The sequence below is a fragment of the Saccharomonospora sp. CUA-673 genome (assembly GCF_001942305.1).
In the GTDB taxonomy this organism is placed as follows: domain Bacteria; phylum Actinomycetota; class Actinomycetes; order Mycobacteriales; family Pseudonocardiaceae; genus Prauserella.
Genome location: NZ_MKKE01000029.1, coordinates 1 through 53,256, shown reverse-complemented (window position 1 = coordinate 53,256; position 53,256 = coordinate 1). Strand labels below are relative to the sequence as shown.

At 70.8% G+C, this 53,256-nt stretch carries 42 protein-coding genes and 9 pseudogenes; 29 read left to right on the top strand and 22 right to left on the bottom strand.

The genetic code is table 11. The annotated features are described in order from the left end of the window. The first annotated feature begins 127 nt into the window (after positions 1–127). Positions 128–415, top strand: a complete 288-nt coding sequence (locus BJF85_RS14395; protein ID WP_075848118.1) for an AbrB/MazE/SpoVT family DNA-binding domain-containing protein — start codon at positions 128–130, stop codon at positions 413–415. Beyond that, a complete protein-coding gene (locus BJF85_RS31455; RefSeq protein ID WP_369822176.1) occupies positions 405–614 on the top strand; it encodes a PIN domain-containing protein in 210 nt (69 codons plus the stop codon). The genes BJF85_RS14395 and BJF85_RS31455 overlap by 11 nt, the downstream gene beginning before the upstream one ends. A 60-nt stretch (positions 615–674) precedes the next feature. On the opposite strand, the gene BJF85_RS14390 is transcribed toward BJF85_RS31455, so the two are convergent. Then, entirely contained in the window at positions 675–2,912 is a 2,238-nt protein-coding gene (locus BJF85_RS14390) for a helicase-associated domain-containing protein (RefSeq protein ID WP_075848116.1), read from the bottom strand. A gap of 156 nt (positions 2,913–3,068) precedes the next feature. Here BJF85_RS14390 and BJF85_RS14385 point away from each other — a divergent pair, with 156 nt between their 5' ends. The 4 genes and pseudogenes from BJF85_RS14385 (at position 3,069) to BJF85_RS14370 (ending at position 6,259) form a co-directional block, all read left to right on the top strand. Further along, positions 3,069–3,263, top strand: a complete 195-nt coding sequence (locus BJF85_RS14385; protein WP_083666388.1) for a hypothetical protein — start codon at positions 3,069–3,071, stop codon at positions 3,261–3,263. Positions 3,264–3,396: 133 nt separating this feature from the next. Next, complete coding sequence (locus BJF85_RS14380) at positions 3,397–4,785, top strand: NAD-dependent malic enzyme (RefSeq protein ID WP_075848114.1); 1,389 nt, start codon at positions 3,397–3,399, stop codon at positions 4,783–4,785. Between the two features lie 15 nt (positions 4,786–4,800). Next, the gene (gene moaC, locus BJF85_RS14375) at positions 4,801–5,313 is read left to right on the top strand and encodes a cyclic pyranopterin monophosphate synthase MoaC (RefSeq protein ID WP_075848112.1); all 513 of its coding nucleotides are present in this window, start codon (positions 4,801–4,803) and stop codon (positions 5,311–5,313) included. After that, positions 5,310–6,259, top strand: a pseudogene (locus BJF85_RS14370) (molybdenum cofactor biosynthesis protein MoaE). The gene moaC and the pseudogene BJF85_RS14370 overlap by 4 nt, the downstream one beginning before the upstream one ends. A 200-nt stretch (positions 6,260–6,459) precedes the next feature. Here BJF85_RS14370 and BJF85_RS14365 read toward each other — a convergent pair. The 3 genes from BJF85_RS14365 to moaA all read right to left on the bottom strand — a co-directional run bounded on the left by BJF85_RS14365 (position 6,460) and on the right by moaA (position 9,031). Continuing rightward, a complete protein-coding gene (locus BJF85_RS14365; protein ID WP_075848110.1) occupies positions 6,460–7,104 on the bottom strand; it encodes a transglycosylase family protein in 645 nt (214 codons plus the stop codon). Positions 7,105–7,716: 612 nt separating this feature from the next. After that, positions 7,717–7,977: a MoaD/ThiS family protein gene (locus tag BJF85_RS14360; protein WP_255375633.1), complete on the bottom strand. Its 261-nt coding sequence runs from the start codon at positions 7,975–7,977 to the stop codon at positions 7,717–7,719. A gap of 10 nt (positions 7,978–7,987) precedes the next feature. Then, positions 7,988–9,031, bottom strand: coding sequence for a GTP 3',8-cyclase MoaA (gene moaA / locus BJF85_RS14355; protein ID WP_075848137.1), 1,044 nt, complete (start codon positions 9,029–9,031; stop codon positions 7,988–7,990). Between the two features lie 193 nt (positions 9,032–9,224). On the opposite strand from moaA, the gene BJF85_RS14350 reads away from it, so the two are divergent. From BJF85_RS14350 to BJF85_RS14320, 7 genes and pseudogenes are all read left to right on the top strand, one after another. After that, positions 9,225–9,656 carry a molybdopterin-binding protein gene (locus tag BJF85_RS14350; protein ID WP_075848136.1) on the top strand — a complete coding sequence of 144 codons (432 nt, stop codon included), beginning with the start codon at positions 9,225–9,227 and terminating at the stop codon, positions 9,654–9,656. Next, complete coding sequence (modA, locus tag BJF85_RS14345) at positions 9,653–10,441, top strand: molybdate ABC transporter substrate-binding protein (protein WP_369822175.1); 789 nt, start codon at positions 9,653–9,655, stop codon at positions 10,439–10,441. Before BJF85_RS14350 ends, modA begins: the two co-directional genes overlap by 4 nt. Positions 10,442–10,499: 58 nt before the next feature. After that, positions 10,500–11,267, top strand: coding sequence for an ABC transporter permease (locus tag BJF85_RS14340; protein ID WP_075848106.1), 768 nt, complete (start codon positions 10,500–10,502; stop codon positions 11,265–11,267). Further along, a pseudogene (locus BJF85_RS14335) lies at positions 11,264–12,479 on the top strand (sulfate/molybdate ABC transporter ATP-binding protein). The gene BJF85_RS14340 and the pseudogene BJF85_RS14335 overlap by 4 nt, the downstream one beginning before the upstream one ends. 9 nt (positions 12,480–12,488) lie before the next feature. After that, on the top strand, positions 12,489–13,292 hold the full coding sequence (locus BJF85_RS14330) for an HAD-IIA family hydrolase (protein WP_075848104.1): 804 nt from the start codon (positions 12,489–12,491) through the stop codon (positions 13,290–13,292). 42 nt (positions 13,293–13,334) lie between these two features. After that, a complete protein-coding gene (locus tag BJF85_RS14325; protein WP_075848102.1) occupies positions 13,335–14,135 on the top strand; it encodes a metallophosphoesterase family protein in 801 nt (266 codons plus the stop codon). Between the two features lie 143 nt (positions 14,136–14,278). Beyond that, positions 14,279–14,653, top strand: coding sequence for a YccF domain-containing protein (locus BJF85_RS14320; RefSeq protein WP_075848100.1), 375 nt, complete (start codon positions 14,279–14,281; stop codon positions 14,651–14,653). Between the two features lie 122 nt (positions 14,654–14,775). Here BJF85_RS14320 and BJF85_RS14315 read toward each other — a convergent pair whose 3' ends face one another. Together BJF85_RS14315 and BJF85_RS14310 are read right to left on the bottom strand one after the other, a co-directional pair. Beyond that, positions 14,776–15,627, bottom strand: a complete 852-nt coding sequence (locus tag BJF85_RS14315) for an endonuclease/exonuclease/phosphatase family protein (RefSeq protein WP_075848132.1) — start codon at positions 15,625–15,627, stop codon at positions 14,776–14,778. A 151-nt stretch (positions 15,628–15,778) separates the two neighbouring features. Next, entirely contained in the window at positions 15,779–16,555 is a 777-nt protein-coding gene (locus tag BJF85_RS14310) for a PhzF family phenazine biosynthesis protein (RefSeq protein ID WP_075848098.1), read from the bottom strand. Between the two features lie 92 nt (positions 16,556–16,647). On the opposite strand from BJF85_RS14310, the gene BJF85_RS14305 reads away from it, so the two are divergent. Together BJF85_RS14305 and BJF85_RS14300 are read left to right on the top strand one after the other, a co-directional pair. Continuing rightward, on the top strand, positions 16,648–18,288 hold the full coding sequence (locus BJF85_RS14305; protein ID WP_075848130.1) for an AMP-binding protein: 1,641 nt from the start codon (positions 16,648–16,650) through the stop codon (positions 18,286–18,288). Positions 18,289–18,364: 76 nt separating this feature from the next. Beyond that, positions 18,365–18,973: an HAD family hydrolase gene (locus BJF85_RS14300; protein WP_075848096.1), complete on the top strand. Its 609-nt coding sequence runs from the start codon at positions 18,365–18,367 to the stop codon at positions 18,971–18,973. Between the two features lie 29 nt (positions 18,974–19,002). Here the strand turns inward: BJF85_RS14300 and BJF85_RS14295 are convergent, their stop codons facing one another. After that, entirely contained in the window at positions 19,003–19,245 is a 243-nt protein-coding gene (locus tag BJF85_RS14295; RefSeq protein ID WP_075848094.1) for a hypothetical protein, read from the bottom strand. Between the two features lie 155 nt (positions 19,246–19,400). Here BJF85_RS14295 and BJF85_RS14290 point away from each other — a divergent pair, with 155 nt between their 5' ends. Next, positions 19,401–19,787, top strand: a complete 387-nt coding sequence (locus BJF85_RS14290) for a cold-shock protein (RefSeq protein WP_075848093.1) — start codon at positions 19,401–19,403, stop codon at positions 19,785–19,787. 113 nt (positions 19,788–19,900) lie between these two features. Here the strand turns inward: BJF85_RS14290 and BJF85_RS14285 are convergent, their stop codons facing one another. The 4 genes from BJF85_RS14285 to BJF85_RS14270 are packed head-to-tail and all read right to left on the bottom strand — an operon-like array spanning position 19,901 to position 24,129. Beyond that, on the bottom strand, positions 19,901–20,797 hold the full coding sequence (locus BJF85_RS14285) for a macrolide 2'-phosphotransferase (RefSeq protein ID WP_075848128.1): 897 nt from the start codon (positions 20,795–20,797) through the stop codon (positions 19,901–19,903). Positions 20,798–20,807: 10 nt separating this feature from the next. Continuing rightward, entirely contained in the window at positions 20,808–21,299 is a 492-nt protein-coding gene (locus BJF85_RS14280; protein WP_075848091.1) for a DUF2771 family protein, read from the bottom strand. Between the two features lie 10 nt (positions 21,300–21,309). After that, complete coding sequence (locus tag BJF85_RS14275; RefSeq protein WP_083666378.1) at positions 21,310–23,250, bottom strand: MFS transporter; 1,941 nt, start codon at positions 23,248–23,250, stop codon at positions 21,310–21,312. Positions 23,251–23,301: 51 nt separating this feature from the next. Then, a complete protein-coding gene (locus BJF85_RS14270; protein WP_075848089.1) occupies positions 23,302–24,129 on the bottom strand; it encodes a glutaminyl-peptide cyclotransferase in 828 nt (275 codons plus the stop codon). A 96-nt stretch (positions 24,130–24,225) separates the two neighbouring features. On the opposite strand from BJF85_RS14270, the pseudogene BJF85_RS14265 reads away from it, so the two are divergent. Both BJF85_RS14265 and BJF85_RS14260 read left to right on the top strand, forming a co-directional pair. Further along, a pseudogene (locus BJF85_RS14265) lies at positions 24,226–24,989 on the top strand (DUF3027 domain-containing protein). Then, the gene (locus BJF85_RS14260; protein ID WP_075848087.1) at positions 24,986–27,850 is read left to right on the top strand and encodes a sacsin N-terminal ATP-binding-like domain-containing protein; all 2,865 of its coding nucleotides are present in this window, start codon (positions 24,986–24,988) and stop codon (positions 27,848–27,850) included. Before BJF85_RS14265 ends, BJF85_RS14260 begins: the two are co-directional and overlap by 4 nt. Positions 27,851–27,869: 19 nt before the next feature. Here BJF85_RS14260 and BJF85_RS14255 read toward each other — a convergent pair whose 3' ends face one another. Further along, entirely contained in the window at positions 27,870–28,142 is a 273-nt protein-coding gene (locus tag BJF85_RS14255; RefSeq protein WP_083666376.1) for a DUF2530 domain-containing protein, read from the bottom strand. 42 nt (positions 28,143–28,184) lie between these two features. Between BJF85_RS14255 and BJF85_RS14250 the strand changes: the two genes are divergently transcribed. The 3 genes from BJF85_RS14250 (at position 28,185) to BJF85_RS14240 (ending at position 31,622) form a co-directional block, all read left to right on the top strand. Beyond that, positions 28,185–29,648 carry an NCS2 family permease gene (locus tag BJF85_RS14250; RefSeq protein WP_075848085.1) on the top strand — a complete coding sequence of 488 codons (1,464 nt, stop codon included), beginning with the start codon at positions 28,185–28,187 and terminating at the stop codon, positions 29,646–29,648. Positions 29,649–29,755: 107 nt separating this feature from the next. Beyond that, positions 29,756–30,232 (top strand): MarR family winged helix-turn-helix transcriptional regulator, encoded by a 477-nt coding sequence (locus tag BJF85_RS14245; RefSeq protein WP_075848083.1) that lies wholly within the window; start codon positions 29,756–29,758, stop codon positions 30,230–30,232. Between the two features lie 142 nt (positions 30,233–30,374). Then, complete coding sequence (locus BJF85_RS14240) at positions 30,375–31,622, top strand: MFS transporter (RefSeq protein WP_075848081.1); 1,248 nt, start codon at positions 30,375–30,377, stop codon at positions 31,620–31,622. Between the two features lie 161 nt (positions 31,623–31,783). On the opposite strand, the gene BJF85_RS14235 is transcribed toward BJF85_RS14240, so the two are convergent. The 5 genes and pseudogenes from BJF85_RS14235 to BJF85_RS14215 all read right to left on the bottom strand — a co-directional run bounded on the left by BJF85_RS14235 (position 31,784) and on the right by BJF85_RS14215 (position 37,395). After that, the gene (locus BJF85_RS14235) at positions 31,784–32,947 is read right to left on the bottom strand and encodes an HNH endonuclease signature motif containing protein (protein WP_255375635.1); all 1,164 of its coding nucleotides are present in this window, start codon (positions 32,945–32,947) and stop codon (positions 31,784–31,786) included. Positions 32,948–33,693: 746 nt separating this feature from the next. Next, positions 33,694–34,259 (bottom strand): annotated as a pseudogene (locus BJF85_RS14230) (superoxide dismutase). Positions 34,260–34,481: 222 nt separating this feature from the next. Further along, positions 34,482–35,144 carry a heme oxygenase (biliverdin-producing) gene (locus tag BJF85_RS14225; RefSeq protein ID WP_075848077.1) on the bottom strand — a complete coding sequence of 221 codons (663 nt, stop codon included), beginning with the start codon at positions 35,142–35,144 and terminating at the stop codon, positions 34,482–34,484. A 47-nt stretch (positions 35,145–35,191) separates the two neighbouring features. Then, positions 35,192–35,820: pseudogene (locus BJF85_RS14220) on the bottom strand (TetR/AcrR family transcriptional regulator). Between the two features lie 35 nt (positions 35,821–35,855). Next, a pseudogene (locus BJF85_RS14215) lies at positions 35,856–37,395 on the bottom strand (glutamate--cysteine ligase). 299 nt (positions 37,396–37,694) lie between these two features. Here BJF85_RS14215 and BJF85_RS14210 point away from each other — a divergent pair. The 4 genes and pseudogenes from BJF85_RS14210 to BJF85_RS14195 all read left to right on the top strand — a co-directional run bounded on the left by BJF85_RS14210 (position 37,695) and on the right by BJF85_RS14195 (position 42,878). Further along, the gene (locus tag BJF85_RS14210; RefSeq protein WP_075848124.1) at positions 37,695–38,543 is read left to right on the top strand and encodes an RNA methyltransferase; all 849 of its coding nucleotides are present in this window, start codon (positions 37,695–37,697) and stop codon (positions 38,541–38,543) included. Continuing rightward, positions 38,530–39,315 (top strand): DUF2537 domain-containing protein, encoded by a 786-nt coding sequence (locus BJF85_RS30155; protein ID WP_255375632.1) that lies wholly within the window; start codon positions 38,530–38,532, stop codon positions 39,313–39,315. The genes BJF85_RS14210 and BJF85_RS30155 overlap by 14 nt, the downstream gene beginning before the upstream one ends. A 256-nt stretch (positions 39,316–39,571) precedes the next feature. After that, a pseudogene (locus BJF85_RS14200) lies at positions 39,572–40,515 on the top strand (NAD-dependent epimerase/dehydratase family protein). Between the two features lie 53 nt (positions 40,516–40,568). After that, positions 40,569–42,878, top strand: a complete 2,310-nt coding sequence (locus BJF85_RS14195) for a glycosyltransferase family 2 protein (protein ID WP_075848075.1) — start codon at positions 40,569–40,571, stop codon at positions 42,876–42,878. A 443-nt stretch (positions 42,879–43,321) separates the two neighbouring features. On the opposite strand, the gene BJF85_RS14190 is transcribed toward BJF85_RS14195, so the two are convergent. Beyond that, positions 43,322–43,885, bottom strand: coding sequence for a GtrA family protein (locus BJF85_RS14190; protein ID WP_083666370.1), 564 nt, complete (start codon positions 43,883–43,885; stop codon positions 43,322–43,324). 147 nt (positions 43,886–44,032) lie between these two features. On the opposite strand from BJF85_RS14190, the gene BJF85_RS14185 reads away from it, so the two are divergent. Continuing rightward, positions 44,033–45,232 (top strand): NAD-dependent epimerase/dehydratase family protein, encoded by a 1,200-nt coding sequence (locus BJF85_RS14185; RefSeq protein ID WP_075848073.1) that lies wholly within the window; start codon positions 44,033–44,035, stop codon positions 45,230–45,232. A 76-nt stretch (positions 45,233–45,308) separates the two neighbouring features. Here BJF85_RS14185 and sepH read toward each other — a convergent pair whose 3' ends face one another. From sepH to BJF85_RS14170, 3 genes and pseudogenes are all read right to left on the bottom strand, one after another. Further along, positions 45,309–46,262: a septation protein SepH gene (gene sepH, locus BJF85_RS14180; RefSeq protein ID WP_075848071.1), complete on the bottom strand. Its 954-nt coding sequence runs from the start codon at positions 46,260–46,262 to the stop codon at positions 45,309–45,311. Between the two features lie 236 nt (positions 46,263–46,498). Continuing rightward, the gene (gene serC, locus BJF85_RS14175; protein ID WP_075848069.1) at positions 46,499–47,629 is read right to left on the bottom strand and encodes a phosphoserine transaminase; all 1,131 of its coding nucleotides are present in this window, start codon (positions 47,627–47,629) and stop codon (positions 46,499–46,501) included. Further along, positions 47,626–49,004: pseudogene (locus tag BJF85_RS14170) on the bottom strand (serine hydrolase domain-containing protein). Before BJF85_RS14170 ends, serC begins: the two are co-directional and overlap by 4 nt. A gap of 125 nt (positions 49,005–49,129) precedes the next feature. Between BJF85_RS14170 and BJF85_RS14165 the strand changes: the two are divergent. Continuing rightward, positions 49,130–50,894: pseudogene (locus BJF85_RS14165) on the top strand (SDR family oxidoreductase). Between the two features lie 117 nt (positions 50,895–51,011). On the opposite strand, the gene BJF85_RS14160 reads toward BJF85_RS14165, so the two are convergent. Beyond that, positions 51,012–52,160 (bottom strand): citrate synthase 2, encoded by a 1,149-nt coding sequence (locus tag BJF85_RS14160; protein ID WP_075848067.1) that lies wholly within the window; start codon positions 52,158–52,160, stop codon positions 51,012–51,014. Positions 52,161–52,523: 363 nt separating this feature from the next. Here BJF85_RS14160 and BJF85_RS14155 point away from each other — a divergent pair, with 363 nt between their 5' ends. Both BJF85_RS14155 and BJF85_RS14150 read left to right on the top strand, forming a co-directional pair. Next, positions 52,524–52,826 carry an urease subunit gamma gene (locus tag BJF85_RS14155; RefSeq protein WP_075848065.1) on the top strand — a complete coding sequence of 101 codons (303 nt, stop codon included), beginning with the start codon at positions 52,524–52,526 and terminating at the stop codon, positions 52,824–52,826. A 46-nt stretch (positions 52,827–52,872) separates the two neighbouring features. Further along, entirely contained in the window at positions 52,873–53,169 is a 297-nt protein-coding gene (locus BJF85_RS14150) for an urease subunit beta (RefSeq protein ID WP_075848120.1), read from the top strand. Positions 53,170–53,256 lie beyond the last annotated feature (87 nt).

Below are 53,256 nucleotides of genomic sequence, written 5' to 3'. Positions count from 1 at the left end.
CTCGCTCGGCGGCCAACCCCCGACCACCTTCCGCGAGCAGTGGATCACCAACCAACCCGCACTCTCATAACCACTGGACCACCAAACGGGGCCCAGTCATGTCGTTAGTGTCTGTCAGGATGCCCATATGTCACAGCGTCAGGTTGAAGAGCTGAACAGCAGGGTAGGCGTCAACCAGCAAGGCCGCGTGACTCTTCCGAAGCGGGCGCGGGAGGCTGCTGGGATCAAGCCCGGCGATACCCTCTACGTCCACGTCGACAAGAGCGGTGAACTCGTCCTCGAAACCCGAGCAGCACGCCTTCGTCGCATCCGATCCCTGGCCAACCCCACCGGCGATACGTCGTCGGCTGTGGACGAGTTGATCGCCGACCGCCGCGCCGAAGCTGCGCGCGAGGAACGCGAGGGTGCGGCGTGAGCACCGTGCTCGACTCGTCCTCACGCCGTTCGGCAGGGAAGACGCACTGGCTACCGCCGAACTATGGCCGCGTACCCGACGCCACGGCCTGTCTCTGGCAGATCGGGCGTGCTTGGCGCTGGCGCAGCGCCTCGACCGGCCGGTGCTCACATCGGATCGGGAGTGGAAAGCCTCGATCTCGCTGTCGATGTCCGACTGATTCGGTAGACCATGCCAACCAGGCAAAACGCGGCACACGGCAAATGAGCCGGTACCGCGTTCAGGCCTCGACGAGGGCTGCGGACGTGATGCGGTGCAGGGGATAGCGCTCGTTGTCGGAACCCTCGAGGATGCCGCCGCCGACGCGGACGGGCAGCACGATCCGCTGGGTCGCGGTGCCGTGCGAGTCGACGAACCCGATCCACACCTCGCGCTGCTCGCGGGTGGCCTGGGCCAGCAGCGCCATCGTGGCCGAGGTGTCCGAACCACCGCCCGCGGGCAGGCGGACGGTCGTGCCGCGGCGGGTCGTGGCCGCGCGATCGCCCGCCCTGATGTGCGCCAGCACCGCCGACACCTGCTCGTCGCCGATCGGCGCCGGCGCGTACGACGTGGCACCGGCCGTGGGACGGCGCTGCGCGGGCACCCGACGTCCGCTGGGCCGCAGGTCGAGGATCCGCCCGTCGGGGCCCTCGGCGGCGGGCGTGAACCCGGCTGCCCGCAACGCATCGAGCAGCTCGGCCAGCGGGAACGGACTGATCAGCACGGTCGGGGCGATCTTGCGCAGCTCGTAGTTCGCGGCGACCGAATGGGCCAGCACCTCGGCGATCAGCACCTCGTCGTCGCAGCGCAGGAACGCCGCCGCGGCACCGCCCCGCAGCCGTCCGTGCCGCCGTGCGACGTCGTCGATCAGGTACGTCAACCCCTGCGGCACCGGGGTCGCCGACCGGGAGCGGAACAGTTCGTGCAGGTCGTCGGCGGTGCGACCGGTGTCGAGCGCGCGCCGCACCGACGCCTCCGTCACCCGGTAGACCGTCGCGTGCCCCGCGGACTCGACGTCGGCGACCGTGGTGATCTCGGTGGCCAGATCGGCCTCCAGCGGTCCGGGCGCGACAACGGTCAGATCGGCCTGGACCAGCACCTCCTCGACCGGCGTGGGCATCGCGTCGGCCATCGCGCTGGCCGCGCCGTGCGGATCGTCGGTCAACAGCGCCGCGGCCGCCGACGTGATCGCCCCGAGTGCGACCATGCCGAGCGCCGAGCCCTCCGACATCGTCCAGCGCACGATGTCGTCGCGCAGCCGCCCGCCGCGCCGCGGTGCATGCCAGGCGAGGTTGGCGACCAGCTCCTCGACGCTCTTCACGCCCGCGCCGCGGGGCAGGTCGGACAACGTCGACAGCACGCGGCGACGCAGCATCGGCGCGTTCGGCCTGCGCAACTCCTCCGACAACGGCACGAGCGCCTTGTCCTTGTCGTCGCGCCGACCGGACAGGCCGGGCAGCCGCGGAAGGTCCAGCCATGCCTGCGCCAGCGTCATCCACCGGATCGCAGGCGGCGACGAGAGCCACGAGTCGGTCAGCGTGGTCGGCACCCACTCGGGCGTCGCGTCGCCGGTGGCGACGACGAGTCCCGCGCCGACGGCGAGCTCGGCCAGCATCGCCAACCGCTGCTCGTCCACGTCGATGTCCTTGGCGAGCCGTTTGACCTCGCGGACGCCGAGCCCGCCGGACTTGAGTACCGGCGACGGCGCGTCCGACCACGCCCGCAGCAGTGCCTCGGTGTGCCGTAGCAGCTCCATCGCCTCGCCCGCACCGGTCCGGTCCACCGTGGACTGCTCGTGCGGATGCAACGGCAGGTCGGGTTCGCCGAGCGAGCCGGGCGGGTGGATCGTCCCGCCGCGCACGGCGAGGCCGAGTTCGCGCGGGAGCTCCACCGTGGTCGGGTCCCTGCGGATCAGCAGTCCGCGGGCGAGCAGCTTCTGGACCGGCGTCTCCGCCGAGGCGAGCGGCACGTCGGCGGCGGCGTCCTTGGTGCGGCCGATCGGCGGGCCGGCGGCGAGGGTGCGCAGCAGCGCGCGCTCGTCGTCGCCGAGGTCGAGCGCCTCGACGTCGGTGCCCGCCAACGTCGGCATCGACTCGCCGAGTCCTGCCGGGAACGGCCCGAACACGTCGCGCGCACCGGGCGGCACCTGGAGGGCGCCGGAGTCCGGCTCGTCCCACGCCAACGCCAGTGCGAACAGGGCGTCCAGGGCGGGCTCGTCACCCAGCAGCCCCGCGAGCTCCGCGCGCGGCACCGGGGCGGTGTCGGCGCCGGCGACCACCAGCGCCTCGTACGTCGACAGGGCCGCCGAGTCCAGTTGCTCGCACGCCCGCGCGATCGATCCCGGGGTGCCGGCGCGGGTGGCCAGCACCGTGGAATCGGACGGCGGCGGGGTCGCCAGGTCGCGTCGCGCGCGCAGCAACGAGGCCAGACGTTCGTCGGACAGTGAGCGCAACCAGTCCGCGAGAGCGAGGGCGGGCATCGTGACCAGGATATCCGCAGGCGTCGGCGGACTCGCACGCTGTGACGCTCATTCACCTCCGGCCGAGCGCGGCCGGCCGGATGGCACACTGTAGGCGAGTCAAAACGGACATCGGAACGGCTGGAATCGCCGGAGGCGCCGGTGTTCGGCGGATGGATGGAGGACGACGTGGCCAAGGCCAGCGAGCAGAACAACCATCGGATCGACCCGGAGTGGCCCGATGTCGACCACCCCGTGACCGAACTGGCCGCTGACCGCCAGGGCGCGCTGTCCCCGTACGGCGAGCTCTCCTTCCCGCTCGAGGCCGTGCCCTACGAGCACCCGCAGACCGAGATCAACCGGCGGCCCTGACCCCCGGCCCGTCCCGGTCCTGACCAGGGCGAAGTTACCGGCGAGTCACCCCGTCGGGGGTCGGTGGCGACGGCCACGCGACTAGTGTTGTCGCGTAGTCGATTGCCGTTGCGACCTCACGGGGGTTAGTGCCATGCCGGTTCCCGGTCCGGGATATTCGATCACCGTCCGCGTCGACGCCCCGCCGTCGGCCAGCGCGGCCGGGGACCTCACGACCGCGGTCGGCAAGGCCGGCGGGGTGCTGACCGCGTTCGACGTCGTGGAGTCGCACGCCGACGCCATCGTCGTCGACATCACGGCCAACGTCGCCTCGGCCGACCACGCCGACGACATCACGAACGTGCTCAACGCGCTGCCCGGCGTCGCCGTGCGCAAGGTGTCCGACCGGACGTTCCTCATGCACCTCGGCGGAAAGCTCGAGGTCAGCCCCAAGGTCGCACTCCGCAACCGGGACGATCTGTCCCGCGCCTACACGCCCGGCGTCGCGCGCGTGTGCAACGCGATCGCGGCCAACCCCGACGACGCGCGCCGATTGACGATCAAGCGCAACACCGTCGCCGTCGTCACCGACGGTTCGGCGGTGCTCGGCCTCGGCAACATCGGCCCCAGCGCGGCACTTCCGGTGATGGAGGGCAAGGCGGCGCTGTTCAAGAAGTTCGCCGGCGTCGACGCGTGGCCGGTGTGCCTGGACACCCAGGACACCGAGGAGATCATCCGCATCGTGCGGGCGCTCGCGCCCGTGTACGCCGGCATCAACCTCGAGGACATCGCCGCGCCGCGGTGCTTCGAGATCGAGGCGCGGCTGCGCGAGCAGCTCGACATCCCCGTGTTCCACGACGACCAGCACGGCACGGCGATCGTCGTCGTCGCCGCGCTGCGCAACGCCCTGCGCGTGGTCGGCAAGGACATCGAGAACTGCCGGGTCGTCGTCAGCGGCGTCGGCGCGGCCGGTTCGGCGATCATCCGGCTCCTGTTGCGGAAGAACCCCGCCGACGTCGTGGCCGTCGACATCGACGGCATCGTCCACACCGGACGCGAGGGTATGGACCCCAACCTGGAGTGGGTCGCCGAGAACACCAACGTCGAGGGCAGGACCGGCACACTGCACGACGCGCTCGTCGGCGCCGACGTGTTCATCGGCGTGTCCGCGCCGAACCTGTTCGGCGGCGAGCAGGTCGCGACGATGAACGACGACGCGGTGGTGTTCGCGCTCGCCAACCCCGACCCGGAGATCGACCCGATCGAGGCGCAGCAGCATGCGGCCGTCGTCGCCACCGGCCGCAGCGACTACCCGAACCAGATCAACAACGTGCTCGCCTTCCCCGGCGTGTTCCGCGGTCTGCTCGACGCCCAGGCCCACGACATCGACGACGAGATGTTGCTGGCCGCCGCCGACGCCGTGGCCGACGTCGTCGACGACCGGCTGAACGCGTCGTTCATCGTGCCCAGCGTGTTCGACGCCGCCGTGGCGCCCGCGGTCGCGGAGGCCGTGCGCTCGGCGGCGGTGGCGGAGCGGAGCTGAGCTAGCCTTTCGGGTGTGAGTGAACTCAGCCACGTCGACGACGCCGGGCGCGCCCGGATGGTCGACGTCTCCGCCAAGGACGTCTCCGCCCGCACCGCCGTCGCGAGCGGGCGCCTGCGTACGACGGCCGAGGTCGTGGGCCTGATCTCCAGCGGCGGCCTGCCGAAGGGCGATGCGTTGACCACGGCCCGCATCGCCGGCGTGATGGGGGCGAAGAAGACCTCCGAGCTCATCCCGCTGTGCCACCAGATCGCGTTGACGAAGGTCGACGTGAGCTTCGAACTCGAGGACGCGGCCGTACGCATCGAGGGCCTGGCGCGCACGAGCGATCGGACCGGCGTCGAGATGGAGGCCCTGACGGCCGTCACCGTCGCCGGGCTCGCCCTGCACGACATGATCAAGGCGGTCGACCCGGCCGCGACGCTCGACGGCGTCCGCCTCGAGACCAAGGACGGCGGCAAGACCGGATCCTGGCGCCGTCCCGGCGGGACCGAGGCCGGTTCGCCGGAACCGGGGGCCGGGCGATGAGCCGCGCGGCGCGGGTCGTCGTCGCCTCCAACCGGGCATCGACGGGCGTGTACGAGGACCGGACCGGCCCGGTAATCGTGTCGTGGCTGGCCGAACGGGGTTACGACGCTCCTGCGCCGCTCGTTGTCGGCGACGGAGAACCGGTGGCCGGGGCGCTGCGCGACTGCCTGGCGGACGAGGTCGACGTGATCGTCACGACCGGCGGCACCGGCATCTCGCCCACCGATCGCACACCCGAGGCGACCCGCGGTGTGCTCGACCGCGAGATCCCCGGGCTGGCGGACGCCGTCCGCGCGGCGGGGTCCGACGTCGTGCCGACCGCGATGCTCTCCCGCGGCGTCGCCGGCGTGGCCGGCCGGACGCTCGTGGTCAACCTGCCGGGCTCGACCGGCGGGGTGCGGGACGGACTCGGCGTGCTCGAGCAGGTGCTCGACCATGCCGTCGAACAGATCGGAGGAGGGGACCACGTGCGCGCCGAAACGGGAACAGAGGCCGGGAGCGGAGCCGCGGCCGGGGGACCGCGGGTGCGGATCCTGCGGGCCGACGTCACCGAGGAGCAGCTGTCGGTCGACGAGCACGCCGAGCTGGTCGGCGACGACGCGGCCGGCGCCGTCGTGACGTTCGGCGGCGTGGTGCGCGACCACGACGGCGGCAGGACCGTGACGTCCCTGTACTACGAGGGACACCCGACGGCGGGCACGGTGCTAGCGGAGGTGGTCGCGGACGTGGCGAAACGCCGCAGCGGCGTGCGGGCCGTGGCGGTCAGCCACCGCATCGGCGCCTGGAGATCGGGGACGTGGCCCTGGCGGTGGCGGTGGCGGCCGAGCACCGGGGCGAGGCGTTCTCGACGTGCTCGGATCTGGTCGACGAGGTCAAGGCCAGGTTGCCGGTGTGGAAGCACCAGTGGTTCGGCGACGGCTCCGACGAGTGGGTCAACAGCCCCTAGTCGCTGGGCCGATCGGTGCGGCCGGGTCATCCGTCCGAGGGAGTGCGCCCACTGACGTTCGCACCGGGACCGGTGCTCATTAAGGTCTGAAACAGGCGTAGGGCCCCACCGTCCGGGGGACACGGTGGGGCCCTACGTGCCGGCCGGGTGCGAGCACCCGGCCGGCATCCGCGCCTCGCGGATACGCCGTCGGCGTCAGATCACTGCGTGGCGATCTTCTGGCCGACAACGATGAAGTCGGCGTTGGAGATGAAGCCGTCGTTGAGCTCGAGCAGCTCGTTGAAGCCACCCTCGACGTTCTTCTTGTTGGCGATCTTGCTGAGCGTGTCGCCCTTCTTGACCTCGTAGTCACCGTCCGGGTTGTCCTTCGCAACCGCGGCCGGAGCCGGGGCCGGAGCGGGCTCCTCGACCGGAGCCTCCTCGACGGGCGCCTCCTCGACGGGGGCCTGCTCGGCCGAGCCGCCGGTGTTGCTGCCGGAGTAGCTGGCGCTCGAGCCCGCCTGGGCGCCGCACACCGGCCATGCGCCGATGCCCTGACCCTCCAGGGTGCGCTCGGCGACGGCGATCTGCTGCTCGCGCGAGGCGTCGGCCGGGTTGCCCGTGCCGCCGTAGGCCTCCCAGGTGCTCTGGGAGAACTGCAGGCCGCCGTAGTAGCCGTTACCGGTGTTGATGCTCCAGTCGCCGCTGCTCTCGCACTCGGCGATCGCGTCCCAGTTCACGCTCTGGGCCTGCGCGGGGGCCGCAGCCAGAGCCAGGGGGGCACCCACGGCGAGGCCGGCGACGGCCACGCGGGCGAGGGTGCGGGAAGCGGAGGAGGACTTACGGTGCTTGCCGCGATAAGCCATTTCGACTCTGTCTCGCCTTCCGCGCCTGACGTGGAGCAGGGCAGGCCGCAGCGGCCAGGCTGACCCTCTCGGGCCGGCAACGTGCCGATCGGGTTCGGCTCGTTCCCTCGTCGTCCCAGTCCGGAAGTTCTTTCGCTCGGGGTCGGGTCCGGAATTCCGCGGACTGGGCGAGGCGCGTCGGAATCCCGGTGTTGTGTTGCTCGTGGTCGGTTCGGGGCCAACCGAGAAGCGACGGTACGTAACGAGTTGGATGATCGGAAATTTTTGAGCACGTGGCCTAGGTCACAGTAACGGCATGCAACCTTTTGCGATCACGCTGTTTTCGCAGGTCAGTGATCTGTTACGACGCCGTATCCGTTCCGAGATCTTTCACTCTTCGTGAGGCTTGTGTCACGTCATTTTGGCGCGAATGGACCGTTCGTGATGGCCACTCAGGCCTGTTGGGAGCCGACGAATCGGGCGGTTCGGGCGCGCTCGTCGTCCCGGGATGCTCGGTTGTTTCGGGCTTCGGTCGACCGTGTGACAGCGAGGCGAACCAGCGGTAACACCCCCGCGGCGGGTAGGACGATCGGCGGCGGCGCCGGGTGGCGGAACTACCGTCGGTCACCTGTCTCAGCCGCCGGCGAACGGCGGCAGGACGTCCAGTTCCGCGTCGGCGGGCAGGGTCCGGTCCCGGTGCCGCACGGCGACACCGTCGACGAGGAAGCTCGCGGCGTCCAGGATGCGCGGCAGTCCGCCGGGATGACGGGTGCGCAGCGCGGCGACCGCGTCGGCCACCGTGGCGCCCTCCGGCAGTTCCAGGGTCTCCGCCTCGACGCCGCTGGCGGCGCGCGCGGAGGCGAAGTAGCGCACGCGCACCGTCGTCGCTGCCACAGGCACCGCGTCAGCCTCCGATGGAGCTCATCGGCCGGAGCGGCTGTGCGAAACCGGCCTCGTTGATCTCGTGTCCGGCCAGTTTGCCCCACATCGTGGCGCGCCAGGTGCCGGCGATGTCCTCGTCGCTCGCCCCGCCGCGCAGCAGCATGCGCAGGTCCGTCTCGTCGGAGCTGAACAGGCACGAGCGCACCGCACCGTCGGCGGTGAGCCGGGTGCGCTCGCACGCCGAGCAGAACGGCCTGGTGACCGACGGGATGATGCCGACCTCGCCGGGGCCGCCGTCGACCAGCCAGCGTTCGGCGGGCGCGCCGCCACGCTCGGCGGGGCTCGGCGTCAGCGTGAACTCCGTCGACAGCAGGTCGAAGATCTCGCCCGCGGTGATCATGGTGGAGCGGTCCCAGCCGTGCTGGGCGTCCAGTGGCATCTGCTCGATGAACCGCAGGTGGTAGCCGTGCTCGAGGGCGAACCGGAGCAGGTCGGTCGCCTGGTGCTCGTTGACCTCGCGCAGCAGCACCGCGTTGATCTTCACGGGCTCGAGCCCCGCCTCACGGGCCGCGGCGAGGGCGTCGAGGACGTGCCGCAGCCGGTCGCGGCGGGTGATGAGCTCGAACGTCTCGCGGTCGACCGAGTCGAGGGAGACGTTGATGCGGTCGAGGCCCGCTTCGGCGAAGGCCCGGGCGCGCTTGGCGAAGCCGATGCCGTTGGTCGTCATCGACAGTCGCGGCCGCGGTTCGAGCGCCGTGATGCGGGCGACGAGGTCCTCGAGCCCGGGGCGCAGCAGCGGCTCGCCGCCGGTGAGTCGGATGTCGGTGACGCCGAGCAGGCGCACCGCGATGTCCATGAGGCGCACGAGCTCGTCGTCGCTCAGCACCGCGGTGTCGGGCATCCAGTCGAGGCCCTCGGCGGGCATGCAGTAGTTGCAGCGCAGATTGCACTTGTCGGTCAGGGACACGCGCAGATCGGTGGCGACCCGGCCGAACGTGTCGATCAGCGCCGGGCTGTCGGGCCGTGGCCGAGTGCTCGCCGAACGCGCTCCCGGCACGCTCGGCATGCCGAGGCTCACCGCCGGGGCCGGATCCGTGTCCGGACGTGCGGTGGCCTCCGTTGGTCCCGCCTGTTCCGTGCGCTCGATCGCCATCATCGTCCAGCCTAGTCACGACCCCCGACAGGACGTGAGATCACGACGGCAACGAATCGGCAGCGCAATCTGGTCTTTTCGCAGATGCGGAGTTAGCGTGCGATTCATGCCGCAGTTTCGGTTCTCGGAGGCCGCCCGGTTGATGGGCGTCAGTGACGACACGATCCGCCGCTGGGTCCGTTCCGGCCAGTTGAACTCGGGGGAGGACTCGGCGGGCCGCAAGGTCGTCGACGGTGCCGAGCTCGCCGCGTTCGCGCGCAGACAGGCGGTGGCCTCGTCCCAGCAGGAACGCACCGCCGAGTCGGCTGATCCGACCGCGGTGGGTAGGTCGGCGCGCAACCGCTTCGTCGGGCTCGTGACGAACGTCGTGGCCGACACGGTGATGGCGCAGGTCGAGGTGCAGTGCGGCCCCCACCGCGTGGTGTCGCTGATGAGCACCGAGGCGGTCGAGGAACTGGGCCTGCGGCCGGGTGCGCTCGCCGTGGCCGTCGTCAAGGCGACGCAGGTGATCGTCGAGACCCCCGGAGCCACTCGATGACCAGCAGCTTCCAGATGAACAGCCTCGGGATGAAGCGGTGGGCCCGGCGCGGAGCGGCGGCCGGTGCCGCGCTGATCCTGATGGCCGTGGGCGGGTGCTCGCCGGGCGGGACCGACCGGACGACGCTGAACGTGTTCGCCGCGGCCTCGCTGACCGAGTCGTTCGGCGAGCTGAAGGACACCTTCGAACGCGAGCACCCGGACGTCGACGTGCGCCTCAACCTCGCGGGTTCCTCGGCGCTGGCCCGGCAGATCGCCGAGGGCGCCCCCGCCGACGTGTTCGCCTCGGCCGATGCCGACACGATGGCCGACGTCGCCGACGACATGGACGGCCCGGCCCGCACGTTCGCCACGAATCGGCTCACGATCGCCGTACCGGCCGGCAACCCGCGGGACATCGACGGCTTCGCCGACCTCGCGGGCCCCGACGTCACGCTCGTCGTGTGCCAGCCGCAGGTGCCGTGCGGCAACGCGACCGAGACGCTCGCGCGTGCGTCCGGGACGTCGTTGAGCCCGGCCAGCGAGGAACAGGACGTCAAGGACGTGCTGGCCAAGGTCGTCACCGGCGAGGCCGACGCGGGCCTCGTGTACGCCACCGACGTGCGTTCGGCGGGCGACGCGGTCGAGGAGGTCCCGATCCCCGGGGCCGACGAGGCGGTGAACCGCTACCCGATCGCGGTCTCGGCCTACGCCGACGAACCCGAGCTGGCGACCGAGTTCCGCGACCTGGTGCTCGGCGAGCAGGGCCGCGCCGCGCTGGAGAAGGCCGGTTTTGGCACGCCGTGACGTCGCGGCCCGGCCACGTGGTCGGGCGGGCCTGCGTGGTCGGGCGGGCAATCCCGCGTTGCCGTGGGTGCTGTGGATCCCGGCGGGTCTGGCGCTGGCGCTCGTCGTGCTTCCCGTGGTCGGACTGCTCGCACGCACGGACTACGCCCGGCTGCCCGAACTCCTGACGTCGGACGCGGCGCTCAACGCGCTGCGCCTGTCGTTGCTGACCGCCTGTGTCTCGACCGTGTTGTGCGTGGTGCTGGGCGTGCCGCTGGCCGTCGTGCTCGCGCGGGCGCGCACCCGCGGGGTGCGGCTCGTGCGCGCCGTGGTGCTGCTACCGCTGGTGCTGCCGCCGGTCGTGGGTGGACTCGCGCTGCTGTTCCTGTTGGGACGCAACGGATTCCTCGGCTACCTGCTGGATGTCGTCGCCGGGGTGCGGGTGTCGTTCACGACGACGGCCGTGGTGATCGCGCAGACGTTCGTCGCGATGCCGTTCCTCGTCGTCAGCCTCGAGGGCGCGCTGCGCTCGGGCGGTCAGCGCTACGAGCTCGTGGCCGCGACCCTCGGCGCCCGCCCGTGGACCGTGTTCCGGCGCGTCACCGTGCCGTTGCTGCTGCCCGCGCTCGGCTCGGGCGCGGTGCTGAGCTTCGCCCGCGCGCTCGGCGAGTTCGGCGCGACGATCACGTTCGCCGGCAGCCTGGAAGGCGTCACGCGGACGCTGCCGCTGGAGGTGTACGCCCAGTCCGAGGCCGACATCGACAGCGCCGTCGCGCTGTCGTTGCTGTTGATCGTCGTCGCCGTGCTCGTGATCGCGGTGGCCCGGCCGAAGGCGTTCGACCGATGACCGAACAGACGACCGGACCGACACCGCAACCGCCTGCCGGATCGGGCGGGCTCGACGTCGACGTCGCCGTGAACCGCGGCCGGTTCGCGCTCGACGTGGCTTTCGCCGTGCCCGACGGCAGGGTGCTGGCCGTTCTCGGACCGAACGGTTCCGGCAAGTCGACGTTGCTGGGCTGCCTGGCCGGGCTGATCGCACCCGACCGCGGGGCGATCACGCTGCGGGGCCGGACGCTCAACCGGGTGCCGACGACGCACGTGCCCGCCCACGACCGCGGGGTCGGCCTGCTCGCCCAGGACCCGCTGCTGTTCCCGCACCTGTCGGTGCTGGAGAACGTCGCGTTCGGGCCTCGGGCACAGGGGCGGGCACAGGGGGATACCTCCCTTACTCGCGCACGCGCGCACGCGCACGCGCGCGAGTGGTTGAGGGAGGTGGACGCGGCCGAGTTCGAGGACCGCCGTCCCGCGCAGCTGTCCGGCGGCCAGGCGCAGCGGGTCGCGATCGCCCGTGCTGGCGGGGCGGCCGCGGTTGCTGTTGCTCGACGAGCCGCTGTCGGCGCTCGACGTCGACTCCGCGCCCGCGATCCGCGGCCTGCTGCGGCGGGTGCTCCGCACCGCCGGGCCCGAAGACGGTCCGCGAGCCGGTCCCGACGGTGGTGCGCGGTCGGCGGTGCTGGTGACGCACGATCCGCTCGACGCGCTCGCGCTGGCCGACGACGTCGTCGTCCTGTCGGCGGGCCGCATCGTCGAACGGGGCCCGGTGAAGGAGGTCCTGTCGGCGCCGCGGACGGCGTTCACCGCGCGGATCGCCGGTCTGAACCTCGTCGCCGGCACCGCCGAGGCGGGCGGGCTGCGCACACCGGACGGGACGGTGGTGGCCGGGGTGCCGGCGACCGACTGCGAGGTGGGGCGGCCCGCCGTCGCCGTGTTCTCGCCGGGCGCCGTCGCGGTGCATCCGGCCGGCACGCCGCACACCGGCAGTCCCCGCAACGTCGTCGACGTGCGCGTCGGCGCGCTCGAACCCCACGGGGCGGTCGTGCGGCTGCGCGCCGAGGGTGGCACCGGGGCGATGGCGGGCGTGGCGGCCGACCTGACGCCCGCCTCCGTCGCCGAACTGGGTCTCGAACCGGGCACGGCGGTCCGGCTGGAGGTCAAGGCCGCCGCGGTCACGATCCATCCGGTCGCGGACTCACCGCCACCCGCCGCGGAGACCTAAGGTAGGCGCATGACTTCGGACTCCAACGCGCCCTGGACGTACCTCACCGACATGGACGGCGTGCTGGTGCACGAGCAGCATCTCGTGCCGGGCGCCGACGAGTTCCTCGCCGAGCTCCGCTCGTCCGGGGCCGATTTCCTCGTGCTGACCAACAACTCGATCTACACCCCGCGTGACCTGCGGGCCCGGCTGCTGCACACCGGTCTGGACGTGCCGGAGGCGGCGATCTGGACCTCGGCGCTGGCCACGGCGAAATTCCTGCAGGACCAGCGTCCGGGCGGGTCGGCGTTCGTCATCGGCGAGGCGGGCCTGACCACGGCGCTGCACGAGGCCGGCTACATCCTCACCGAGACCGACCCCGACTACGTCGTGCTCGGCGAGACGCGCACCTACAGCTTCACGGCCATCACGCGCGCGATCCGCCTGATCGAGGGCGGCGCGCGGTTCATCGCCACCAACCCGGACCCGACCGGCCCGAGCCGGGAGGGGCTGCTGCCGGCGACCGGGTCGATCGCCGCGCTCATCGAACGCGCCACCGGCAAGTCGCCGTACTACGTGGGCAAGCCGAACCCGTTGATGATGCGCTCGGCGCTGCGCTCGCTCGGCGCGCACTCGGAGAACACGATCATGATCGGCGACCGGATGGACACCGACGTGCACTCCGGCATCGAGGCCGGGCTGAAGACGGTGCTGGTGCTCTCCGGCATCTCGACCCGTGATTCGGCCGACCGCTACCCGTTCAAGCCGACCCTGACCGTCGACTCCATCGCCGACCTGGTGGGTCGCACGGCCGATCCGTTCGGTTCGGCCTGACCGTCCACGGCTGCAGGGGCGGGAGCGTAAAGTCGAAGGGTGATGTCCGAATCCACCTTCGTTGTCGGTGATGTGCACGGGCACCGGGACGACCTGGTCGACGAGCTGCGCGAACACGGTCTCGTCGACGACGCCGACAACTGGTCCGGCGGCACGTCGTCGCTGTGGTTCCTCGGCGATTTCGTCGACCGCGGGCCCGACGGCATCGGCGCCATCACGTTGGTGCGCGAACTGCAACGCCAGGCCGCCGACGCGGGCGGCCACGTCGAGACGCTGCTGGGCAATCACGAGATCCTGCTGCTCGGGGTGCACCACTTCGGCGACACCGACGTGCCCTCCGACTTCGGCCCGCGCAGCTTCGCGCGCAGCTGGGAGATCAACGGCGGGCAGCAGGGCGACATCGACGGGCTCAGCGACGAGGTCGTCGAATGGCTCAGCACCCGGCCGCTGCTCGCGCACGTCGACGACCACCTGCTGATGCACTCCGACACCCTCGAGTACCTCGAGTGGGGATCGTCGATCGAGAAGATCAACGAGACGGTGCACGACGTGCTGGCCGGAGACGACCTGGCCCGCTGGTGGGACGTGTGGCGGCGGATGACGACCCGGTACGCGTTCCGCGGGCCGCACGGCGAGGAGGCCGCCGCCGAACTGCTCGACACGCTCGGCGGCGAGAGCATCGTGCACGGCCACAGCGTCATCGCCGACCAGCTGGGCATCCACCCCGTCGACATCGAACAGCCCTACCTCTACGCGGGCGGCCGCGTCCTCGGCATCGACGCCGGCCTCTTCGCAGGCGGCCCCTGCCTGGTCGTCCGCCTCCCCTACACCCCCGAAGACTGACCCGTTCAAAGCTCCCGAGGCCCCATGGTCGCGTTCAACGCGACCAAAGGGCCCTCGGGAGCACCACGACTCGGCCGCGGGATGAAAGGGTCCTCATTCGGGGTTCATGGCGGGTTGCGGGTCGGGTGGGGAGACTTGGTCTTGTGACGCTACTGCTGAACGTGATCTGGTTCGTCCTCGCCGGCTTCTGGCTCGCGCTGGGCTACCTGATCGCCGGAATCGTGTGCTGCATCCTGATCGTGACGATCCCGTTCGGGCTCGCCTCGTTCCGCCTCGCGGGGTACGCGCTGTGGCCGTTCGGCCGCACGTTGGTCGACCGCCGGGACGCGGGCGTGCCCTCGCTGATCGGCAACATCCTGTGGGTGATCGTCGCCGGTTTCTGGCTCGCCCTCGGACACCTCGTCACCGGCGCCCTGCTGTGCATCACGATCATCGGCATCCCGCTCGGGATCGCCAACTTCAAGCTCGTCCCCGTGGCGCTCGTGCCGCTCGGCCGGGAGATCGTGCCCGTCCGCTGAACCGCTGCAGCGGACCGCGAGGGGAACATTAGTCGCTCCCACCCGTCTCCCACCGCCACCCAAACGGACGCGCTCCGCGCGGCAGTGCTTGATCCGAGCGACCAAAGGGCCCTCGGGAGCATTCAGCGGCGGGGGACGGTGAGGTCGGCGACCACCGGGCGGTGGTCCGAGGCTGTGGTTGCCAGTTCCGAGTCGGGGACGTACGCGTGGCGGACGTCGATGGTGTCCGACACGGCGGCGTAGTCGATGCGCTTCTCGGGCACGTCGACGGGGTACGTCCCACCGTCGCCCTCGCCGGCCGCCCCGAACGCATCGGTCAGGCCTGTCCACAACGGAGCCAACTCGGGGTCGGCGGGTTCGGCGTTGAAATCGCCCAGCAGCACCCGTGAGGGGCCTGCGTCGTCGAGGATGTCGAGCGTCTCCTCGACCTGGATCTCGCGGACGGTGGGATCGCCGCGGTAGTCCAGGTGCGTCGAGTAGACGTGCACGAGCGCGCCGCGGGCCCGCACGACGACCTCGGCGAACCCGGGCATCGGCTCCGGTTCCGCCTCCTCACCGTCCTGTGTGGACATTCGGGTGAGGTCGTGGTTGGTGAACTCGGCGATCGGGAACCGCGACAGCACGGCCGTGCCGTACTCGCGCCGCGGCTGGTCCGACTCGTCCGGTTCGTGCGAGTAGATCGGGGCGAACCGGGCGTGCATGTCGAGTCGATCGGCGAGTTCGTCGATCACCGAGCGGTACTCGCTGCGCTCGCCCCAGTGCTTGTCGACCTCCTGCAACGCCACGACATCCGCGCCGGTCTCGGCGATCGCGGCCGCCGTGCGGTCGACGTCGAAGACGTCGTCGGCGCCGATGCCCGCGTGGATGTTGTACGAGGCGACGCGGAGTTCCACCGGCGGTGGGCCGGCGTGCGCGGCGGGCGTGAGCCCCGCGGCGAGGACGGCGGTGACGAGTGTGGTGACGAGACGTCGCATCGGCGGGCTCCCCGGTTCGGCGGTCGTGCCGGTCGCTGCGAACCGTAGGCAGGTCCGGATGGCGGGCACACCACGCGCACGTGAACACTGCCGAACACCCCGACGTTCGTCGGAAGGCCGGACGTCGGGGTGGGGACGAACCGGCTCGAAACTAGGCCCGCAGTTCGCCCTCGACGACGGTGACCGCGGTGCCGGTGAGCACGACGTGCTCGCCGTCGAGACGCGTGCGGACGGTGCCGCCGCGCGCCGACGCCTGGTAGCCGGTGAGGTCGCCGCGGCCCAGCCGTTCCGACCAGTACGGCGCGAGCACGCAGTGCGCCGCGCCCGTCACCGGGTCCTCCGGGATACCGATCGCCGGCGCGAACATCCGGCTGACGAAATCCACCGCGCCGCCGGCCTCCCCGGCGGCGGTGACGATCACCGAGTCGTCGGGCAGGGCGGCGAGGGCGTCGAGGTTCGGCTCGCAGGTGCGCACGGTGGCCGGGTCGTCGGTGACGACCAGCAGGAACCCGCCGCCGCTGCGCCGCAGCTCCGCCACCGGCAGCGCGGGCAGCGCGGTCGAGATGTCGACATCGCCGGGGTCCACGACCTGCGTCGGCGGGTCGACGGGCAGCCGCATGTCGATACCGCCCTCGGACGGCGTGCACTGCAGCGACCCGGACGCGGTCGTGAACGTCTGCTCCCCGCCGAGCACGTGCGCGGTCGCGAGGGTCGCGTGCCCGCACAGCGGCACCTCGGTCGTCGGGGTGAACCAGCGCAGCGGTTTCGGCTCCCGCGTGGTGACCACGAAGGCGGTCTCGGCGTGCTTCATCTCCGCGGCGACCGACTGCATCCACGTCTCGTCGGCGGGCTCGTCGAGCAGGACGACCGCGGCGGGATTGCCGCGGAACGGGGTGTCGGTGAACGAGTCGACCACGTACAGGCGCATGTCGGCACCCTAGTGAGCCATGGTCCCGGGCCGCCAGGGTCCCTAGACTGGCCGGCGGACCCGTCGACGACGACGCCCCGAGGAGGGTGACCATGCCTTCGCCCGCAGTTCCCAGCTACGCATCCGGAACGTCCGACGTCCCGCTGCTCGGCGACACCATCGGGGCGAACCTCGACCGCACCGTCGCGGCGCACGGCGAGCGCGACGCGCTGGTCGACCTGCCGTCCGGACGCCGGTGGACGTATCGGGAGTTCCAGGCCGACGTCGACGCGCTCGCGTCGGGCCTGCTCGCCAAGGGCGTCGGCAAGGGCGACCGCGTCGGCATCTGGTCGCCGAACTGTCCGGAGTGGACGCTGACGCAGTACGCGACGGCGAAGCTCGGCGCCATCCTCGTGAACATCAACCCGGCGTACCGGTCGCACGAGCTGGAGTACGTGCTGAACCAGGCGGGCATCCGCCTGCTCGTGTCGGCCGAGAGTTTCAAGACCTCCGACTACGCGGCGATGATCGCCGAGGTCCGGCCGCGCTGTTCGGCGCTGACCGACGTCGTGTTCATCGGCGGTGCCGAGTGGACGGAGCTGGCGGCGACGCCGGCCGATGCGGCGGCGCTCGCCGCCGCGGCGGCCGAGCTGAGCGCCGACGACCCGATCAACATCCAGTACACCTCGGGCACGACGGGATTCCCGAAGGGTGCGACGCTCTCGCATCACAACATTCTCAACAACGGCTTCTCCGTCGGCGAACTGTGCAATTACACCGAGGCCGACCGGATCTGCATCCCGGTGCCGTTCTACCACTGCTTCGGCATGGTGATGGGAAATCTGGCCGCCACCACGCACGGTGCATGCATGGTCATCCCGGCGCCGGGCTTCGACCCGAAGTCGACACTCGACGCGGTCCAGGCCGAGCGGTGTACCTCGCTGTACGGCGTGCCGACGATGTTCATCGCCGAGCTGGCCGAGCCGGAGTTCGACTCCTACGACCTGTCGACCCTGCGCACCGGGATCATGGCGGGATCTCCGTGTCCGGTCGAGGTGATGAAGCAGGTGATCGAGCGGATGGGCATGACGGAGGTGTCGATCTGCTACGGCATGACCGAGACGTCGCCGGTGTCGACGCAGACGCGGGCCGACGACTCGATCGAACGCCGGGTGTCCACTGTGGGCAGGGTGGGCCCGCACCTGGAGGTGAAGATCGTCGACCCGGCCACGGGCCGTACCGTGCCGCGCGGTGAGCCGGGCGAGCTGTGCACCCGCGGGTACTCGGTGATGCTGGGTTACTGGGAGGAACCGGACAAGACCGCCGAGGCCATCGACGCCGCGCGGTGGATGCACACCGGCGACCTCGGCGTGATGGACGACGAGGGCTACGTCAACATCACGGGCCGCATCAAGGACATGGTGATCCGCGGCGGCGAGAACATCTACCCGCGGGAGATCGAGGAGTTCCTCTACACGCATCCGGACATCCTGGACGCGCAGGTGATCGGTGTGCCGGACGACCGGTACGGCGAGGAGCTGATGGCGTGGGTGCGGATGCGTGAGGGCGCCGAGCCGCTGACCGCGGAGGCGTTGCGCGAGTTCTGCTCCGGCAAGCTCGCCCACTACAAGGTGCCGCGGTACGTGCACGTCGTCGACGAGTTCCCCATGACGGTCACCGGCAAGGTCCGCAAGGTCGAGATGCGCGAGACCGCCGAGGGGCTCCTGGGTCTGAAACGCCCGTCGACGGCCTGACCGCACCGCGTCCCCGAGCAAGCCCGGCCCCGAGCCCTCGGGCCGTTCGCGGCGTGAGGGGATTACCGTGGTGGGAGTGCTGACCTGCGTGGGATTCGACCTGGACATGACGTTGATCGATCCGCGGCCCGGGATGGCCGCGGCGATGGACCGACTCGGTGCGGACAACGATCTGCCGCTCGACGGGGCGCACTTCGCCGAGCACCTCGGCCCGCCGCTCGACCACACGCTTCGTGGGTTCGGGGCGCCCGAGGACCGTATTCCCGACCTGATCACCCAGTTCCGCGCGAGCTACCCGGAGACCGTCATCCCGCAGACCGTGGCGCTGCCGGGCGCGCGGGAGGCCCTGGACGTGGTGCACGAGCTGGGTGCGACCACGCTCGTCGTCACCGGCAAGTACGGCCCCAACGCCGATCTGCACGTCAAGGCGCTCGACCTGCCCGTCGACACGCTCGTGGGCGATCTGTGGTCCACCGGCAAGGCGGCCGCGCTGACCGAGCACCGGGCGTCGATCTATGTCGGCGATCACATCGGGGACATGCGCGGCGCACAGGCCGCGGGCGCCGTGGCGGTCGGCGTCGTCAGCGGACCGTGCTCGCGCGAGGAGCTCGTCGAGGCCGGGGCCGAGATCGTGCTGGACTCGCTGACCGAGTTCGCGGACTGGCTCCGAGGCTGGATCGGCTGAACAGGGCCGGGCGAACGGGGCCGGGCGGTCTACTTGCCGCGGTGCTCGCGGACCAGGGCGTACAGGCCCAACGCGAGGCCCAACGGCGTGATGACCACGGCGGCGACCGACAGCCACACGGGCAGTTCGTCCATCCCCGCGGCGAACAGGATGAACACGGCGAGCACGGCGACCATGCCGATCGCGAAAAGGCCGACGCCCAGTCGCATCAGCAGCGGCTTGCCGTGGTCGGTCTTCGGCGTGTTCGGGGTGGCGGTCTCCATGTACGCCATCGTAGAGGCTGCACTGTCCTGGTATGCACCGTGTGTGGCGAGATAAGCTGGACGGCACGCGCGTCCTGGGTACGCAGACCTGGGGCGCGTTCGTCATGCGGCGGGGGCAGGGCAGCCCCGGCCGCTGTCAGAGCAGCGAAGGAACGGTGAGGGTAGTGCCGACCGGCAAGGTCAAGTGGTACGACGCGGACAAGGGGTTCGGGTTCGTCACCCAGGACGGTGGCGCGGACGTCTTCATTCGGAAGGCCGCGTTGCCGGAGGGCGTGGAGTCCCTCAAATCCGGCCAGCGACTGGAGTTCGGTGTCGCCGACGGCCGCCGGGGTCCGCAGGCGCTGTCGGTGCGTCTGCTCGACCCGCCGCCGTCGGTCGCCGAGGCACGCCGGCGACCCGCCGAGGAGCTGCACGGCCTCGTCGACGACATGATCAAGTTGTTGGAGAGCAACGTGCAGCCCGAACTGCGCAGGGGCCGCTACCCGGACCGCAAGAAGGTCAAGCGCATCGCCGAGGTTATGCGCGCCGTCGCCCGCGACCTCGATCCCTGACCAGCGCGGATCCCTGACGAGCGCAGGCCTGTAAGAGACCCGGACACGACGAACCCCGGCACCCGCTCGGTGCGGGGTTCGTCGTCGTTGCCGGGTTCGAGGTGTCGGGTCCGTCAGTCCGTCGGGTTCAGCATGGCGGCGGCCTCGTCGAGGTGCTGCTGTTCGCCGGTGGTGAGCGCGTACAGGGCATAGCCGATCGGCGAGGCGTCCCACAGGTGGCGCGCCTGCGCGGCCAGGCCCGCGTGCACCTGCCCGCCCGCGTCGGCGTAGGCCTCCAGCGTCCGCTGCAGCATGTCCTCGCCCGCGGCCCCGTACTGGGCGGCCAGGTCGCGTGCCGGGTCGTCGACGCGCGCGGTGGTCCAGTCGAGCACCCCGGTGATGGCGCCGTCCTCGGCGAACAGCAGATGCGCGGGGTAGATCTCGCCGTGGGTCGGAACGGTGCGGTCGGGCCAGCAGGTGTCGTCGTCGAGCCACGTCCGCCACGAGTCGGACAGGGCGGCGGCGACGGGAAACGCGCCGAGCACCGCGGCGATGTCGTCGGACCACGCCTGGCGGACCTGGTCGGGCGTACGGGCCGGCATCCCGCCCGCGGTCGCGTCGGCCGTGGGGATCGTGTGCACGGTGGCGAGCAGCCTGCCGAGCCGGTCGGCATAGCCGGGGTCTGCGGGGTCCATGTGCCATTCCGGCTCGCCGGCGTCGATCGTCAGTCCGGGCTCGCCGGGCAGTGCCGGGTAGGCGATGAGATCGCGGGACCGGATGCGCCAGTCGGGCACGGCGACGCCCCGGGCGGCCAGGTGCGGCGCGACGACGTCGAGGATCCGCGCCTCCTCGTCGATGCCCTCGGAGACGTCGTCCCGGCGCGGCAGGCGCAGGACCCACCGGGTGTGGGCGCTGTCGTCGGCCAGCACGACGCGGTAGTCCAGACCGGCTTCCTCGACACGTGCGGTGGCGGGGTCGAGCTGCAGCCCGTGTCGCGCGGCCACGGCCAGCGCGTCGTCAAGGTCGGTCACGGCCTGCAAGTCAGTTCTGCGAGTTCTGCAGCGACCAGACGGCGCGGGCGACGAGCTGCGGCTGGCCGTCCTCGTCGGCGAGCGGCGTGCCCTCCTGGTCGGCGGCGTAGGCGGCGCCGATCTGCTGGATCTCGACGACGGCGACGCGGTCCTGGTCGGTGGGCGGCGTCGCCGTGTAGGCGTAACGCTGGCCGTCGGTGAACGCCTCCTGCTCGAGCGTTTCCTCACCGGTCTCGGGGTTGAAGTACTGGACGATGATCACCCACGGGGTGTCGACCGCCTCGGACGGCAACGAGATCTGCACCGGCTGGCCGGGGCGCACGTCGAGGTCGATCGGCGGACCCTGGTCCTGGCAGTCGGACACGATCTCGTCGCAGTAGACCATCGGTGCGGCGGCCGTGCTCTGGCCGTCGGCGTAGAACGTGACCTCCGGCTGGTGCTCCGAACATCCGGTCAAGGCCAACGCGGCGCCCGCCAGGACAACTCCTACAGCTCGTCGCATAGGTCTCAGATTACGACTCGTGCGGCGACCTGGCGGCCGCGGGGCCGGCAGAGCCGGCCTTGTTGCTGGTCCCCGCGCCGCCCGAGGGGCCGCCCGTTTTGCCCGACCTGCCGCGGGTGCCGCCCATCTTGCCCTTGCCGACCGTGGGCAGCATCGTCTTGCCACCGCGCACCAGCCACGTCTGGGCCAGGCCCACCGCCAGCATTCCCGAGACGGTGAGGAAGCCGATCCAGTACGTCGGCGGCAGCAGCAGCCCGACGGCGCCGCCGGACACCCAGGCCAGCTGCAGCACGGTCTCCGACCGGCCGAACGCCGAGGCCCGCGACTCCTCCGGCATGTCCTGCTGGATGACGGCGTCCAGGGAGTTCTTCGCCAGTGCGCTCGCGGTCGCGCCGACCAGGCCGACGACCGCGGCCGTCGCCAGACCGGCGATCAGCGCGGCCAGGATCGTCGACGCCAACGCCGAGGCCACGCAGACGAGGATCACCTGGTCCGGTTTGCCGAACTGCATCCGCGAGCCGATGGCGTTGCCGAGGAACCCGCCCGCACCGGCCGCCCCGCCGATCACGCCGAGCATCACGAGCTGCATGAACGGGCTGTAGGCGCCGGCCTCGGTCTGTTCCTTCACGGCGAACGCCGCGAACATCATCAGGAACCCGGTGAGCACCCGGATCGTGCCGTTGCCCCACAACGCGATGGTCGTGTGATGACTCATCGGCGTGCGTTTGGGCTTGGCGGGTCTGCCCTGTGGCGCCGATGACTGGTCGGTCAGCGACGCGGGAACCTCGCCCTCGGTCACCTCGACCCACGACGGGATGCGCATCGCCTGGTAGGCGCCGACGCCGCAGATGATCGCGGTGAACCACAGCGCCGCCGCGGAACCGAACAGCGAGTTGAATCCGGCGGCGACCGCGCCGAACGCGCCGCCCGCGATGAGGCCGAACACGGTGAGCCGCGCGTTGGTCTTCGACAGCGTGATCTCGGGTGGCAGCACCCGTGGCGTCACGGCCGCCTTGAGGACCATGAACGACTTGGACAGCACCATCTTGCCCAGCGCCGCCGGGTAGAGGATCCAGTTGTCGAAGTTCAGCGCCATCAGCACGCACATGAGCAGCTGACCCGCCGAGGCCACCGCCATCGCGAGTCTGCGGCCGCGTTGGATGCGGTCCAACGCGGGCCCGATCACCGGGGCCACGAGTGCGAACGGCGCGATGGTGATCAGCAGGTACAGCGCGACGTTGCCGCGGCTCTCGCCGCTGGTCGCGGCGAAGAACAACGTGTTGGCCAGCGCCACGGCCATCGCCGCGTCGCTGGCGTAGTTGAGCATCACCGCGTACGTCAGCGACGTCAGTCCGGACTTGTCGGCCCCGTCGGCCTTGGTCGCGCGTTGGAACGCGCCGACGGCCTTGCCCGACAACTCCTTGCCGCGCCACGCGGCGACGCGGGTGACGGTCAGCTTGCGCGGGGCCTTCGGGGTGCCCTCGAAGCCGTGCTCGGCGCGGGCCTGTCCCTCCGGTTCCGGCTGCGGTTCCGTCGGGCGTTCGGCCCTGGCCGGATCGGGCGGGTAGCCGCCGGTGTCGTAGTAGTCGCCGAAATCGCCGTGATCGGGCCGCTGCCGCTGGTTCGGCTGCTGCCCCGGGCCGTGGTCCCACGGGCGGGGCGGGTACTGGCGGGCGCCGCGCGGGGGCTGCGGCACGGCACCGGTCGGCGCGTTGTCGGCCGTCACCGGAGGCGGGTCGGGCGGACCCTGCTGCGGCGGACCCTGCTGCGGCGGACCTTGTTGCGGCGGTCCTTGCCACGGAGGCTGGCGCGGGGGTGTGCGGGGAGGCTGAGCGGGCTGCTGGGGCGCTTGCGGGGGCGGCGGGGGCTCCTGTTTCCGGGTGCGGTCCGCGGGCGGTGTGGCTGCACCCGGTTCGGGTGTCCACCTGCGCTTGCCCCGCTTGTTCCCCATGTGCGCAATCCTGCCGTACTCGCCGCCGCCGCGTTCGGGTGACGTCCGTCCTCAGGCCGGGACGAACGTGACCCGGAACATCTTCGGCCACAACTTGCCGGTGATCAAAAACTGATCCGAATCGGGGTAGGCGGCGATGCCGTTGAGCACGTCGGCGTCGGCGGCCTCGGCGTCGGTGAGCAGCCCGGAGGCGTCGATCCTGGCCGTGACGTGGCCGCTGTCGGGGTCGATCCGCACGATGCCGTCGGAGTGCCAGAGGTTGGCGTACACGTCGCCGTCGACGCCGCCGACGCATTCGAGCTCGTTGAGCTGGTCGAGCGGCTCGCCGTCCTCGGTGACCTCGACCGAGCCGGTCACATCGAACGTCTCGGGGTCGCGGAACGTCAGCGTCGCCGAGCCGTTGCTCATCACGAGCCGCTCGTCCCGGTCGCCGCCCTGGTCGCACAGGCCCCAGCCCTCGCCGTCGTAGGACACGCGCCGCCGCTCCTCGAGCGTGTCGGGGTCGCGTTCGATGGCGATGCCGCTGGTCCACGTGAGCTGCCACACCCGTGACTCGGTGACCGTGATGCCCTCGCCGAACAGCTCGTCCGGCAGGTCCTTGCGCACCTCGGGCTCGGCACCGGCAGGGCCGGCCGTGATGCGCGACTCGCCGTTGAGGCCCGTGCCCTCGTACAGGGTGTCGCCGAGGAACTCGAGACCCTGGGTGAACGCCGTCACGTCGTGCGGGAGCTCCTGCTCGACCTGCACGCGGAGCTGTTCGACCGCGGAAGCGGAGTCGGAGTCGGAACCTTCCCCCTGGTCGAGGGTGCCGGCGCCGCAGGCCGCGAGCAGCGCCGCGGCGGCCGGGAAGACGGTGAGCAGTGTCCATGCGCGCTTCACGGGTGTGAGCCTGGCACATCCGCGGCGCACGCGTCTGCGACCGGCCGCGCGGCCTGGCCCTATCGCGGGACGGGCGGTGCGGCACAATGGGTACCTATGACGTTGCCAGTCACCCTCGACGAAGGTGCCAACCGGCAGAAGCTGGTCGACGCGGTGGAGCCCGCGCGAGAGGCCGCCGTTCTCGACGCGGGCGAACAGCACGTCGGTGCGCACGTCGGCGTCGAGCACGAGGACGCCTCGGCGGTCACCCATCTCTTCGACGCCTCGTGGCGGGATATCGGGGTTGGCGCTGGTCGGTGACGATCGCGTCCCCCGAGCCCGACTCGCCGGTCACGGTCAGCGAGGTCGTGCTGCGGCCCGGCCCCGAGGCGCTCGTCGCGCCCAGCTGGGTGCCGTGGGAACGCCGCGTGCGGCCCGGCGACCTCGGCGTCGGCGACCTGTTCCCGCCGGAGCCCGGCGACCCGCGGCTCGTGCCCGCCTACCTCGACGTCGACGACCCCGAGGCCACCGACACCGCCCACGAGCTCGGGCTCGGCCGGCTGCGCGTGCTGTCCCGCGAGGGCCGTGAGGAGTCCGCGCGGCGGTGGAAGGGCGGCGAGTTCGGCCCGCGGGCCGACATGGCGCGCAGCGCCCCCGCCGCCTGCGGCACGTGCGGCTTCTACGTCCAGCTCGGCGGCTCGCTGCGCGCGGCGTTCGGCGTGTGCGGCAACGAGTACGCCCCCGCCGACGGGCACGTCGTGCACGCCGAGTACGGCTGCGGCGCGCACTCCGAGGTGGAGGTCGAGGTCACGTCGTCGTTCCCGGTCTCGGAACTCGTCTACGACGACTCGCTGCTCGACACCGAGCCCGCGGGTGGGTGAGCGGTCTGCCTGACCGGGCGTTCGAGACCGCCGCCCTGCGGGAGGCGGTGCTGCGTGCCTGGCGGGATTCGCCGACCCGGCTGACCGAGGACACCAACGCCGAACGCGATCTGCGGGTCGGCGGCTACCGCGATCGGTTGTTCGTCGAGCTCGCCCAGAACGCCGCCGACGCCGCCGCGCTCGCCGGCGTGGCAGGCCGCGTGCGGGTGCGGATCGTCGACGGCGAACTGCGCGTCGCCAACACCGGACGTCCGCTCGACGAGCCCGGCGTCGCGGCGTTGGCCTCGTTGCGCGCGTCGGCCAAACCCGAGGGCACCGTCGGCCGGTTCGGCGTCGGTTTCGCCGCGGTGCTGGCCGTCACCGTCGGCCCTCGCGTCGTGTCCCGCACCGGCGGCGTGGCGTTCTCCGAGGAGCGCACCCGCGCCGCGGCGGGCGCCGACGACGTGCCCGTGCTGCGGCTGCCCTGGGAACTCGAGGCGGGCGAACCGCCGGTGCCCGACGGGTTCGACACCGAGGTGCGGCTGCCGTTGGAGGTCGACGCCGGAGAGGTGCTGGCCACGATCACCGCCGAGGTCGCCGATCTGCTGCTGGCGTTGCCGGCATTGGAGAGCGTGGACGTCGAAGGGCGGCGCTGGGAGCGGCGCGACGCCGGCTCCGTGGTCGAACTGTCCACACCGGACGATACGACGCGCTGGTCGGTGCATCGCGACGGTGCGACGACGTGGGCCGTGCCCGTCGACGCCGACGGGGTCCCGCGGCCACGGGCCGAGGACGTGCTGCACACCCCGACCCCCACGGACGAACGGTTGTCGTTGCCCGCACGGCTGCTCGCGGCCGTGCCGGTCGAACCGTCCCGGCGGCGCGTGCTCGCGGGCGCGGGCACGCGCGAGGCGCTGGCCGCTGCCGCGCGGGCGTACCCGGGTCTCGTGCGCACCGTCGCCCGGGAGTATCGGACGACGGTGGTGCCCGCCGCCGGGTTCCCACTGTCCGATGTGGATGCTGAGCTGCGCGAGCTCGTCGTCGACGCACTGTCCGAACAGGACTGGGTGCCCGCCGCGGGCGGTGCCGAACTGTCGGGCCGGCGGTGCCGGGTGCTGACCGTCGAGGCCCCGGCGCTCGTCGCGCTGCTGGCCGACGTCGTGCCCGGCCTCGCCGCCGACTCCGGCCCCGACGCCGCACGCACCCTCGAATCCGTCGGCGCCGCGGCGATGGACATCGCCGAGATCGTCGACGTGCTGACCGGCGTCGACCGCGATCCGACCTGGTGGACGCGGGTGTACGACGCGCTGCTGGACGGCGTCGAGTCCCACCGCGTCGACACGGCCGAACTCGGCGCCCTGCCCGTTCCGCTCGTCGACGGGCGCACCGTGCCCGGCCCGCGGGGCGTGCTGCTCGTCGACGCCGACACCCTCGGCGAGGCCGACGAGCTCGTCGACGCCGGTGTGGTGGGCCTGCACGTCGTGCACCCCGACGCGGCGCATCCGCTGCTGACACGGCTCGGCGCCGTGCGCGCGGGCGCCGCGGAGCTGCTGGACGCGCCCGCCATGCGCGAGGCCGTCGAGCGCAGCGTCGACGACGCCGAGTCCGGGGTGGACGTCCGTCCGCTCGTCGAGGTGGTTCTGCGGCTCGCCGCGGCGGGCGGTGACCCGGCCGGACTGGGTGCGCTGGCCCTGCCCGGCCGGTCCGGTCCGCGCCGCGCCGACGAACTGGTCCTGCCCGACGCGCCGCTGCTCGACGTGTTCGACCCCGAGGCACTGGGAGCGGACGGCCCGCTCGACGTCCTCGACGCGGAGTTCGCGGCCGGCCACGGCGGGCCGGCGCTCGAGGCGCTCGGCGTGGTGGGCACGTTCGCCCTCGTCACCGACGACGAACCCACCGACGCCGACCACGACCTGCCCGACGAGCAGTCGTGGTGGGAAGAGACCCAACCCACGTCGGTGCTGGCGGTGCGTGATCTCGACCTGGTCGCCGACGACGCGTGGCCGGCGGCCCTGCGGCTGCTGGCCGGGCGGCCGGAGACGTGGCGCGCGTTGACGCTGCCCGGCGGGCACACGCCGTGGTGGCTGGCCCGCTACGCCGTGCTGGCCGGACGCGCGCCGCGGGATTGGCGCATGCCCGGCGCGCGCGGCCTGGAGGGCCTCTTCGACCCCGTCCCGGATGTCGACATATCGCCGAGCGTGCTGGTCGCCGTCGGCGTGCGGACCGAGCTGACCGCCGCCGACGTCACCGACGCCGACGACGCGGCGGACGTGTGCGACCGGCTCGCCGACCCGGCCCGCGATGTGCCGCTGCCGGTGACGCTGCGCGCCCACGGCGTGCTGGCCGAAGCGACCGCCCACGGCTCGGCGTTCGACCCGCCCGAGCGGGTGCGCGCGCTGGACGGGACGGTCGCCGACGCCGACGACGCGGCCGTGCTCGACGGCCCGTGGCTGCTCGGCGTGCTACCGGCCGGCCGGCTCGTCGCCCTCGGCGGCAACTCCGACGAAGATGCCCCTGCCGACCCCGCGGCGTTGGCGGACGTGCTCGACCTGCCGCTCGCGACGTCGGTGGCGGGGGCGACCGTCGATTCCGACGGCGAGTTCGCCGAGTGGACCGACCTGCCCGCGCTCGTCGAGGTCGCCGCACTGCTGGGTCTGCCGCTGCCGGACGGCGGGGTCGTCGTCCACGAGCAGCTGGTCGTCACCGCGGGCGACACCGAGACGCCGGTGCCGTGGTGGTGCGACCCGGATCACGTCGTGCACGCGGCGGACACGTCCGAGGGGCTCGCGCGCGCGTTCGCGTGGGCGGCCGGGGCGTGGGCCCGCCGCCGCGACGTGGAGGCCCTCCTCGACGACCCGACGCCGGACACGCTCCTGGCCTGAGACCGCCCTGACCCGGGTGTCAGAGGTTGCGCTGGGCTCCGCGTGAGCCTCGGCGGGATGCGGACGTCTGCCATGCAATGATGCCGAAGCCCACGCCCCCGAGGCCCGCTCCGGCCAGGGTCGTCCACAGCCACGTGTTGTCGGTACCGACGATGAGCAGGACGAGCAGTGCGGCGCACCATGCCGTCGTGCCCACCGCGACCGGTGCCCACAGTCCGACGACCGATTTGGGCAGGGCGGGGACAGGCCGAAACCGCCCTGTAACGCGCGGGGTGTTGCCGGGCTCGTCCACGTGGGACAGGCTACCGCTGGTTGCGAAGATGGGTAGGTAGAAGTGGCTCAGGAGAGCACTGAGGAGAACCGGGACGCGCCCCGCGGAGCGTTGGACCGGTTCTTCAAGATCAGCGAGCGTGGTTCCACGATCGGCCGTGAGATGCGCGGCGGTCTCGTCACGTTCGTCGCGATGGCGTACATCATCGTGCTCAACCCGCTGATCCTCGGCAGTTTCTCGGAGGACGATCCGGCTGCGAAGACCGACGCGACGGGCGCGATCCTCGGCGTTCCGCAGGTCGCGGCGGTCACGGCGCTCGTGGCGGGCGTGCTGACGATCCTCATGGGTCTGGTGGCGAACTTCCCGTTCGCGCTGGCCGCGGGGCTCGGTATCAACGCCCTCGTCGCGTACACGATTGCCCCGCAGATGACGTGGGGCGCGGCCATGGGCCTCGTGGTGATCAACGGCATCGTGATCCTGATCCTGGTGGTCACGGGGGTGCGGACGATCATCTTCCGGGCCGTGCCGCCGCCGTTGAAGGCGGCGATCGCGGTCGGTATCGGCCTGTTCATCGCGCTCATCGGCCTCGTCGACGCCGGGTTCGTCAACCCGGGTGACGGGGTGCTGTCGGAGTTGGGCATCGACGGGTCGATCGCGTCGTGGCCGACGGTGGTGTTCGTCGTGACGTTGATCGTGATGGCGATCCTCGTCGCGCGCGGCGTCAAGGGCGGCATCCTCGTCGGCGTCGTGTTCGGCACGCTGTTGGCGCTGGCCGTCGAGACCGTGGCGGGTGCGGGCAGGCTGTCGGACGACAACCCGACGGGCTGGAACTACGGCTATCCGGCGTTGCCGGACAACGTGTTCGGCCTCCCGGACCTGTCGCTGGTGGGCAACGTCAGTTTCGACGCGTGGTTGCAGGTGCCGGCGATCACGGCGGCGCTGTTGGTGTTCAGCCTCGTGCTGACGGACTTCTTCGACACGATCGGCACGATGACGGGCCTGGGCAAGCAGGCCAAGTTGGAGCGCAAGGACGGCACGCTGCCGAACACGGGCAGGGCGCTGTTCGTCGACTCGGTGGGTGCGGTCGCCGGTGGTGTGGGTTCGGCGAGCTCGAACACGGTGTACGTCGAGTCGGCGGCGGGTATCGCGGAGGGTGCGCGCACGGGTCTGGCGAACATCGTCACGGGTGTGCTGTTCCTGATCGCGATGTTCTTCACGCCGCTGTACGAGATCGTGCCGATCGAGGCGGCGGCGCCGGCGTTGGTGATCGTCGGTGCGCTGATGATCCGCCAGATCACCGACATCGACTTCGGCGATCTGGCGATGGCGTTGCCGGCGTTCCTGACGATGGTCGTCATGCCGTTCACGTACTCGATCACCAACGGCATCGGTGCGGGTTTCGTCAGCTATGTCGTGTTGGCGGCGGCGACGGGTCGGGCGCGCACGGTGCACCCGTTGATGTGGGTGGTGGCGGTGGCGTTCGTCATCTACTTCGCGATCGGCCCGATCCAGGCGGCGCTGGGCTGACGCGCACCGCTGTTCGCCGCGTGGCACCCGGGGTGGTCTCACCGCTTCGGGTGTCACGTGGCGCACGATCGATGCTGGTCCTGCGGGTCGTAAGCTAGACTAAACAAATGGCCCGGTCCGCGGATGGTCCGATCGTCGCCGCTCCGCGCGGTGGGTCGGCCGAGCAGCAGTCGTCGCTGGCGAGTCGTCTTCGGCTCTCTGTCGTGCGGCTCAACCGCAGACTGCGGGCCCAGCGGGTCAGTACGGATCTGTCGTTGACGCAGGTGGCGGCGCTGTCGACGTTGCATCAGCACGGTGCGATGACGCCCGGCAAGCTTGCGGCGCACGAGGGTGTTCAGCCGCCGTCGATGACGCGGGTGATCGCGGCGCTCGAGGCGGTGGGGTATGTCGCGCGGACGCCGCATCCCACGGACGGCAGGCAGGCGATCGTGTCGATCACGGACACGGGGCTGGCTTACGTGCACGAGAGCATTTCGGTGCGTGAGGCGTGGCTGGACCGGCGATTGCACGAGCTGAGTGGCGAGGAACGCGAGGTGCTCGACCGCGCCGCCGGCATCATCGAACGCATGGCGGGCAACAGCTGAGCGAGCTGGGGCCGACTGCCGCAGGAGGCGACATCCAGGCGTGAGGGCCACGGACGGCGAACCCACGACTCCGTCGGCGGCTACCGCTGTACCGTCTCCGCCCCGTCGCGGGCGCCGATCCGGTCGGGAGCGCCGTCCGGGCATGTTCTCGTCCCTGCGGGTGCGTAACTACCGATTCTTCTTCTCCGGCCAGGTCGTGTCGAACATCGGCACGTGGATGCAGCGCACGGCGCAGGACTGGCTGGTGTTCACGCTCAGCGGCAACGATCCGATGGCGTTGGGGATCGCGGTGGCGTTGCAGTTCCTGCCGACGTTGTTGTTGTCGCTGTGGGCCGGTGTGCTGGCCGACCGGGTGGACAAGCGGAAGCTGTTGTTCGTCATCCAGCTGGGCATCTTGGTGCAGGCGGCGGTGCTGGGCGGGCTGGTGCTCGGTGGTGCGGTGGAGTTGTGGCACGTCTACGTGTTGTGCGTGGTGTTGGGGACGTTGTCGGCGTTGGAGGTGCCGACGCGGCAGTCGTTCGTGGCGGAGATCGTCGGCAGGGATCAGGTGGCCAACGCGGTTGCGTTGAATTCGTCGGTGTTCAACCTGGCGCGCATCGCGGGGCCGGCGATCGCGGGTGTGACGATCGTGGCGGTCGGTGAGGGGTGGCTGTTCGTCGGCAATGCGGTGTCGACGGTGGCGGTGTTGACGGGTTTGGCGGCGATGCGGCCGGGCGAGTTGTATCGCGAGCGTGCGGTGGGGCGCGGGAAGGGGCAGCTGCGGGAGGGGCTGCGCTATGTGCGGGGGCGCGCGGACCTGGTGGCGATCATGCTGTTGATGTTGTTCGTCAGCACTTTCGGCATCACGTTCTTCACGTCGTTGGCGGTGGTGGCGGGCAACGTGTTCCACACGGATGCGGACGGCTACGGGTTGTTGTCGACGTTGTTGGCGGTGGGCACGTTCGCGGGGGCGTTGTTGTCGGCGCGACGGGGGAGCCGGGGGCAGCCGACGATGCGGTTGTTGCTCGGGGCGGCCATGGCGTTGGGGGTGCTCGAGTTCGTCACGGCGTTCATGCCGACGTATGTGGCGTTCGGGTTGGCGTTGGTGCCGTTGGGGTTGGCGACGATCACGTTCCTGAACACGGCGAACGCGTTGGTGCAGACGTCGGTGACGCCGCAGATGCGTGGGCGTGTGATGGGGCTGTACGTGCTGATGCTGATGGGTGGCAATCCGCTGGGCGGGATCATGACGGGCTGGATGGCCACGACGTTCGGGGGCCGGTCGCCGTTCTACATCGGCGGGGCGGTGGCGATGGTCGCGACGGTGGTCTGTGCGCTGGCGCTGCGGAGGGCGACGGGCGGTTTGCGCGTCGAGACGCCCCCGTGTGCAGGGGAGAAGACGGAGACGTAATCCGTTCGAGACGCCCCCTTGCGTGGCGAGCTGAGGTTAGGCTAACCTCAGACTCGTCGCTTCGTGGTGGGAGCGGCAGTCAGTTCGGGAACGGACGGGGACCTGGTCGCTGGAACCGACCAGGTCCCCGTTCCCTTGTGTCCAGGGTAGCGCGTGATCCGTCAGAACGGTGGCGGGTCGTCGGCGTGGGGTGCCCGGGCGGGTAGGACGGGTTCCCGGCGTCCGGTGTGGGTGGCGCCGAGTGGTGTGGTGACCGTTGTCGTGCCGCGGGTGGGGTTGTGTGTGGTGGTCCAGCCGGGTGCGTTTTTCATGCGGTGGTGTCTGCGGCAGCGTGCGGTGAGGTTGGTGAGCGATGTGGGGCCGTTGTCGCGGGCCCATTCCTGTTCGTGGTCGGTGTCGCAGTGCCTGGCCGGCCGGTGGCACCACGGGATGACGCACTCCCGGTCGCGCACCCGCATGGCTTCGCGGAGAGTGGCGCTGGGTCGGTAGCGGGATCGGCCGAGATCAACCGGATCACCGGTGGCGGGGTCGCAGAGCACCTTGCGCCAGGTTGATGTGGGGTTGGTGGCGATCTCGCGTCCGATGGCGCCGGGGATGGGTCCGTAGCCGTCGAGCTCGGCCCCGGTTTCGGAGATGGACAGGGCGGTGTCGATGGGCATGTGCACGTAGACCACCGCGGCCACCTCGGGGGTCTTCGTGCCGGGGTCGTTGCCCAGTAGAAGGTCGGCAACGACATCCGCACGCAGTTGGTCATAGGTGCGCTTGTGACCATCCCGCTTGCGCTGCCGAGCCAGGGAGTCAACCCGGGCGTAGCAAGCGGCAGCGACTTCGGACCGCATGGTGGTCACGAGGCGGGACTGGCAGTTCTCGCCGTGTTCGAGCGTCACCTTCCGACCCTGATCAGCCTTGCGAGCTCGCTCGACCCGGCCTGCGGGATCGACTTTGTCGACCAGTCGACGCGCCGCCCGTACGAGGTTGTGCGGCAACCACATGGTTTCGGCCGCCGAGGTCAGCTTGTCGGCCAACAGTGAGTCGACCAAGCGGGCTTGCGAGTCGGTCAACACACCGGTCACATCCACAACCCGGGACGCGGCGTAATACTCGACTTTCCCGTCGTCCATCAGTGACAGCAGTCGAGGCATCCGCGACACCAGCGAAACAGCGGTATGCACGCGCCCGAGAACAAACTCCCGAGAAGCCCGATACTCCGGAACCAACGACTCGGCAAACCACGCCATCTCACCCTCATCCGACGGCGCAGCCGAGGCCAAAACCCTCATCTCCTCAGCATCAATCCGCGCCCGCCACAAACGAAGCGACTGCACAGAACGAGCAAGAACATCACCGCTGGTCACAACCCCATAATACCAAACACAAGTTCGACAAACAACCAACCGCCAACCCGGTCCAAACCCGAGGCCGAGCGAAGCAAAGGCTCCCACCAAAGCCCACAACGCAACCACCCACGAAACCCGAACAATCCCCCGCCCCGGAGTGTCATCCCGTCGACCTAAACCGAACCCATCACGCTCCAGGTACGCAACCAGTCACCAAACCCGCCACGCAGCAAACGAAAACTTTGCCGCCCTGCTGAGTGATAAACGAAACGAGAGGTCGAGGGATGACACGGAGCAGCGGCAACGCCGCCCGACCATCCCGGAGACCTGCCCGCCGGCGAGGCACTCTCACCTCAAGCACAGATCCCGCACCCAAACCGCCAACACAACGACGCAGAATGCCAACACAGCGACGCAGAACGCCAACACGGCACCACAGAATGCCAACACAACGACCCAAACCGCCAACACAACGACGCAGAACGCCAACACGGCGACGCAGAATGCCAACACGGCACCACAAAACGCCAACACGACGCCACAAAATGCCAACACGGCGACGCAAGGTGCTGACACGGCCTCCGAAGTCCCCAAAACACCAAAAGGCCCCGCCCGGATCAGATCCGAACGGGGCCCTGGCTACACGTGCGCTGCGCGCACGCCGCGCTGCGCGCACGCCGCGCTGCGCGCACGCCGCGCTGCGCGCTACGTGCCGCTGACGCGGCAGGAGCGGCTCAGGCGCTGAGCAGGCCGTTGCGGCCGGCCTTGGCGTCCTCGAAGCGCTTGCCGATCTCGGCCCAGTCGAAGACGTTCCAGAGGGCGTTGACGTAGTCCGGCTTGACGTTCTTGTACTGCAGGTAGAAGGCGTGCTCCCACACGTCGACCAGCAGGATGGGAACGGTCGGCAGGATGAGGTTGTTGTGGTGGTCGCGGAGCTGCTGGGTGATCAGCGTCTGGCCGATCGGGTCCCACGACAGCGCGCCCCAGCCGTTGCCCTGGATGGTGGTGCAGACCGCGGTGAACTGGGCCTTGAACTTGTCGAACGAGCCGAAGGCGTCGTCGATGGCGGCGGCCAGCTCGCCGGTCGCTTGTCGCCGCCGTTGGGGGACAGGATCTTCCACCACACGACGTGGTTGGCGTGGCCGGCGAGGTTGAAGGCCAGGGTGGTCTCGAGGCCGACGATCGAGCCGAAGTCGTCGGCGTCGCGCGCGGCGGCGAGCTTCTCGAGGGTCTGGTTTGCGCCGTTGACGTAGGTCTGGTGGTGCTTGCTGTGGTGCAGCTCGTTGATCTCGCCCGAGATGTGCGGCTCGAGGGCACCGTAGTCGTAGTCGAGGTCGGGAAGCTCGTACGTGGCATGAGCCCTCCTTCGTCGTTGAGGTCGCTTGCGCTGAACGTCGCGTGTGCCAACCTAGTCGCCGCCATGGTGGTGTGCTAACCGGGTGGGCCCGAGTTGACCTTGCTCCCTCTACCTAAGTGGAGGTCAACGACATGTCGGTTGGGTCACTCCGGTGATCGTCTCGGGTCAGGCGGCGGCGTGCACGTCGACGGCGTCGGCGAGGTCGTCGAGCACGGCGATGTTGAGCTCGAAGGCCCGCCGCGTCTCGGCCATGATGTGCGCGTGCTCGGCCTCGTCCCAGGGGGCGTCGTCGAGCAGCGTGCGGTAGCGGGTGCGGAACGCCGACGGGCTGCCCAGTGCCGAGAAGTCGTAGAACTGCGCTCCGGCGCCGGTGATGCCGTAGCTGCGTTCGAGGAGTTTGCCGACGACCTGTCCGCCGGCGAGGTCGCCGAGGTAGCGCGTGTACTGGTGCGCGACGTATCCGCCCGGCCAGGTGAACGCGACCTCCGTGAGTCGTTCGACGTAGGCGCTGGTGGCGGGGCTCGGGGTGATCCGGTCGCGCCAGCCGGGGCCGGCGAGTCGGTCGAGGTCGGCGGTGAGCCCGGGCATGCGGTGCAGCTCGGGGATGACGAACGGACCGCCGACGGGGTCGGTCGACATGGTCGCGGCGGCGTCCTCGAGCGTGCCGTAGATGAAGGCGTACTGCTCGGCCAGCGCCGTGTACCCGTCGAGGGTGAGCCTGCCGTCGAGCAGCGCGTTCATGTAGCTCGAGTGGTGGGCGCGCTCGTGCACCTCGTGGGTCGATGCGCGGAGTCGTCGGGAGAACGGTTCGGTCGCCTGTCCGGTCATGACGCCTCCATCGGCTCGGCGTTTCTGACGCGCTGTCAGAAACGAGCCTAGTGGCGCGGCCCGGTCCGTGGCGAGTCGTCGGCGGGAATTACTCCAACCGCGCGTAGGACGAACGCCACGGCGAGGTCGATGCGCGCGGCAGTTCGTCGGCGGGCACGTCGACGACCTGGCGGGCGCCGAGCGCCGCCGCGACCATCGGGGCGAGCACGGCCGGGTCCTGTTCCGGCCACCGCCCGCGGCGCATGCCGTCGCGCAGGATGCCGTCGAGCACCTCGCCGATCGGGTCGGCGTGCGCGGCGATGCGCCGATAGGCGGTCCGGCCGAGCGTGCGGCCCAGCGCCGTGCCCGGCGGCAGGTGGTACTCGGCCAGCGTCTCCAGCTGGAGGCGGGCGAACACGGCGAGCTTGTCGGCCGGGTCGTCGACGGTGTCGATGGCCTCGGTGAGCCGCGCCACGTACCGGGCCGCCTCGTCCTCGACGAACGCGACGAGCAGGTGCTCGCGGTCGGGGAAGTGGTTGTACATCGCGGTGCGGCCGACACCGGCCTCGGCGGCCACGCCGGCCAGGGTGATCGCGTCGAATCCGCGTTCGTAGAGCTGGTTGCGCAGGGCGTCGAAGACCTTGGTGCGCACCTGTTTGCGGTGCTCACCCAGCGAACTGCCGATGATCTTGGGCATCGCGGCCTTCCGGGGTCTCCTCGCTCGGACCCTTGTCAGGGTACCGGCCAATCGTGCACCGGCTCGCCCTCGCGCGCGAGGTCCAGGTAGTGCCCCAGCATCGCGGCGAGCGCCGAGTCGCGGTCGAGGCCGCGCTGCTGCGCCGCGGCGACGGCGTCCCGCTGCCACGTGCTGCCGTTGCGCTTGGTGACGCAGCGACGTTCGACGACGCCCAGGTAGCGGTCGGCGACCGCGCTCGACACCCCGGAGCTGCGCAGACCCTCGTGCGCCAGCGGGAGCAGCACACGCAACGCCAGTTCGTCGGGCGGCACCGTCCCGATGCCCGGCCAGTAGAACTGCGCGTCGAACCCGTGCCGCGCGCCCGCGTGCAGGTTCTGCTCGGCGGCGTGGAAGGACATCCGGGTCCACACGGGACGTTCCTCCTCGGCCAACGCGCGCTGGGCGCCGTAGAACAACGCGGCGTTGGCCATCATGTCCAGCGCCGTCGGCCCCGCGGGAAGGACCCGGTTCTCCACGCGCAGGTGCGGGGTGCCGTCGACGACGTCGTACACGGGCCGGTTCCACCGCCACACCGTGCCGTTGTGCAGCCGCAGCTCCGTCAGCTTCGGCGCCCTACCGTCATCGAGGGCGTCCATCGGGTCCTCGTCGTCGGTCTCGGGCAGCAGACCGGGGAAGTAGCGCACGTTCTCCTCGAACAGGTCGAAGATCGACGTGATCCACCGTTCGCCGAACCACACCCGCGGCCGCACACCCTGGTTCTTCAACTCCTCCGGACGGGTGTCGGTGGCCTGTAGGAACAGCGGGATGCGCGTCTCCGCCCACAGTGCCTTGCCCAGCAGGAACGGCGAGTTGGCGCCGAGCGCGACCTGCGGCCCCGCAAGGCATTGCGCCGCGTTCCAGTGCGCCGCGAAGTCGTCGGGCGCCACCTGCAGATGCAGCTGCACCGACGTGCACGCGCCTCCGGCAGGATCGACTCGGTGTAGGTGTGCAGATCCTCCGACGGCACGGACTGCGCGGTCCGCGCAGACGACGCCGACAGGGCCGAGTACTGCCCGTTCAACGTCCGGCCCTCGAGCGACAGCAACGGGCATTCCCCGCGACTGGCCAGGATCCGGTCGTTGAGCAACGCGTAGCGCGGGTTGTTGGTGAGCCACTTCTGGTCGAAGTGCTCGTCGCCGATCGTCGCAGGATGCCGATCGCCGCCACGTGCGCGCCCGATTCGCGCGCCGTCGCGTCCGCCCTGCCGATGTGGGCGTGCAGGTCGTTCTCGAGCTGCAACGCCGATTCGCCGTCGAGCGGGCGGGGCGGCACGTTCAGCTCGATGTTGTGTTGCGAGAGCTCCGTCGTGAACAGCTCGTCGTCGATGGCGGCCAGCACGGCCGCGTTCGACATCGACGGGCGCATCGCGCTGTCGACGAGGTTCAGCTCCACCTCGAGGCCGATGTGCTTGCGCGGGAACGTGAAGCGCTCCTCGGCGAGCATGCGGGCGAACGTGTCGAGACACCGCTGCATCTTGTGCCGGTACTGCCCGCGATCGTGTGGGGGACGGCTTCTCGGAGAGACGTCCTGGCCCATCGGTGCTTCCTCCCGAGACTGTGTCCATCTCCCCGCGTCGGGCGACCCGCGGTAACGGGGGCCGGGCGGTGCGGTGGCCGGTGGGCCCCTCACTCTCGGACCCACGCCGCATACTGCGCGTGTTTCCGTGGCAGAAGGCGACGTTGGCACACCTCGCGGACCCGGGACCAGCGGCCAAACCGGTGCTCTGCGGTGGGTTCTGCCTCACCCTCCGCGAGGCGACTGCGTTCGCACGAACGGGATGCCCGACGTTCGGAGCACTGACACGGGCGCAAGGGGTGCAGTGCGACACTCTGCGGGTGGCCGGACCAGCACTGTTGATCCACACCGACGACGTCTCCGACCCGCGGCTCGACGAGTTCCGTGACCTCACCACCGCCGACCGCCGGCCGGACCGGCCCGGCGGACGCGGTCTCGTCATCGCCGAGGGCACCGTCGTCGTGCGCAGACTCGTCGAATCGTCGTACCCGGTGCGCGCGCTGCTCGGCGTGCAGCGGCGGATCGACGAACTGTCCGACGTGCTCGGTGGGCTCGATGTGCCCGCCTACGTCACCTCCGCCGACGTGATGGCCCGCGTCGTCGGCTTCCACCTCAACCGCGGCGTGCTCGCCACGGCCGACAAGGCACCGCAACCGTCGGTGGCCGAACTCGTCGCCGGGGCGCGCGTGCTCGCCGTGCTCGAGGGTGTCGGCGATCACGAGAACCTCGGCGCGCTCTTCCGCAACGCCGCCGCGCTCGGCGTCGACGGCGTCCTGCTCGGGCCGGGCTGTTCCGATCCGCTGTACCGGCGCAGCGTGCGCGTGTCGATGGGACACGTGCTGCGCGTGCCGTTCACCGTCGCCTCCGACGCAGGCGAGTGGGAGGAGGCGCTGCGAACGTTGCGCGCGTCCGGGTTCCGGCTCGCCGCGCTCACCCCGCGGCCCGGCGCGGCCGCCCTGTGGGAGGCCGCCGGATCGGGCAAGGTGGCGTTGATGCTCGGTTCGGAGGGACACGGACTGTCGGAGGCCGCACTCGCGGCCGCCGACGTCGCCGTGTCGATCCCGATGGCCGACGGCGTCGACTCGCTCAACGTCGCGACGACCGGTGCCGTCGCCTTCTACGAGTTGACGGTGCGCAGGGAGGGCGCGGGCGACCATGTGGGGAGCTGAGCTCGAACTCGGGGTCCGCGGTGACCGCGCCGTCCTCACGCGCGAGGACGGCCACGAGACCGACCCGCGGGCGATGCAGCTCAGTGACGAGCTCACCGACGCCCTGCACGAGTGGGCCCGGGTCTCGGTGCTCGTCGGTTCGGGTGCCGCGGACGCGGACGGGCTCGAGGTCGTGGCGCGGCGGGGCCGGCAGCTGGCGCGCCGCGTGGCCACGACGTTGGGTGTGGCGGTCCGCGTGCACGACCCGGTGGAAGGGCGGACGTTCGTCCTGAGCCCGCCGAGCGTCGACCCCCACCAGAGCGCCGTCGACGCAGGCGAGGTGACCGCGGGCGGTGTGGGTGCGGGGGCTAGGCCGGTTGCCGGTGCCGGCGGCATGCCGGGTGCCGGCGGGTCGGGGCCGGGCGCCGGGGCGGGCCGGGTGCCGTCCGGGGCGCCGGGCAGGCCGCGGCATGCGGCGCCGCGGCGGCTCGCGGGGCCGGCCTACTGGCATGCGCGCGCGGCGCGGGAGCCGGGACCGACACCGTGGGGCACGGGTCTGCTGGTGGCGGGGTTCTTCGCGGCGATGATCATCGTGGCGATGCTGGCGCTGGCCGGCGCACTGGCATCGGCGACGCACGGGATCGTCGCGATCGGCGCGGGACTGATCGTGACCGCGGGGCTCGCGCCGTCGCTGTGGCTCGGCAGGCAGGTCCCGGTGGTCCGCTGGATCGTCGGCGGCACCACCGCAGGCATAGCCCTCTCCTGGGTAGGCGTCCTCATCATCGCCCTCTGACCCGCCGCCCGAAAGCTCCCAAGGGCCCCACGGTCGCTTTCGGCTCGCTGTGACGACAACCACAGGATCGCGGGTCGGGACCGGACATACGGATCAGTGCGGACGGACAGACGGCCCAGGTCAGCGCGCCTTTCACGGTGTTAGTCGGATTTCACGGGTCGATAACGACCAGGTCGGAGCCTTGCCGAGGGCCCGGCGACGGAGTATTGGGCGGTCGGCGACAGTGGCCGTTCGAGGGGCCGGTACTTTACGGCGCATGGCTTCGTCTAACGCTCAAGACGTGTGCAACGTCGTCGTCACCGGTGGTAGCGGATTCATCGGGCGCGCGGTCGTCGCGAAGTTCCGCGAGCGCGGCGCGCAGGTCACCGTCATCGACAGGGAACCCTCGCCGTACCCGGACGACGAAGGGGTCATCCACGTCCAGGGCGACCTGAAGGACGCGACGTGCGCGAGCGGGCCATCAAGCCCGGCGTCGACGGCATCATCCACCTCGCCGCGATCACGTCGGTCCTCAAGTCGGTGGAGATGCCGGCCGAGACCTACACCGAGAACGTCGACATCACCCACGAGCTGCTCGAGCTGGCGCGCATCCACGAGGTGCCGCGGTTCATCCTGGCCTCGACGAACGCGGTGGTCGGCGACGTCGGCACGGCCACGATCAACCCGGACCTGCCGCTGGCGCCGCTCACGCCGTACGGCGCGACGAAGGCCGCCTGCGAGATGCTGATGTCCGGCTACGCGGGCGCCTACGGCGTGAAGACCACGTCGCTGCGCTTCACCAACGTCTACGGCCCGGGTATGTCGCACAAGGACAGCTTCATTCCGCGCCTCATGCGCGCCGCGCTGCAGGGCGAGGGCGTGAAGGTCTACGGCGACGGTCAGCAGAAGCGGGACCTGGTGTTCCTCGACGACATCGTCTCCGGCATCACCGGCGCCTGGGACACCCGGTACGTCGGCCGCGCGATCGTCGGCGGCGGCAGGTCGGTGTCGGTGCTCGACATGATCGAGGGGGTGCGCGCCGTGACGGGCGCGGAGATCCCCGTGGAGCACGTACCGGCGCCGGGCGGTGAGATGCCGGCGGTGATCGTCGACATCTCCGGCAGCGCCGACACGATCGGCTACACCCCGTCCTTCGACCTCAAGGGTGGCTTGGCCGCGACCTGGGAATACTTCCAGAAGGCCGCCGCGGACGCCGGCTGATCCGCCGACCGCCGAGACCGCCGCCCTCACGGCCCGAGACGAAAGTGCCCGGAGTGTCCTCCTTTCTCCGCCGCCACTGGCTCATTGGACTGCTGCTGGTGGGCGGCGTCGCACTGCGGATCGTGGCGTGGCTGGCCTACCAGCCCGCCCTGCTCTACATCGACACGTTCCGCTACCTCGGCAACCTCGAGGAACTGCGGCCGACCGACCTCAACCCCCTCGGCTACACGCTGCTGCTGAAGGGGCTGCTGGAGTTCGGCGGCTTCGCCTGGGTGCAGGCGGTGCAGCACGTCATCGGCGTACTGATGGCGCTGGCGTTGTACCGCCTCGCCCTGCGCTACACCGATCGTGGCTGGCTGGCCGCGTTGGCGGCCGCCCCGGTGCTGCTGGACGCCTACCAGATCCAGATCGAAGCGACCCTGATGTCGGAGGTCCTGTTCCAGGCCCTCCTGGTCGGCATGGTCTGGGCGCTGCTCTCGCGCGGCGAGGCGACCTGGCAGCGCGCCGCGCTGGCAGGCGGGCTGCTCGCGGTGGCGGTGTTCACCCGCACGATCGGCATGACCATCGCCGTGCCGCTGGTGCTGTTCCTGCTGCTGGCCTACGGCGGCTGGAAGCTGTGGACCACATCGAAGGGGCGGCGGCACGCGATCGGCCGGACCCTGGCCGGACTCGTCGGGCTCGGGCTCGTGCTGGTCGGCTACATGTCGTACTACGCCGTGCACGCCGGCTCGTTCGGTCTGACCGGCGCGTCCAACAACGTGCTGTACGGCCGGATGGCCACCATCGCCGACTGCGACCGGCTGCCCGACGACCAGGGCATGCGCATCATGTGTCCCGAGGAGCCCATCGACGAGCGCGAGTCGGTCGACTTCTACACCCACTTCCAGTACGGCTCGGCCGACTGGCCCGAGGAACCGCTGCCCGACGAGCGCGACAAGGCCACGCTGGCCAGGCAGTTCGCGTACCACGTGATGTTCGAGCAGCCGCTCGACGTCGCCGGCGCGATCCTCTACGACTTCGGCAAGAACTTCTCGCCGTTCAAGGAGACGTTCTACAACGACGTCCCCGTGGAGCGGTGGCAGTTCCAGTCGCACTACCCGTACCACGACGTGGGGACCGAAACCCCGCAGACCTATCACGCGTGGTCGCTGGCCTATGACGACCAGTTACCGCATGCCGACCCCGACCTGGCGGCGTTTCTGCGTTCCTACCAGCTGAACGGCGGGTATACGTGGGGGCCGCTGCTCGCGGTGTATGCGCTGTTCGGCATTCTGGGAGTGGTCGGTGTAGGCAAGTCACGCGGATCACCGCTACGATCCGGGGCTTTCCTTGCCACCGGCAGCGCTCTCATCATCTTGGCAGGTTCCGCCGCGTTCGAGTTCTCCTGGAGGTATCAGTTGCCTGCGCTCGTCCTGCTGCCGATCGGCGGCGTCTTGGGGCTGGCCGCCATATTCGGCCTGGGTAAGAAGCCCGTGAAGGGTGGTCGACGTCCGAAGATGGACGACTACCCCGACGACGTGGACACCGCCGCCGTGTCCGAGTTCCGCAGCCGCTACGGCGAGGCCCCGCTGAGCCCGCTGGTCGTGGTCATCGCGGCCTACAACGAGGCCAAGGGCATCACCCCGGTGCTGCAGAACATGCCCACGCACTGCGGGGACATCCCGGTCTCGACGCTCGTGGTGGTCGACGGTGCCACCGACGGCACGGCCGAGGTGGCCCGCGCGGCCGGTGCCTACGTGTGCGAGGCGCCGAAGAACCGTGGTCAGGGCGGTGCGCTGCGGCTCGGCTACCGGCTGGCCGCCGAGTGCGGTGCCGACTGGGTCGTCACGACCGACGCCGACGGCCAGTACGACAACAACGAGCTGCCGATGCTCATGAAGCCGCTGCTCGACGGCACGGCCGACTTCGTGACCGGCTCGCGCCGCCTGGGTTCCGGCAAGTACGACAGCAGCGTGCGCTGGCTGGGTGTGCGCGTGTTCGCGTGGCTCGCCTCGGTGCTGACGATGCAGAAGATCACCGACACGTCGTTCGGCTTCCGCGCCATGCCCGCCGACCTCGCGGCGTCGGTGACGCTGCGCGAGCCGCAGTACCAGGCCTCGGAGCTGCTGCTCGGCGTCATGGCGCGCGGTGCTCGCGTGCTCGAGGTGCCGATGACGATGGAGCTGCGCAACAACGGCGCCAGCAAGAAGGGCGGCAGCATCAAGTACGGCGCGAACTACTCGCGCGTGATGCTGGGCACCTGGCTGCGGGAGTACGTCTTCCGCGGCGGCAAGCGCAACCGCTACGTGCGTACCGACATGCCGGCCGACCGGCCGTCCGACAAGGGCTCTGAGAAGGCGGCTGACGAGCGCAGGCCGGCCTGATCGGCCAGGAGGTCACCGAGCCTCCCGGGAGACGCAGAGACGCGCTGACGCGGCGGACGAACCTGCAGCGACCCTCCACCCCGCCGGGGTGGAGGGTCGCCCTCGTTTTCCGGGTGCTTTTTCCGGTGGACGGGTATTAGGCCGGTTTGCGGTGAATTACACCCGCGTCGTATTGGTTCCAACGGGGGATGTCGGTCTGTCGGTCGATGCCCCGAATTGCGCTCGGTTGTCGGTTATGCGACGACGGACGGGCCCCGTGTTAGGTCGGCGTGAATTGTCCTCGGTTTTGTTGCAGTTCGCCGGGTGAAAACCGGGTGAAAGTTGATCAACCCGCGGCGGGTGCGGGGTAACCCGGCCGCACACGCCGAAGGGCCGACCACCCTGGCGGGTGATCGGCCCTTCGAAGCAGCCTGAGCGCGGCCGTGCGAGCGCGTATGCCCTGGTTACGGGGTTACGGCCGGGGTGGCGGCCGACTTCGCGGCCGCACGCTCGTTGATCTTCTCCATGTTCGACCCGCTGTAGACGAACCGGTCGAGCAGCAGGAACTTGATCAGGAAGACCAGCCCGTAGCTGCTCAGGAACGCCACGTCGAGCACGATGATGCGCACGAAGCCCGAGATCTGCAGCGGCTCGGTGATCCAGCCCGCGATCGTCGTCAGCGTCATCGAGCACAGTCCGCCGAGTGCGATCACGCCGAGGTACGGCAGGAGCTCGCGCTTCAGGTCGGGCTTGCCCTTCCGGCCCCAGGCCCAGCGACGTGCGACGAAGTAGTTGGGGATGGCGCCCGCTACGAACGCCGCAGCGCTCGCAGCCGTCGGGTTGACATCCATCGTGAGCAGCACGATCAACGTCACCTGGCTCATCACGGTGGCCAGGCCCGAGCTCATGAACGCGCGCACGATGCGGCCGAAGAACGACGGCTGACCGGGACGGTGGTCCGGGTCGGCTGGCGCTTCCTGCTGGTCGGCGGCGTTTTGCCCTGCGGAAACGGTCGTCACATCTACCATTGTGCACACCGCCTTTCTCGTTCGTGCAGCGACATCCCTATTCTTTGCGCAGGGTTGAGATCGACCCGTTACTAAGACAAGGTGGACCGGCAGTTCGAGCTCAAAGCGGGGCCGCGTTGGCTCAGGCGATCAGGAGGAACAAAACAGATGCGAGTACTGGTTCTTGGCGGCGACGGCTTCTGCGGATGGCCGACCAGCCTGCACCTGTCCGCGCAGGGGCATGACGTCGCGATCGTCGACAACCTCTCGCGGCGCAAGATCGACATCGAGCTCGAGGCCGAGTCGCTGACGCCGATCCGCCCGATGGGTGAGCGCCTGCAGGCGTGGAAGGAAGCGACCGGCAAGGAGATCGGCTTCCACAACCTGGACGTGTCGCAGAACTACCAGCGCCTGTTGGACCTGCTGCTGGAGTTCCGGCCCGACGCGATCGTGCACTTCGCCGAGCAGCGTGCCGCGCCGTACTCGATGAAGAGCAGCTGGCACAAGCGCTACACGGTGGACAACAACCTGGGCGCGACCAACAACGTGTTGGCGGCGGTCGTCGAGAGCGGTCTGGACATCCACATCGCGCACCTCGGCACGATGGGCGTCTACGGCTACGGCACCGCGGGCATGAAGATCCCCGAGGGGTACCTCAAGGTGAAGGTGGAGGTCGGCGACGGTGAGCTCGTCGACCAGGAGATCCTGTACCCGGCCAACCCGGGCAGCATCTACCACATGACGAAGACGCAGGACCAGCTGCTCTTCTACTTCTACAACAAGAACGACAAGATCCGGGTCACGGACCTGCACCAGGGCATCGTCTGGGGCACGCAGACCAAGGACACGCAGCTCGACGAGCGGCTCATCAACCGGTTCGACTACGACGGCGACTACGGCACCGTGCTGAACCGCTTCCTGATGCAGGCCGGTGTCGGCTACCCGCTGACCGTGCACGGCACGGGCGGGCAGACCCGCGCGTTCATCCACATCCAGGACACGGTCAAGTGCATCGAGCTCGCGATCAGCAACCCGCCGGAGAAGGGCGAGCGGGTGCAGATCCTGAACCAGATGACCGAGACCCACCGGGTCCGCGACCTGGCGCAGATGATCGCCGAGAAGACCGGTGCGACCGTCGAGAACGTCGAGAACCCGCGCAACGAGGCCGACGAGAACGACCTCCACGTGGCCAACGACCGGTTCCTGCACCTCGGCCTCAACCCGATCACCCTCAACGAGGGTCTGATGTCCGAGGTCACGGAGATCACCAAGCGCTACGCGGACCGGTGCGACACCTCGCGCATCCCGTGCGTGTCGGCCTGGACCGCCGACAAGTCCGACAAGGTGGGCACCCCCAGCGCCCACTGACGCCTAGAGCACCCAAGGGCCCCATGGTCGCGTTCACCGCGACCATGGGGCCCTTGGTTCGTTCGTGACCGGTGGGTCAGCCTCGTTGGCTGCGGACGCCCAGGAGGACGTCCTCCCACGCCGGGACCGGGGTGTGGCCCTTGCGCTTCTTCCGGCCCGGCTGTGCGGGCTCGCCCTGGCCGTCCGCGGGCTGGTGCGCCGTGTCGCCGGCGGAACCGTCGTTGTCCGTGGCCGGCGCGTCCTGCTCGTGCTCCTGCTCGGCGGCGGCGGGCAGGGGTGCCTCGATGACGTTGGCGATGGTGTCGCCGGTGTCGTCGGTGTCGCCGGTCGGCTCGTCCGGTTCGTCGAAGTCCGCGTAGTCGAACAGCACCGGCTCCTGCCCGTCGGCGTCCACCGCCTCGGCGCGTGCGGCCCGCGCACCCAGGTCGGTCACGGCGCGCGGCGCGCGGAACGACGTCGGGTCCAACAGCGCCGCGGCGAGGTCGTCGAGTGCGGTCACCGTGCCGCCGTGGGCGCCGGGTGTGAACGTCCAGTGGGCACGGTTCGACGAGCGGCCCGCCGACCAGCGCAGACACACGACCCACTTCGCGTCGTCGCCGCGCCAGGCGTCCCATTCGGCCTGGGAGAAGTCGTGGCCGCGGACGCCGAACGCGTACGCGACGACCTCCGCGAGGGTCTGCACGTCGGGGCCGTCCTCGCGGACGGGGTGCGCCCGCTGGGCGAGGTCGGCGTGCCGCGAGCGTTCGAGCAGCACCGGGTAGGCGAACCGTTCGACCCGTTCGACCGGCACCCCCGACGCCGCGGCCACTTGGTCGACCGATTCGCCCGCGCGGACCCTGGCCTGGATTTCGCGTGGTCGCATCTGGGCCTCCAGCTCGATCTCGATCTGGCCGAGACGGGTGATGTCGCCGCGGGCGGCCGCGCGCAGGCGGGCGTCCGCGGGCAGCAGGAAGCGCTCGCGGCGCTCGGGGTCCTCGCACACGATGGACTCGCCGTCCTCGTGCAGCCCGACCACCCGTAGCGTTCGCATTCCCGCCTCCCAAGCGCGTTCACGTTGCTCGTCGTTCACGTTAAGGCGGCGCGTCGCCTTGACGTCGCAGGCGCGCCGAGTCGCGGGCACATCAGATGCGGCAGAAGTCGCTACAAAGAAGCTCCCAAGGGCCATGGTCGCGTGGAATCGGCCACTGCCACGCGGAGCGTGTCCGTTTGGGTGGTGGTGGGCGACGGGTGGGCGCGACCAAAGGGCCCTTGGGAGCACTTCGGGTGTTACTTGCCGAGGCGTTCCACGACGTACTCGATGCACGTCGTGAGTGCGGTGATGTCGTCCGGCTCGATCGCCGGGAACATGCCGACGCGCAGCTGGTTGCGGCCCAGCTTGCGGTACGGCTCGACGTCGACGATGCCGTTGGCGCGCAGCGTCTTCGCGACGGCCGCGGCGTCGATGTCGTCGGTGAGGTCGACCGTGCCCACGACCTGCGAACGCAGGGCCGGGTCGGTGACGAACGGCGTCGCGTACGACGTCTTCTCGGCCCACGAGTACAGCCGGTCGGACGAGTCCTTCGTGCGCGCGGTCGTCCACTCCAGGCCGCCCCGGCCGTTCATCCACTCGATCTGGTCGACGAGCATCAGCAGCGTCGCCACGGCGGGCGTGTTGTACGTCTGGTCCTTGCGGGAGTTGTCCAGCGCGGTCGGCAGCGACAGGAACTCCGGGACCCAGCGGTCGCCGCCGCCGATCTCCTCGACGCGCGCCACGGCCTTCGGCGACATCAGCGCGATCCACAGGCCGCCGTCGGAGGCGAACGACTTCTGCGGGGCGAAGTAGTAGACGTCGAAGTCCTCGGCCTGCACCGGCAGGCCGCCCGCGCCGGACGTGGCGTCGATGGCCACGAGCGCGTCGTCGCTGCCGGCGGGGCGCCGCACGGGCACCGCGACACCGGTGGACGTCTCGTTGTGCGCCCAGCCGACGAGGTCGGCGCCGGGCTGGTAGGCGATCTCGGGCGCACTGCCCGGCTCGCCCTCCACGATGACGGACTTGTCCAGGAACGGGGCCTTGTCGGTGACCTTCGCGAACTTGGACGAGAACTCGCCGTAGGTGAAGTGCTGCGCACGCTCGCGCACCAGGCCGAACGCGGCCGCGTCCCAGAAAGCCGTGGTGCCGCCGTTGCCGAGCACCACCTCGTAGCCGTCGGGCAGGCCGAACAGGTCGGTCAGGCCGGAGCGGAGGCGGCCCACGAGGGACTTCACCGGCTTCTGGCGGTGCGACGTGCCCAGCACGTTCGCTCCCTCGGAGGCGAGGTGGGCCAACTGCTCGGGCCGCACCTTGGAGGGGCCGCAGCCGAACCGGCCGTCGGAGGGTTTGAGTTCTGCAGGAATCGTCAACTCAGCGGCTTCGGTCATGTCGGCAGTGTTTCACGCCTCCAGCCTTCGGGGTCCACTCCGCCGGGCACGGGGGCCGCCGGGTCGTACGGTGTGCGGGTGAAAACAAAGGTCGCAAGGTTGAGGTACGTCGGTGTGCCATCGCTCACGCGACCCACGGTGAGCGTCTCCCCGGCGTAGTAACCGTCCAGTCCGACCCACGTGCCGTCGCCCGCGGGACGGAACCGGGAGGAGCGGCCCGCACCGTCCGCGGGCGCCAGGCGCAGCCACCCTTCGGACCTGGCGTACAGGTAGTGCGGTTTCGGACCCCAGTGCCACATGCCGGTGAGTTCGAGCAGCTCCGGTTCCACCGGCGACGGCGTCCACTCGGCGGGCAGTGCGGGCTCGTGGTCGTCGGCCATGGCGATCAGATCGACGGCCAGACCCGCGATCGACACGCCCGCGGTCGTGTTGGTGAACGTCACCGCGCCGGTCTGCGTGGCCGGGTCGATCAGCGAGCACGCGAGGAACCCGGGCATCGACCCGGTGTGCCCGGCCAGTCGCCTGCCGTGCGCCTGGATCAGCTGGAAGCCGAGGCCGTAGCCGGCGTTCCACGCGCCGGAGCTGTCGTCGACGGTGGCGGCCTCGCGCATCTCGGCGACCGTCTCCGGGGCGAGCACGCCGTGCGTGCGGCCGCCGGCGAACGCCGTCCAGGCCGCCAGGTCGTCGAGCGACGACCACAGCTGGCCTGCCGGGGCCATGGCGCCCGCGTCGTGGGCCGGCTCGGGCAGCAGCACGTCGGCGAACGGGTGCACCGCGTAGCCCGTGGCGTGCGGCAGGCCGCCCTCGCCGGGGGACGCGGTGGTGTGGTGCATGCCGAGCGGCTCGAGGACCTCCGCCCGTACGACGTCGAGCCAGTGCGCACCGCGGATGCGGGTGAGCAGTTCGCCGAGCACGCCGTAGCCGACGTTGGAGTAGTGGAACTGGCGTCCCGGGCGGAGCTTCGTCTCGCCGGGCGTGAGGCTGGCCGACAGGTCGTTCCAGTCGCCGCCGGGGCTGCGTTCCCACCAGGCGCCGGGCGATTCGGACGTCAGGCCGCTGGTGTGGGACAGCAGCTCGGCGATGGTGGTTCCGGCGCCGAAGCTCGTGCCGGGCACGTGCTTGTCGAGCGGGTCGTTCAGGTCGAGCCTGCCCTCGTCGCGCAGGCGCAGCACGGCGGCCGCGACGATCGCCTTGGTGATCGAGCCGATGCGGTACTGGGTGCCGCGATGCGGGCGGGCGCGTCGACCGTGCCGCGCGAACCCCACCAGATGATCTCCCCGTCGCGCACGACGGCGGCGGCCAGCGACGGTGCGCGCCCCGCGACCTGTTCGGTGGCGATCCGGCGGTTCAACACGTGCTCGGTGGTAGGCAGCATGCCGAGGATCGTAAACACCGCCCCTGCTGCGCGGCGCGTGGTTTCGCCTACGTCACGGACGGGGCCCCGCTGGTGCGGTGCGTGGTTAGGGTGCGTCCATGGCAACGACGCAGGGGACGCAGGGGATGCAGCGGCGGGTGCGGGCCGGTGACGGCGTCGAACTCGCGGTGCGGGTGTATGAACCGGCCGACCAGGTCGCAGAGGCCGGCCACGCACCCGAACCGACCGGCGGCAGGCCCGGCAGCCCGGCGGAACCGGTGCCGACGCTGGTGTGCGTCCACGGCTACCCCGACAACTCCTCCCTGTGGGACGCGTCGTCGCCGAACTGGCGGGCCGCTTCCGGCTCGTGACCTACGCGTCCGCGGCGCGGGCGCCTCCGACAAGCCCCGCGGCCGCGAGTCCTACCTGCTCGACCGGCTCGCAGCCGACCTGGCCGCCGTGCTCGACGCCGTGTGCCCCGACCGGCCCGCGCATCTGCTCGCCCACGACTGGGGCTCCGTCCAGACCTGGCACGCCGTCACCGACGAGCGCCTGCGCGGCCGCGTCGCGTCCTTCACGTCGGTGTCCGGGCCGTGCCTCGACCACGTGGGCCACTGGTTCCGTACGGGCCTGCGCTCACCGTCGCAGTGGGGCGCGGTGCTGAAGCAGGCGCTGCATTCGACGTACGTCGGGTTCTTCCAACTGCCGGTGGTGCCGGAGCTGACGATCCGCAGTGGACTGCTCGCCCGGATCCTGCGCAGCAGCGACCCGGAGGAACCCGCGCCGTCCACGTCGGACGCGGTGCACGGCCTGAACCTCTACCGCGCCAACATGACGCGCCGGTTGAGTCGTCCGGCCGAGCGGTACGCCGACGTTCCCGTGCAGGTGCTCGCCCCGGCCCGCGACGCCTACGTCACGCCGCCCATGCACACGCGGGTCGAACGGTGGGCGCCCGACCTGCGGGTGCGGCACATCAGCGGCGGGCACTGGGTGCCGCGCGCGGCACCGGAACGCATCGCGCGGGCCGCCGCCGAGCTCGTCGACCACGTCGAGGGCGGCCGGCAGGCGCGTTCGCTGAAGCGGGCTCGGGTCGCCCCGCGGCCCGTGGGACGGTTCGGTGGCAGGCTCGCGCTCGTCACGGGGGCTGCCAGCGGCATCGGCAGGGCGACGGCGTTGGCGTTCGCCGACGAGGGTGCGGACGTCGTGCTGGCCGACGTCGCACCGCTCGGCCCGGTCGCCGAGGAGGTGCGTGCCCGCGGTGCCGAGGTGTTCACCCACACCGTCGACGTGTCCGACGCGGAGGCGATGGCCGCGTTCGCCGCGCGCGTCGCCGCCGAGTCGGGCGTGCCGGACATCGTCGTCAACAACGCGGGCATCGGCATGGCAGGCTCCATTGTGGACACCACGCTGGCGGACTGGGAACGCGTCGTCGACGTCAACCTGTGGGGAGTGATCCACGGCAGCAGGCTGTTCGCCAGGCAGCTCGTCGAGCTGGGCGAGGGTGGACACATCGTCAACGTGTCGTCGATGTCGGCCTACCTGCCGAACACCGTGCTGCCCGCGTACTCGACGACGAAGGCGGCGGTGCTGCACCTGACCGAGTGTCTGCGGGCCGAGTTGGCGGGCGCCGGCGTCGGCGTGAGCGCGGTGTGCCCCGGCGTCGTGCGCACGGCGATCGCGGCGACGACGACGTTCTCCGGCGCGGACGCCACGGCTCAGGAGGCGAAGCGGCGCGAGTCGGACCGGATGTTCGCGCGGCGGAACTTCCCGCCGGAACGGGTCGCGGCCGACATCCTGCGGGCGGTCGAACGGGACCGGCCGGTCGTGCGGCCGTCGGTGGAGGCGAAGGTCGTCGGCGCCGCGGCCCGATTCACGCCGTCCCTGCTCCGAGCCGCCGCCCGCCGCATCTGACATGCACCCGAGGGCCCTTTGGTCGCGTCAAGCGCAGCCGCGCGACAGCGCGTCGTTGGGGGGTGGTGGCCGGGCGACGGGTGGGCGCGACCATGGGCCCTCGGGAGCGCGAAACCGTCAGGAGATGGGGGTGACGGTGGACCAGCCTTCGACGCTCTGGGGGTCGCGGGGGCCGGGCCCGACGTACTTCGCCGACGGGCGCACGAGACGTCCCGTGCGCTTCTGCTCCAGGATGTGCGCCGCCCAGCCGGCGGTCCGCGCCGAGGTGAACATCGCGGGCATCATCGGCGGCGGGACCTGCGCGAAGTCCAGGATCACCGCGGCCCAGAACTCGACGTTCGTCTCGATCGGACGGTCCGGCCTGCGCTCCCGCAGCTCGGCCAGCGCCGCCTGCTCGAGCGCCGCCGCCACCTCGTACCGCTCCGCGCCCAGCTCCTGGCACGTGCGCCGCAGCACCCGCGCCCGCGGGTCCTCGGCCCGGTACACGCGGTGGCCGAAGCCCATCAGCCGCTCCTTGCGGTCGAGCAGCCCCTTCACGTAGGCGCGCGCGTCGCCGGTGCGCTCGACCTCCTCCAGCATCGGCAGCACGCGGGCCGGGGCGCCGCCGTGCAGCGGACCCGACATCGCACCGACCGCACCGGACAGCGACGCCGCGACGTCCGCACCGGTCGAGGCGATGACCCGCGCCGTGAACGTCGAGGCGTTCAGACCGTGCTCGGCCGCCGACACCCAGTACGCGTCGATCGCCTTGACATGAGCCGGATCCGGCTCACCCCGCCAGCGGATCATGAACCGCTCCGGAATGGTGGCGCCTTCGTCCACACGCGACTGCGGAACGGCCGGCAGACCCTTGCCGCGCGCCGACTGGCCGATGTACGACAGCGCCGTCACCGACGCGGCCGCCAGCTGGTCGCGGGCCTCCTCGTCGGAGATGTCCAGCAGCGGCGCGAACCCCCAGATCGGGGCGAGCATCGCCACCGCGGCCTGCGCGTCGACCCGCACGTCGCCGGTGCTCACCGGGACGGGGAACGGCTCGGCAGGCGCGAGACCACGGTCGAAACCGCCGTCGACCAGCAGCCCCCACACGTCGCCGAAACTGACCTTGCCGGCGAGATCCTCGATGTCCACGCCGCGATAACGCAGCGAACCGCCGTCCTTGTCGGGTTCGGCGATCTCCGTGTGGAAGGCGACGACGCCCTCGAGACCGGGGACGAAGCCGTCATCGAGGGAGGCCTGGGTGTTGGGGGAAACGGGTGCGGCGGTCACGACAGCTGCCTTTCGACGGGGCTCGTCTCGTGCGCTCGAGCCGGCGGATCGGATCGGGCCCTGGATGAGGATCGGCCCCTGTTCGGTTCGGGCCCTGTTCGGTTCGGCTTGGGGAGGTCGGCGATCACACCTGATCGCCCGTGCGCGGCCGCGAACGCGTGTCCGGAGCGCACACTCGGCGTAATGCGCATGACTCTGCTCTACGCGCGCCCGCGTATCAATCGAAGAAACCGGTGGTTTCGGTCACGATCACGGGAACGATTCAGTGCGCAGCACGCCGTTAACGGAAGATCCACGCAAGATCGGTGTTACGGCTGCGTTGCCCGGCGCGCCGACAGCCGCAACCGGTGATAGACACAGGGCATGCACCTGAGTCCGCAGGAGCGGGACAAGCTCCTCGTTCACGTCGCCGCCGACGTCGCCCGCCGCAGACTCGAGCGCGGCCTCCGCCTCAACCACCCCGAAGCCGTCGCCCTCATCACCGACCACGTGATCGAAGGCGCCCGCGACGGACGCACCGTCAGCGAACTCATGTCATCGGGCCGCGAGGTGCTCACCCGCCGGCAGGTCCTCGACGGCATCCCCGAGATGCTCGACTCCGTGCAGGTCGAGGCCACCTTCCCCGACGGCACCAAGCTCGTGACTGTTCATAACCCTGTCGTATGAGGACTGGAGTTGCGGTGCGGGTGGCCGGTTCAGGAAGGAAATGTTCATGAGGCCTGGTGAGATCGTTCCGGCTGGTGAGCCGGTGGTGCTGAATCCCGGGCGGGAGCGCACGACGGTGCTCGTGCGCAACACCGGTGACCGGCCCGTGCAGGTGGGTTCGCACTTCGAGTTCGCCCAGGTGAACGGTGCCCTCGAGTTCGAAAGGGCCGCCGCTGCGGGCAAGCGGCTCGACATCGCCGCCGGCACCGCCGTCCGGTTCGAACCGGGCGTCGACCGCGAGGTGGACCTGGTGCCGCTGGCGGGGGCGCGCACGGTTCCCGGACTTCAACGGAGGGACGCATGATCGACCATTGCGCAGCCCCGGTCATGTGGCCCGACGGGTGCGGGTGTCCCGCAAGGAACGGAGGGACGCATGATCGACCATTGCGCA

Coding starts and splice junctions, on each gene's coding strand:
- sepH (WP_075848071.1), bottom strand. CDS start 46,262: ATGCGAACGCTACGGGTGGTCGGGCTGCACGAGGACGGCGAGTCCATC.
- BJF85_RS14240 (WP_075848081.1), top strand. CDS start 30,375: ATGTTCTCGTCCCTGCGGGTGCGTAACTACCGATTCTTCTTCTCCGGC.
- BJF85_RS14365 (WP_075848110.1), bottom strand. CDS start 7,104: ATGGCTTATCGCGGCAAGCACCGTAAGTCCTCCTCCGCTTCCCGCACC.
- BJF85_RS14395 (WP_075848118.1), top strand. CDS start 128: ATGTCACAGCGTCAGGTTGAAGAGCTGAACAGCAGGGTAGGCGTCAAC.
- BJF85_RS14185 (WP_075848073.1), top strand. CDS start 44,033: ATGCGAGTACTGGTTCTTGGCGGCGACGGCTTCTGCGGATGGCCGACC.
- BJF85_RS14315 (WP_075848132.1), bottom strand. CDS start 15,627: ATGCGACGTCTCGTCACCACACTCGTCACCGCCGTCCTCGCCGCGGGG.
- BJF85_RS14275 (WP_083666378.1), bottom strand. CDS start 23,250: ATGGGGAACAAGCGGGGCAAGCGCAGGTGGACACCCGAACCGGGTGCA.
- BJF85_RS14155 (WP_075848065.1), top strand. CDS start 52,524: ATGCACCTGAGTCCGCAGGAGCGGGACAAGCTCCTCGTTCACGTCGCC.
- BJF85_RS14305 (WP_075848130.1), top strand. CDS start 16,648: ATGCCTTCGCCCGCAGTTCCCAGCTACGCATCCGGAACGTCCGACGTC.
- BJF85_RS14350 (WP_075848136.1), top strand. CDS start 9,225: ATGCCGCAGTTTCGGTTCTCGGAGGCCGCCCGGTTGATGGGCGTCAGT.
- BJF85_RS14310 (WP_075848098.1), bottom strand. CDS start 16,555: ATGCGCCTGTACGTGGTCGACTCGTTCACCGACACCCCGTTCCGCGGC.
- BJF85_RS14295 (WP_075848094.1), bottom strand. CDS start 19,245: ATGGCGTACATGGAGACCGCCACCCCGAACACGCCGAAGACCGACCAC.
- BJF85_RS14325 (WP_075848102.1), top strand. CDS start 13,335: ATGTCCGAATCCACCTTCGTTGTCGGTGATGTGCACGGGCACCGGGAC.
- BJF85_RS14280 (WP_075848091.1), bottom strand. CDS start 21,299: ATGCGACGAGCTGTAGGAGTTGTCCTGGCGGGCGCCGCGTTGGCCTTG.
- BJF85_RS14245 (WP_075848083.1), top strand. CDS start 29,756: ATGGCCCGGTCCGCGGATGGTCCGATCGTCGCCGCTCCGCGCGGTGGG.
- BJF85_RS14385 (WP_083666388.1), top strand. CDS start 3,069: ATGGAGGACGACGTGGCCAAGGCCAGCGAGCAGAACAACCATCGGATC.
- BJF85_RS14380 (WP_075848114.1), top strand. CDS start 3,397: ATGCCGGTTCCCGGTCCGGGATATTCGATCACCGTCCGCGTCGACGCC.
- BJF85_RS14150 (WP_075848120.1), top strand. CDS start 52,873: ATGAGGCCTGGTGAGATCGTTCCGGCTGGTGAGCCGGTGGTGCTGAAT.
- BJF85_RS14390 (WP_075848116.1), bottom strand. CDS start 2,912: ATGCCCGCCCTCGCTCTCGCGGACTGGTTGCGCTCACTGTCCGACGAA.
- BJF85_RS30155 (WP_255375632.1), top strand. CDS start 38,530: ATGTGGGGAGCTGAGCTCGAACTCGGGGTCCGCGGTGACCGCGCCGTC.
- moaA (WP_075848137.1), bottom strand. CDS start 9,031: ATGCCGAGCGTGCCGGGAGCGCGTTCGGCGAGCACTCGGCCACGGCCC.
- serC (WP_075848069.1), bottom strand. CDS start 47,629: ATGACCGAAGCCGCTGAGTTGACGATTCCTGCAGAACTCAAACCCTCC.
- modA (WP_369822175.1), top strand. CDS start 9,653: ATGACCAGCAGCTTCCAGATGAACAGCCTCGGGATGAAGCGGTGGGCC.
- BJF85_RS14330 (WP_075848104.1), top strand. CDS start 12,489: ATGACTTCGGACTCCAACGCGCCCTGGACGTACCTCACCGACATGGAC.
- BJF85_RS14190 (WP_083666370.1), bottom strand. CDS start 43,885: ATGGTAGATGTGACGACCGTTTCCGCAGGGCAAAACGCCGCCGACCAG.
- BJF85_RS14225 (WP_075848077.1), bottom strand. CDS start 35,144: ATGACCGGACAGGCGACCGAACCGTTCTCCCGACGACTCCGCGCATCG.